This is a genomic window from Actinomycetota bacterium, from assembly GCA_041658625.1.
In the GTDB taxonomy this organism is placed as follows: domain Bacteria; phylum Actinomycetota; class JAHEXW01; order JAHEXW01; family JAHEXW01; genus JBAZZW01.
On the sequence record JBAZZW010000001.1, the window covers coordinates 519,045 to 573,100 of the forward strand.

Here is a 54,056-nt window from a genome sequence, read left to right on the forward strand (position 1 = left end):
GACAGCTCCGGCATCGCCGTCGCGGTTATCGTAGAAAAAGGCGGCACAGGTGGCGGATCGGCGGGACCGATCGCCAAAGCCCTGCTGGAGCAGTTTTTGAAAAACAAATGACAGGCATATATAATCGGGGAAAGGGGAGGCTTCTTGGAAGAAGCGGTGTTTAACGGACGATATAGAATTATAGAGAAGGTCGGCGGGGGCGGCATGGCCGACGTTTACAGGGCTGAAGACCAGGTCCTAGGTCGGACCGTTGCCTTAAAGATCCTGCATAAGCAATTCGCCTCCGACGAAGGCTTTTTGGAACGATTTCGCCGTGAGGCCCGCGCCGCCGCCAAGCTTACGCATCCCAATATTGTCAGCATCTACGACGTCGGTGAGGAAGGCGGCGTCCATTTTATTGTCATGGAATACGTCCATGGCATGACGCTCAAGAAGCTTATCCAGAAAGACGCACCACTATCGACGGAGAAAGTCGTCCATATCGGAATGCAGATCGCCAAGGCGATGGAATTCGCCCACGAGCACGAGATCATCCACCGAGATATAAAACCGCAAAATGTCATTATCACGGACAATGGCGAAATAAAGGTCACGGATTTCGGCATCGCGCGGGCAGGCGCGACGTCTACGATGACGCGAACCGGCGCGGTCATGGGCACAGCCCACTACATATCTCCCGAACAGGCCCAGGGCAGCATCGTCGGACCGACCACCGACGTATATTCACTAGGCGTCGTAATGTACGAGATGGCAACGGGGGAATTGCCGTTCAGGGGCGAAAATCCGGTGTCCGTCGCGCTAAAACACATCAACGACACGCCGATACCGCCGCGCAGCGTTTTTGGAGACTTACCGGCCAGCCTGGAAGCCGTCATCATTAAATGCATGGCCAAGAATCCGAACGAGCGATATCGCTCGGCCGAAGCGGTCCGTGACGACCTGAAGCGCGTAATAGAAGGTTTACCCGTAAAAATAATGGGCGCCGCTACGTCGGCTGCCGGCGACGCGTCTGACATGACGCGAACGATGGCCGCCCAAAGCAGCCGTCCTGCCGGTGGGGACGGTCGGCGTAAACCGAAGAAAGCACTGATTGCGGCAATCATTGCTGTCATCCTGCTCTTATTGCTTGGCGGCGGGGCGCTGGCGTATTCGCTGCTGTCAACGCCCAGCGTCGTCGTTCCCGATATCAAGGGGAAAACACTGTCACAGGCGCAACAAGCGCTTGACGCCGCCGGCCTGAAACTCCAGGTGGAAAAGGAAGTTACCAACGAAAAGGTCGCGCCCGGCCGCGTCATCAGCCAAGATCCGGCAGCCGGCGAAAAAATGAAGAAAGGCGGAACCGTTACGGTTGTCATGAGCAAAGGCCTTGAAACCGTCGTCGCTCCCGACCTGACAGGAAAAACCGAAGCCGAAGCCGCCGAAGCCCTTAAAAAGGCCGGGTTGTTACTTGGCAAGGTGGGTACAGGGTTTAGCGATACTGTCGCGGAGGGCCAAGTAATGGCGCAGTCTCCAAAAGCGGGCGCCCGAGTGGAGAAAGGCGGAGCGGTCGATATCACTATAAGCAGCGGCTCTCAACAAATCAAAGTCCCCGACGTAACCAATAACACCGTGGACGCCGCGATAAGCATCTTAGAGAACGCGGGTTTCAAGGTCGACCGGTTCGACGATTACAACGAGACGATCGAGAAGAACCACGTCATCAAACAGAGCCCCGTCTCCGGCGATAAAGCCGCCAAAGGCTCAACGGTAACGATTACGGTTAGCAAGGGTTCGGCTAAGGTTACCTTGATAAACCTAAAAGGCATGAAACAAGCCGACGCCAACGCCTGGCTAGCCAGTAATGATCTACTTGTCAGCCCGACGACCGCCGCCGGTCCGCCCGGCACGGTGTCAGGCAACGTTTGGGATATGAATCCCGCCTCCGGCGTCATCGTCAACCGCGGCAGCACCGTCGGCATCTGGGTCCAACCGTAACTGACCGAAGATAGCGCTTAATTTAATTTCCTCTCCCTTGAGGGGAGAGGGTTAGGGTGAGGGTGCATTATGAAACGCGCAGTAGTGCTTATCCTTCTTCTAGCTCTCGTGGTTCCAGCTTGCGCTACAACCCCGGCTGAGACCGATAAGAAACCAACCGCCAAAGAGTCTCAGACCGCTGCTTCGTCTGGTTCTACCCAAGTCATGATGTTGGGTCGATCGGTCATGAACGGCTGGTTTACACATTGGACCGGCGACTCCTCCCAACCTTACAACAAGGAAGGTTTTTCCCTTTACTACCGGGAAATCGACGGGCCGGATTCCATTATGGACAGCGTTCAATCGCGCGTTGAGGAAGACGGCGGCGGCGCGGGAATCGTTTTTTTCAAGCTCTGCTTCGTCGATTTTAACGGAGACGATAGAGACTCCGCACGGAGCAACTTAAAGCGCAACCAGGCTTACGCTCAAAAAGCCTATGATGTCATGGTCGCGCGCGCCGGTAAGAAGCTTGTCATCGGCAACGCCCTACCCCAGGTCAAAGGCGCGACAACCTACGATCTTGTCTGGAACCACAGGGAGTACAACAAGTGGCTGAATGATTTCGCCGCCGCCCATTCCGGACAGGTCTGGATCTTCGACCAATACGGCATCCTAGCTGACGGCAGCGGTTACCTTAAGAGCGGTTATGAGACATCGGCCGATGATTCTCATCCTAACGATGCCGGCTACTCAGCTATGGATGGTCCGTTTTTCGACCTGTTGAAATCAGTCCGCTAGTTAGATTTCTCCACCCGCAAGGTTAAATATCAAGAGCGTTATGGCCGTGAATAAAGCTGCATAGTAGTAAATCCACGGCTTTTTGGAAAGACGCAAGTAAGTCAAAGCCAACGCCACGACCACCGTACTTAAAGCATAAGCGAGCCAGGGATTAGGATACGTCAATATCCCTATGCTGACCAGGACAATTACCAGCGGCGCGGTTGCGCAGGTCGCTTTGACTAAATCCGGAAGAGACGACTGGAAGACAAACCATGACAGAACGGCAACCATGAGGGTGAAGACAATCAATATATAGGGCGTTAACCACAGCGACGAGCGGGCCATATCAATCGGCGTGAATATATGAACTATCTGAAAGAACAACGCGTACAGCACGAAAGCGACGTTCCATAAAACAAAGCTGAAGAAAGACACCGCTAAAGCGGATAACAGGTTTTTGACAAAGGGGTTTTTAAGCAGCGCGGTTTTCACGGCTTCCGCATCCTCCACCTGGTGGAGGTGGGGGGACTTGAACCGCCCGCCCGTCGCACCTCCTAAACACCAAGCCTTCGCCGGAGCAACTTTTCAGCCACCCAAATTCAAATCGTCTCGCACGCTTCTCCATTCACTTCGTTCAGTCGAAGAATATTTAAATCGAGCATGCAGACAAATCGTCGTTCGAGCGGAGAGCATGGTTTGCTTGCTGAAGCGACTTGAGTACTTAGGAGCGAGGCGAGCTAACGATGGTAGGCCGCGAGCAGCATGCGAGTCACTTTAAATGGTGGAGGTGGGGGGACTTGAACCCCCGACCCCTGCCTTGCAAAGGCAGTGCTCTCCCGCTGAGCTACACCCCCGGTCAACAACCTATGTCAAAAGATGTTACCATATCACCATGCTTATTGACTCTCACGTTCACATTTATCCGGATGATGTCGCCGACAAAGTTATCAGCGGGATCGAGAACTTCTACGGCGTCAGACGCACCCACGACGCGACTCTCGACGCTTTGTTGGCCTCCCTGGACCGGGGCGGTTTTGATAAAGCCGTCGTCTTGCCTATCGCGACCAAGCCGGAACATATCAAGCTTAACGACTGGTACGCCGATCTCGCTGAAAAATCAAACCAGATCATTCCTTTCGGAGGCATTCACCCTGATAATGATGCCTCTGAACTGGACCGTTTTCCAGCTTTAGGGTTGAGGGGTCTTAAAATCCAACCGAACGCCCAGCGAGTCTTCCCGGCCGACGAACGGCTGATGCCTTTCTATGAGAAAGCAATCGAGAACGGCCTCATCGTTACCTTCCACGCCGGAGACGAAGAGAGCGGTTTTAAAGGCGAGTTCAGCCATCCGAGAGATTTTGTCCCCGTCCTTCAACGTTATCCCGAAATGACGACGGTGCTGTCACACTTGGGCGGTTTTCAGACTTGGGCCGATGTCGATCTGGTCCTCGGTTATCCGAACGTCTGGTACGATACCGCTCATGTCCCCGGTAGCATCTCCGACGAGGAAATCCGCAAGCTGACCGGGAAAATAGGTTTAGACAGGATTATCTTCGGGTCGGATTTTCCATTCGCCGATCACGCGGTCGAACTGAAAGAACTGGAGAGGATTTTCGGCCGGGACGCCGAGACGGTCGTCAGTCGCAACCCCCGGCGGCTCCTGGGATTATGATGTGCGGGTTCAGGCTCTGCTTAAACTGGCAGTAGGCCTGACCCGGATCCTCCGCTTTGAAGATAGCTGACCCTACGCAGACATAATCGGCGCCGGCGTCGCGAGTCAAAACCGCGTTACTTAGTTTGATTCCCCCGTCAACCCCGATATCTAACGAAGGTTTAAGCCTGCGGAGCTCACGTACATTGTCCATCACCTCGGGGATAAACGGAGCGCCGTAGAATCCGGGGTTCACGGCCATAAACATAACGCTGTCCACTGAACCGGCAATCTCGATGATATCGGCGACGCGCGTCTCGGGATTAACGGCCAAACCCGCCCGAAAGTCAGTCTCTCGCAGCAGCTTAACGACGGCGGCCGGATCCTCGACCGCTTCATAATGAAAAAGAATTTCTTCGCACCCAAACATAGCGGCCGCTTCAAGCCAATCTTCCGGATTCTTGACCATCAGGTGCGCCTCGCTCCTGACTGTTGTCTTAACGGTCGACAATTCCGCCGCGTCGATGCTTCTGGAGGGCACGAACAAGCCATCCATTATATCGATTTGTACGTAATCGGAAAAGCCTTCGGCCGACCTGACTAAGGAAGTGAAAGACGGGAGGTCGTTGGCAAGAATGGCCGGGACAACCCGCACTTACTCCTCCTGCTCCCGCTGTTGGATCTTACTCAAGCGCCTCACGTGGCGTTCGGCGTTCGAGAATGGCGTGGAGAGGAATATATCGACCAGTTTGACGGCTTGTTTGTGATCGATTTCGCCGCCGCCCAAGCAAAGCACATTGGCGTCAACGTCGTTCCGGGCGCGTTCGACCGCGTTTTCAGAATAGCCTACCGCCGCCCTGACTCCCTTTATCTTGTTCGCGGCGATACTTGTTCCAATGCTCGTCGTACAGACAAGCACGCCAAAATCGTCCGGGTCACCGTCGCGGACTTTTTCCGCCACCGCGATGGCAAAATCGGGATAGTCGCTTGGTTCGGGAGAGAATGCGCCCAGGTCGGTTGTCGGCACCTTCTTGGCTGCCAGATGTTCCTTGATTTTCTCTTTGAGCTCGTACCCGCCGTGGTCGGCGCCTAGATAAATCATCTCAAACCCATTATATAACTAAGGAGCGCGAGGATTACAAGAATTAAGGGAGACGAAAGACTTTCTCTTATTTAAGAACTTGCCGGTCCGCTTCGGCCAAGTATTTGGCGCCCTCCGACCTGTTGCCCAAACTGGCGTTGGCGAATCCCATAACCATCAAGGCTTCTTGCAATTCCGGACGGATTTTCAAGGCTTTCTGCGCCGATTTGATCGCTTCCGTGAAATCCCCGATATTCAGAAATATCAAACCTTGCAGGCTCCAAGATTCGGCTTCGTTGGGCTGTAATTTGACCGCTGCCAGAACCGCCTCGCCCGCCCCTTCATAATCGCCCAACCCCAGTCTTGCCCGGGCCAGCAATCGAGCTGTAAATCCGTTGTTCTTCTCAATCTTGAGGGCGGCCTCGCAGGCTGCGATCGCTTCCGCATAATTGTCGAGCCTTATGGCCGTATGCGCCAAAGATTGGTGGGCTTCAAGCAGGCCCGGTTTCAACTCTACAATCTGGCAGAAGACATCGTGTGCTTCCCGCCACCTTCCCAGCGTTAAATACGTATCGGCCATCAATTTCAAGATATCGGGGGACTCAGGCTCTTCCTTCAGAGCCATTTCATAACAGACGATCGCCTTCTCATAACTCTCATGTTTCAGGTATGTTTCACTGCTGAAGCTCCAGCCTTTGATCATGTCGGGTTTCTTGGAAAGCGCCCGCCGAAAATAAGAGAGCGCGGTATCGTAGTCGCCTCGATCCAGATAAAGCTCGCCCATCAATCCCAGAGCCCGGATGTTTTCAGGATCAAGCGAGAGCGCCTTGGCCAGGCTTTCCTGACCAAGGTCGTACTCTCTCACATTCCAGTAGCACTCGCCAAGCTCAATCCAAGCCTCGACAGTTGCCGGATTCATCTTTACGATAACCTCCAGTTCGGCTACCGCAGGGCCAATCTTCCCTTCGCTTATTTTCGCTCTCGCGGAAGTTAACAACGCCGCCGACTGTTGGGCAACATCCGGCGACGATTTTTTACTTTTGTTCGGTCTCTTTATCCATCCTGACACACCCATAAAAACCCCTTTGCCTGCCTATTACTTTGTCGGCCGCCTGTCGTCAGACCTTAAATGCCGACGGGCACAAACTGTTGATATCGCAGATGTCGCAGCGGGCCTTTTTTGCCGTACAGATATTGCGTCCGTGTTCAATCAAGAGATAGGTTAACTGAAACCATTCGTTCTTAGGGAACAGACTCATCAAATCCCTTTCTACCTTCTCGGGCGTTTTCCCTTCGCTAAATCTTAGCCGGTGCGTTAAACGAAACACATGGGTGTCAACAGCTATTCCTTCGACTACTCCGAAGGCGTTGCCCAAAATCACATTGGCGGTTTTCCTGGCGACCCCCGGTATTTTGACCATTTCATCAATGGTCCTGGGCAGCTGCCCGCCGTATTCGGCCAGAACCATCTGAGCCGCCGCAATGATGTTCTTGGTTTTATTCCGGTAGAAACCGGTCGGCCGGACATCTTCAGCGAATTCATCAAACGTGGCACCGGCATAGTCGGCAATCGAACGATACTTCTTAAAGAGCTTCTCCGTCACCTCGTTTACCTTTTTGTCTGTGCACTGCGCCGACAGCTCGGTCGCAACAAGAAGTTCCCATTCGTTACCGAAGTTGAGCGCGATTCTGGCGTCCGGATAGTCCCGCTGCAGCCTCTTAAATATCTCCGCCGCCCGCTTCCTTAAATTCACTTTACCAACCAATCATCACTTCTCACTCTTCACTTTTCCCTTTTCACTTCCACAATATGAGCCTAGCATAAATTGCCACATTTGCCGCCGTTAGGATAAACTTGAGGCGTGGAAGAAAATGCGCAAGTGACAACAAGCTCAGAAGCGCTTGACGCGCTGTTTAAATCATTCAACGCGGCTATCAAGCGAAGCCTTGTCTACTCGCCTTCCCATCCCATGTGCGCCGAATGCCGCGCGGAGCTATTTTCCCTCGTAAAAGACTACCTGGCCACGAACGAGATGCTTAAGTTCGGCATCACGCGAGATAGCATAATCATCGAGGGAACGGAATACGACATGGCCGCCGGCAGTTTTTACCTGGCCTTGGCCGCCCACCTGCACGACCGTCAACTTACCAGCGTAACAATATATAAGCCGGTGACAAACGAGGAGATGGATGGTTTCCTCGACTCGATGGCCATGGACATTAACGAATTGAGAAAAGCGGGCGGTATCGAAGACGTTCTGGGGGCTAAACATATACAGAACATCGTGGCCAAGAAACTGGAGGTGGAAGCCGCCGAGGAGCTTGACGAGCTGCAGTTTGACGATTCCGACGAGGAAATCGTGGCCGCCGAGGAAATCTTTATGATGCTGAGCGGCGAATCGATTTCGGACAACGAGCGGGAGAAGATCATTCTTCGCGTCAAACAAGGGCCAGTTGAAACGGCCAAGCTGCTCGTCAAACTATCCGATATGGCGGCCACGACAGAGGGCGATCCCAGCCTGGAAGGACGCTCCACCTATCTGGCCGAAGCGATTGAGAAACTAGCGGGCGTAGCGGTCGAGGAAGGCGAAGAGGCCAAGCAAGATGTCTTTCAAAACATCTGCCAGGGTTTGACGTCTCTCAGCGACGATTTCCGGTCGCCGATTCTGGATATACTCCAAGAGCGCTTCGGATCCCTGGACTTCGGGCCGGAAATGATGGAGGCGCTTAATCTGGCGCTCAAGATGGCCGGAGAGCAGACCGTCGCCTATACGGAGGGGGGCGAGACCGTCGCGTTCGCCGAGGAAGGTGTCGAGCCGGTCCGTTTGGATCCCGAGGAAGTCTACTATGAATTCGCTCACTTCTACGACGATATGCCGGCTCAGGTCCAGCAAAGCGTCGAGGAAGAAATCGCCGCGATAGAAATCGAGGATGTTGAGCTGCAAGCAGTTGAAACCCTGGTGGAGATACTTATCGACAGTGAAGACGAGCCAAGGTTGACAAAGACGTTAAATAGCTTAGCGTCGACCGTTAACGATCTTATGTTGGAAGGCCGGTTGGGATTAGCCGCCAAATCGATAAAGGCGATGCTGGCGAAGGGACAGACCCTCCAAAAAACGTCGCCCGAACTTGTTAATCTGCCGCGTGATACGCTGCTGACGATCGCCGACGCGGACAACCTGACCATTATCCTCAAAGCCGCCTTAGAATCGGTTGACGCGGATGAAAAAAGGTATGGCCGGGCAATGCTTGACATGTTGGGCGCGGGCGCGGTTCCGGGACTCTTGGTCTTGACGTCGCGGGAACCGGTCGGCGAACACAGAATTAGGTTGAGTAAGATCACCGCCCATGCCGGCCGCGACGCGCTGGGGATATTTGAGCGGCGCCTGGAAGCCGACGAGACCATAGTCCGCGCGGTCGTCTTGTCGATGTCGCAGATCGACGACACGAAAGCCACGGAAATCTTGAAAAAAGCTCTCAGAAATGAGAGCGAAACCGTGCGCGCCGACGCGGTTAAAGCCATAGCGTCGTCTCGCGGAATCGGAGTCGCTCCGTTTATCAGTGTTATGTTGGACGATGTATCGGAGCAGGTACGGAGCGCCGCGTTTATGGAAATAGGCAAGTTGAAAGCAGATGCCGCTTTGACAAAATTAGCCGCCATAGCCGAGGGGAAAGACAAGGTCAACAAGCGTATTGAGTTCCGCGTCAAAGCTGTTCAGACAATGGGTGAAATTGGATCGCCACAGTCGGTGCCTGTTCTTAAGAAAATGGCCGGAAAACGATTCGTATTCGGCAGGAAGACGAAAACGCTTAAAGAAGAAGCCCGTCAAGCCTTACAAAAAATCCTGGCACAGCAGGAAGTGTAAATTTTCGTCATAATGTTTAGAGAGGGACATGGCTAAAATCTTAAAAGGTAATCAACTCGAGAAAGCGAAAATAGTTTTTGAGCAACTGGCGGCGGTCAAGAGAAAGATGTTACTGTACCCCGCGCAGCATCCGGAACTCCTGGACGGTCTGAAACGCCTTACGGACAGCCTTGACGCGGTTCTCAAGGAAGTCGGCGACATCACATTTGCCATGCACGACGACGATCTCTTTATCGAATCCGAACTTCTGATCCGAGAGAGCCTCACCTACCAGCAATTTATCCGGGAATGTGAGTCAATGGATATTGGGGCCATCACCTTCAATACGGGTATCGACGAGAAGGAAATTGAAGCGCTTGTCGACGCTTTGTGCACCGACCGCCAGACTCTACAAAACGAAGGCGGTATTGAAGGCCGGCTAAGAAGCCGCGGTGTTACACATATTGTGATCAGCGCCTCATCCGCCGAGACCTCTCAGGTCAAAGAGGAAGGCGAGGAAGAGACAAAAGCGGCCAAGGAAGTCTACAACTCCGCAGTTACAGCCGTAAAAGATATCATGCGGAGCGCCAAGGTCGGCCAGTCCGTCAACGTGGCCAAGGTGGAGAAGCTGGTCGGCAGCCTCACAGACGCTTTGTTTACCGACCATCTCAACATGCTGGGCCTGACCGTAATTAAAAGCTACGACGAAACGACCTTCTACCACTCTGTCAACACCTGTATCCTGTGCTTGAGCCTGGGCAACAACCTGTCGCTCGATCGCGACAAGCTGGGTATTCTGGGCGCCGCGGCGCTATTGCACGACATCGGTAAGGTTAACATCCCAAAAGAGCTTACAACCAAGCCGTTGCCGCTTACGCCGGAGGAGTTCGAGATAATGAAAAGGCATCCGATCGAGGGCGCTGAAATCCTTAGTCAGATGCCGGGCATGCATAAGTTGTCCATGGTCGTCGCCTATGAGCACCACGTAGGTTACGACTTAAGCGGCTATCCCAAACTGACAAATAAAGACCGGCCGCACCTGTTCAGCAGGCTAGTCCAGGTTGCGGATAGTTACGAGGCGGGAACATCGATCCGGCCGTTCAAAGGTAGTAAGCTGCCTGACCAGGTATTAGCCGAAATGATCCGGCAGAGCGGCCGAGCCTTCGACCCGGTCATCATGAAATCTTTTGTCCACACGCTGTCAATCTACCCGGTGGGCTCGGTCGTGCTCCTGGACACCGGAGAGATCGCAGTCGTTTTCGAGTCCAATTCAGAAGACCTGGCCCGCCCAAGGGTAAAACTCGCCGTGGACGAAGACGGCAAATCGCTGGATCCGGCTTCCACAGATGTGATATCGCTGTCCGACCAGACCAAGAAAGACGGGCCCTACAAGCGGAGTGTCATCAGAGTTATCGATCCGTGGGAACTTGGCATCGACGTCGTTCAGTTCTTCTAGTTCACGGCCTGCGGACCGGCCGCCTTCTCATAGACTTTTTCCGTCTCGGCGACCATCGCGTCTAAGGTAAACCTTTCCTTAACGGATCTCCGTCCGGCTTCTCCCAACTGCCGCGCGGCTTTCTTATCTGCCGCGATCGTCCTAATAGCGGCTGCAACCGCCCGGGAATCGCCCGGTGTAAACAATAGACCTGTTTCCCTGTTCTCAATTATTTCGGGCAATCCGCCGGTCCGCGACGCGGCGACCGGGCAACCAGCGGTCATCGCTTCGATAACGGCCAAACCGAACGACTCCATAACCGTCGGCATTACGAATGCGTCAAACATCTTGTAGTATGGCGCCGGATCGTCTACATGCCCGGGAAAAACGACTGAGCCGTCAAGACCAAGGGTCGCGGTTTGTTCTTTCAACCGCCGATCAAGCGGCCCCGAACCGGCAATCACCAGTCTTATGCCAGGAAATTTGTGCACCAGTTCAGGCATCGCGTTAATCAGGATGTCGTGGCCCTTAGAAGGAATCAGACGGCCTAACGTCCCGACCACAAAGTCGTTCGCCGGTATTCCCAGAACGGCGCGCAGATCGGCCGCGTCCGCGGCGGCCAATCTTTTTTGCCAGGCTGAAAAATCCAAGCCGTTGTGTATAACCGATATTTTCTCCGGGTCAGCTTTCTCCTTGTCCACCATAAATCTTTTAAGGCTCTCCGAGACGACGATCAACCGCTCCGCCCGGTTAATGATCCGGCGCATAGCCAGTGAAGCGGCGACTTTTTTCAGCCCTCCCGATGACATATAGCTAGGAAAGTTGTGCATAGAGAAAACGATCGGCGTAGTCATGCCGGCGCGTCTGGCAGCCATCTCGGTTAGCAAGGCCGCCTTGTTGCTGTGTACGTGAATCAGGCCGGGGCCGGTCGCTGTCAGCGCGGTCGCCAGTTTGGCTACCGAGCCGACGTCTCGGGCCAGACTTGGCTTGTCCGCGATGGCGACCTCAATGAGCTCTACGTCAAGCTCGCCGAGGGGCTTCGTTAAGTTGTTGCCCGGCGGACTTAATACAATCGGCTTAAACCGACTACGGTCAATAAGCCGTAATAAATCAAGCAAGTGTTTGAGCATACCGCCTTCAGCCGGGCGGATAATGTAGGCGATTTTGGTCATGCTCACCATTCTAGCACACGGTCCGTTTCACCCGTTCCCAGCCCAAACTTCACAGATTCTTCAAAAGTCCCTGGTAAAGTGATAGTATCGGGTAAGAAAGGAAACGCGATATGGCCGGAAAAAAGATACTCGTCGTCGACGACGAACCGCAGATAGTCGAACTCCTCAACTCGTATCTCGCTAAAGAAGGTTACAGCGTCAGCGACGCGGCCGACGGCGAGGCGGCGTTGGCGGCATTCCGTCGCGAACAACCCGATTTAATCCTTCTGGACTTGATGCTGCCCAAACTTAACGGTTATGAAGTATGCCGGGAGATAAGATCGCAATCCCGGGTACCGATTATCATGTTAACCGCGCGCGACGAGGAACCCGACAAGATCGTCGGACTGGAACTTGGCGCAGACGACTACATAACCAAACCCTTCTCGCCTCGCGAGGTCGTAGCCAGAGTCAGAGCCGTCCTCCGCCGGAGCGAAGCGGGGGAACCCGAGGAAAAGATTATCCGAGCCGGCGACATCGAGATCGACCAAGCGCGCCACGAAGTAAAGAAAAACGGCGAGGCTATCGAATTAACGCCGACCGAATTCAAACTGCTGGCTGTTTTGGCCGACAGCCCGCGCCGCGTCTTTACCCGACTTCAGCTGGTCGAAGAGGTGCAGGGCTATTCCTTTGAGGGCTATGAGCGGACGATAGACGCCCACATAAAGAATCTCAGGCAGAAAATTGAAGACGACCCCAAGAATCCCGCCATAATCGGCACGGTCTACGGTGTCGGCTATCGCTTTGAAGCAGAAAGCGAGTAACGGTTTGTTGAGACTGTTAAGCCCGAAGAGCCTTATGTTCAAACTCACGGTGATCCTGACGGGTATTGCCCTGGCGTCCGTCGTCATCGTCGCGGTTTTGGCCAACTTCACCATCAACAAGCGCTTTAACGAGTATCTTGCCGAAGGCCCCGGCTATACCGTGGTCAGCCCGGACAGCACCAACAGAGATTTGGTTCCCAATCAAACACCGACCTTCCAGTGGATGTTCAGACATATGTTCGGTGCTCCTGAAGAGCAATTCCTTGCCGCCGTTAACCAGTCTTTATGGATCGCGGGGGTTTTGGTTATCCTGATCGCCGGACTGATGAGCCTGATATTCGCGCGGCGGATGACATCTCCGATCCAGCATATGACCAGGGCCGCCAAACAGATATCCGCGGGCAAGCTCGACGAAAGAATTCCTGTGGAAACACGCGATGAAATCGGTGAACTGGCTGCCAGTTTCAATCAGATGGCGGAGAGTCTTGAGAAAAACCGCCAGATGAACAGGCAGCTTCTAGCAGGAATCGCGCATGAGCTAAAGACCCCGCTGACCATAATCCAAGGCAATCTTGAGGCGATCCTCGACGGCGTCCAAGATGCCACACCCGAGAAGATAGCGGCTCTGCATACCGAGACGGCTCTCTTAAACCGTTTGGTAAACGACCTGCGAGATCTGACTTTGGCAGAAGCCGGGCAGCTCAGACTGTCGGTCGAACCGGTCAAGCTGCGTCCGTTGATTGCCAAGATCGTTGAAATGCTGCAGCCGATGCTGCACGACAAGTCCATCAACCTCACCGTTAAGGTCCCGGCGAGCCTGCCGGTGGTAACCGCCGACCCGGACCGCGTGACGCAGGTTTTCTACAACCTTCTGTCAAACGCCATCCGCTACACCCCGGAGCACGGACAGATCGACATCATCGCGTCGACGTCAAAGGATAAGAACTTCGCGGAGATAACCGTTAAGGATAACGGCGAAGGGATACCGTCTGACGACTTGCCGCTGATCTTTAATCATTTTTACCGCGTCGACGAAGCCAGAGCCCGTAAGACCGGCGGCACGGGTGTCGGCTTGGCCATTACAAAACTACTTGTCGAAGCCCACAGCGGTACTATTACAGCCACCAGCAAGCTGGGCGAAGGCAGCTCGTTCACCTTCACCCTCCCGGCGGCCAAATAGTCTTCAAAATAGTTCGTCTTTCGGCGCTTAAAGCCGCCGCGTGGCAAGTCCCGGTCTTATCCACTCGGAAGAACGCTCGATTTCCTTAAGCTGGGAAATCTTCGCTCCCTGTAAATCCTACGACTGTTACAGCGTTCTAGAACGCTGTAACAGACCATGCTCGCTATATGTTCAAGGGGTCAGGCCCTTTCGTCTTATGCGATAGGGCCTGACCCCTGCTTCCGTTGAGATAAGCCCCGCACTTCCTTTGTTTCGCGGAATGCGGCTTCACGCGCCCAGCCACCATTAATATTCTTCGAGTGAGCGTTAATTACGAACTTGCCCTGAGCTTGTCGAAGGGTCGAGAAGTCCCTCTCCCCTGCGGGGAGAGGTTAGGTGAGGGGGCCAGGTCAGAGGACAATGCACCCGCGGACCTAAATACATAAAGGAAACCCAGGGTCGAGGCTCCCGCCCACACCTCAGCATAGACTCGCGGAAAAGGTCGCTCGATTTATTAAACTACAGATCAGAGTGTTTTTAGATATGCGATCAGCTCGGCCAGATTTTTATCTGATATGTCCCAACGGGGCATCCAGACACTAAGCCGTTCTCCCTTTTCGTTTACTCCCTCTGTGACAGCCTTCTTAAATTTGGCTTCGTCGAATCCTTCCTTCGCCAGTTCTTCCCAGCGGATATCCGCCGACGAGGTCTTATTGTCAGGGAACAGGAAACCGCCTTTACCGTCAATCCCGTGACAATTGGCGCAAGAGATCGGGCGCATCATATTAGACATCATAGCGAAACTGCCCATGCCGGATACGGGGGTGATTATTTCATCGTTACCGTCCACCGAGGTGAGATAGATCTTTTCGCCAGACGATTCGTATTTAGACTTGGCGAAGCTCGTCATCATGTTCCGCAAGAGGTCGATGTTCATGCCATAGGCGCCGCCCGTTATGCCGCCGTTGCCCATCATGCCGCCCCCCATCCAGGAAGTATTCGGCTGTAAGAGGCTGCTGTCAGGCGAAGCGACAAAAGAACCGTAGTTTAGAAAGTAGACCCCGACCATCATTAAGAGGCCCAGTATGCCGACGGCGACCAATAGTAAACCGACCATTAGTCCCGTTTTTTTCATTTCATCAAGTCCTTCATCGTCTCGTCGTACTGCTTTTTGTCGATTTCGCCGTTTGCGTAACGTCGTTTTAAGATATCCAATGGTATATCAGCTGATGCTCCGCCGCCGCCTGATTTCCCGGTTTGCATGGCTGCCCAAATCGCGACACCGATGCCGACCGCGATCAGCAACACAAAGAAGACTCCGCCGATCATCATAAGCCACGAACCTCCTCCCGACATCATATATCCAGGACTACTTCCGTAAGAACCGTACATCACGTCAACCACCTCCTTATAGCTAATGCTATGCTTGTCGTATGAAAAATGGAAGCGGCCACGAACATGAGCATCAAAAGATGAATCACGAGGGCCACGGCGGCCAACCCGCCGCGTCCGGAGGAGCGGATAGACACGCCGGGCATAAAATCGCCGATTTCCGCCGGCGATTCTGGATAAGTCTGGCTCTAACCCTTCCCGTCCTCGCTTTGTCGCCCGTCATCCAGGGATTTCTTCGGGTTGGCGACCGCTGGAGGTTTTCGGGCGACGCCTATCTTTTATTCGCGCTTTCATCGGTTGTTTTCTTTTATGGCGGTCTGCCTTTTCTAAAAGGCTTGTTAAGCGAGCTAAAGGCGCGCCGGCCCGGCATGATGACGTTAATCGCCGTGGCCATAACAACAGCTTACGTCTATAGCGCGGCGGTTACTTTCGGCCTTATGGGCGAGGTCTTCTTCTGGGAGCTCGCGACACTGATAGATATCATGCTGCTCGGACATTGGATCGAGATGAAATCGGTTATGGGCGCCTCGAAAGCCCTCGAGGAGCTGGCGCGGCTCATGCCGTCCGACGCGCATATGGTAATGCCCGGCGGGATGGTTCACGATATCCCCTTAAGCGAACTGAAATTCGGGGACACAGTTTTAATAAAGCCGGGGGAGAAGATCCCGGCCGACGGCGATGTTATCGAGGGCGAAACTTCAGTCAACGAATCAATGTTGACCGGTGAATCAAAGCCCGTGACCAAGAAGGTGGGAAATTCCGTCATCGGCGGCGCCGTCAACGGCGAGGGATCGATTAAGGTTATCGTCCGGAAAACCGGCGCCGATTCCTTCTTGTCTCAGGTGATTGAACTTGTCCGTCAGGCGCAGGCCAGCAAATCCAAGACGCAAGACCTGGCCGACCGGGCGGCGGTTTGGCTGACAGTCGTCGCCCTCGGCGGTGGCGCGTTGACACTGGCTGTTTGGACCCTGATAGTCGGAGCCAAATTCGATTTCTCGCTGGAACGGACCGTGACCGTTATGATTATCGCCTGCCCGCACGCCCTCGGCCTGGCCGTCCCTCTGGTTGTGGCCGTATCCACAGCCATCGCCGCCGCCAACGGTTTCCTTATCCGCAGCCGGAGCGCTTTTGAAACGGCCCGAAATATCGACGCCGTTATCTTTGACAAAACCGGGACTCTGACCGAAGGCCGCTTCGGCGTTACGGACATATTCATCCTGGACAAGAACTTTTCGGAAGACGACATCAAGCGATTGGCGGCCGGAGTCGAAGCAAGGTCGGAACACCCGATCGCTCAAGGCGTCGTCAAATCATATGATGGCCAACCGCCGGCAGCGGAGGCGTTTCAAGCTCTGGCCGGCAAGGGAGCGATGGCTACCGTGGAAGGCCGCGCGGTCAAAGTCGTCAGCCCCGGCTATCTCACCGAGGCCGGTCTGGCGGTCGAGAACGACGCTGTTGATAAGACGCGCCAGCAGGGCAAAACGGTCGTTTTTGTCGTCGTCGACGGAAATATAGCCGGCGCTCTGGCCTTGGCCGATATCATCCGCCCGGAATCCAAGGACGCGGTCGCGCGTCTCAAGGAGATGGACGTCAAGTGTCTGATGCTAACGGGCGACAGCCACACGGTCGCCGCCTGGGTGGCTGCGGAACTGGGCTTGGACGATTTCTTCGCGGAAGTCTTGCCAGCTGATAAAGCGGCTAAGGTCCGGGAGGTACAGGCTGGCGGTTTGACGGTCGCCATGACGGGTGACGGCGTGAACGACGCGCCCGCTCTGGCCCAGGCCGATGTTGGCGTAGCCATAGGAGCGGGAACGGATATCGCGGTCGAGACCGCTGATATCATCCTGGTCCGCAGCGACCCGCGGGACATTCCGGCCGTTATAGAATTATCCCGCGCCACTTACAGGAAAATGATTCAAAACCTGGCTTGGGCGACAGGATATAACGCGGTCGCGATACCTCTGGCCGCGGGCGTGTTATTCAAAGCGGGGCTTACGTTGACTCCAGCCATGGGTGCTGTTTTTATGTCGTTATCAACAGTCATCGTGGCAATAAACGCCCGCCTGCTAAAGCTTTAAGTAATCTCGGCTTTAGCTGAGCACGGACAGATCGTTCACTTGCAGCCTCCCGGCGCATAGTAGCTCTTAATCCGACCGGAATTTTGGAAATATCTTCTTGACTTTTTCTACTTAAGCATATTAGATACTATTATAACTCATATAAGTTAAATTTATGGCTTTAACTAGGAGGACTACAATGCGGTCTAAAGAGGAAATACTTAGGGATTTGGCCAAAGGCGTTGTCGAGATGGACGAAGCGGGAGTCATCAAGACGGCGGAAGAGGCTCTCGCGGCCGACATCGACGCCTATGAGGCGATCATCGATGGTTTGACGGTCGGAATGCAGGAGGTAAACCAGAAATACGAAGAGGAAGAGTACTTCGTTCCGGAGGTGTTGGTTTGTTCCGACGCGATGTATGCCGGTCTCGATGTCTTGCGGCCCCATTTAAAGACCGAGGAGATGTCCGAGCCGGTCAAGGTAGTTATAGGCGTCGTGCAGGGCGACACTCATGACATCGGGAAGAACCTGGTCAAGATGATGATGGAAACCAGCGGCATGGAGGTTTTCGACCTCGGGCGCGACGTTCCGTTGAACAATTTCGTTGAGAAGGCTGAAGAAATTGGCGCTCGAATCATCTGCCTGTCGACTCTAATGACGACAACGATGGATGGAATGAAACAAGTCATCGATATGCTGAAAGGCAAAGGCATCCGCGATAACTACTTGGTTATGATCGGAGGAGGCCCTATATCCCAATCCTTCGCCGACCAAATCGGCGCCGACGGATATGCGCCTAACGCTTCTGCGGCTCTTAAGAAAGCTAAAGAATTGATTGCCGGAGTTGTTGCCGCATGAGCTCGATTCCGTGCGACAAAATGACCCCGAAAGAACGCTTCGGCGCGTTTCTAGGCGGCCAACCTATGGACAGGCTGCTGGCCAGCCCCATCCTCACGCCTAACCACGCCTCACGCATTGCGGGATTAAAGATTAACGAAGTGAACAACAACGGCAAAGCCATGGCCGCGGCCTCCGTAGCCGCCTTCAAAAAATACCGGCACGACGCCGTATACATCTTCTCCACGACCTCGACCGTGGCCGAAGCCATGGGCACGACCATGAAGTTTCCCGAGGACGACGCGCCCCAATTTGTCAAGGCGGCCGTTGAAACTCGAGAGGACGTAAAGAAGCTGAAACCTGCCGATCCAAAGAAGGACGGGCGGCTTCCCGTCTATATCGAGGCGACCGAGCGTTGTGTCCAGGAAATCGGCGACGAGGTCTTTATGGTGCCGATCGTCGGCGCGCCCTTCACAACGGCTGCGGCTCTGCGCGGCACGGAGGATTTCGTCCGCGATCTCTATCGAGATCCCGAGTTCGTCCACGAACTTCTGCAGGTCTCCCTGCAGTCGGTCTTAAACGCCATCGACGCGCTGGTCGCGGCCGGCGGAGTTCCAGTCACCGTCGAGCCGATCGCTACCGGCAGTTTAATCAGTGAAAAACATTTCCGGGAATTCGCGCTGCCCTATCTGAAGCCCGTATACGAACGTATCCACTCCCACGGATTGCCGGGCGTCTTGCATATATGCGGCAAGGTAAAGCGTGTTATTTCCGCGATGGCCGAGTCCGGCGCCGACGTCCTTAGCATTGACGACATCGACATGGAAGATGCAAAGAACCTGGTCGGCGACAAAGTCACGCTGATGGGGAACGTTAAGCCCGCAGAGGTCTTTTACCAGGGTACGCCGAAGCTGATGGACGCGGAAACCAAGGATTGCATCCGCAAATCATATGACAGCCCCAAAAGCGTCATCGTCTCTAGTGGATGCGAGCTGCCGATAAACACGCCGCCCGAGAACGTCTTCGCCTTTATGGACGCGGTGCGGAAATACGGCAGTTTCCCGATAAACCTTTAACCGCGCCGGTTATTTGCCGGGAAAAGTCATGGCCTTAACAAAGCGCTGTTCGAATTCTGGGTGAGAAGCCAAGTCGACCGTGTCGACTTGGCTTCTCATTTCTTCAAGCTCGCCGCGAAATTCCTTGCTCGTCAAGGCGAGCTTAGCGCCCGCCAGCGAGGAATTCCCGACAAATGTGAACCTCTCGGACATTGTTTTTGACAGCACCCCGATGCGTGCCAAACTGGACGGATTAAGATGGTACCCGAAAGCGCCCGCGATATAAACCTCGGTCAAGTCGCTGTCACGCAATCCCAGGCTGTCCAGCAAAAGACCGATTCCCGTTACCACTGCGGCCTTAGCCAGTTGGACCTGGCGGATATCACTCTGGGTTAAAGCGATCTCGCGGCTGTCGGGAGAATCTCCAGCAGCAATATAACGCCGCGTTTTTCCTTCACCATTGGCAAGCGCTCCGCTTAATCGCCCGCTCGCTTCGATAGCCCCGGCCGATAAGAGAGCCGCGGTCAGATCGATCAAACCGGTTCCGCAGATTCCGGACGCCGGTTTTCCATCCACAGTATGGATCTGGATGCGCCCGTCGTGGCCGAGTGAGACCCTGTCGATCGCCCCCGGCTCCGCTCTGCAGCCGCAGGAGATATTCATGCCCTCGAAGGCCGGGCCGGCAGCCGTCGAGCAAACCGCTATCCGGCCGTCGGCGATAACCGCCATCTCTCCGTTCGTCCCAAGGTCGGCAAACAGGGCCGGACCTGTCTTTCGATAAAACTCCGTCGCCGCCAGACCGGCCGAAATATCCGACCCGACAAAAGGCGATATCGACGGCAGAAGGTAGACGTCGCCTTCCGGAGCAATGTCTAAGCCGATACCGGCTGAGCCGATAGTACGGCCTTCGTTGAATACGGACCGGTAAGGCGCGCGGCCTAACGGATACGGATCAACACCGGCGAAAATATGCAGCATACACGTATTAGCGGCCACCGTGACTTCACGTATGTCCGCCTTCGAAATCCCATTCCGCCCGCAAAGGTCCCCGATCGTTTTGTTGACTGCTTCGACCGCCGCGCGCTGCATTTGTTCGGTCCCTCCGGCGGTGCGCGAAGCGTAGTGTACGCGCGTTAGAACATCATGTCCGTATGCGACCTGCGGGTTCAAGCAACCTGTAATTGCGACTTCATGGCCGCTATGCAGATTGACCAACGACACAGCCATATTGGTCGTACCCAAATCCAAGGCTGCGCCGAAGCTGCCGGCCTCTGACTTAATGTCGATTTTCTCCGGAACGGGCTCGGCGGTGCGGTGGCCTTCGCTGGGAACCGCCACAGTTATATTTCCTTGAATCAAAGTCCGGCAAGCCAGTCGCACACCCTGATCGATTTCCGCCGGGGATAGCAGTTCTTTTTCGGTGTCGTCCGCCGGCGATACCGGCCCTTGGATGATTGCCTTGCATTTTCCGCACGTTCCGTTCCCGCTGCAGGGGCTGTCGAAAAACACGCCGGCCAACCGCGCGGCCTCCAAAACAGTAATATCCTCGCCGATATCCAGCACGTGCCGCGTGCCAAGGAAGCTTACGCTGCGTTTATTGTTCTCGTCCATGCCGTTCTCCCACGACCGCGGCGGCAGCGTCATATGCGGCCAAGACCGGTTCCAGCGGAACCTCCGGATACAGACCGGTCGTCGACCCGAAAATATACCGGTTGGACGCGTTATCCCGAATAAGCGCCGCCGTCTCCGCGGCAATTTCCTCGGGTGATTTCCAGCCGGACACATCTGTTAAATCCAGCCCGCCCCACAGCGCCAACCCTTCTTCCGCCGCCGCGCGCATACCGGCCATATCCATCCGCTTGACCGGTTGGAAATGATAAGCCGAAAATCCGATGCGAAAAAGATCTTTGAATAGCGTCGTTGTGTTGCCGTCCGAATGGAAAACAACCGGCCGGCCGAGGCGCCGCAGTTCGTCAACCGACTCCGATAGAACAGGTATTATCGTCTGCCGCATCGCCCCGGGTGAAATCAAAGGGCCATCGTCACCGGCCAAATCATCGAGAATCAAGATTCCGTGGGCGCCGGCCTCCAAACAACGGCTCGCCTGTTCAATATGGCGATTCATGGCCAGCTTTGCCTGAGCGCGGGCGCTGTCCGGGTTGCGAATAGCCAAGCGGCAGAATTCCTCCCATCCTAAGTTTTCGATAATTGCCCATAAAGGTCCGGAAATCAGCGCCAGTACAAACAAGTCGCTCTCCTTGCGCCAATAGTCCACCGTCCCGCCCTCTGCCTCAGCGACGACAATATCGGCGCCTAGCCGGTCAAGAAGTCGGTGCAACTCATTCGGATCCGTTCCATCGCCGCCCGAGAATTTGCCGACAAATTCAGACCAGATAAATAATTCTCCACGGGCCGGCCCGTCCGTCGAACGGCCGTCCAATACCCGCTCGACGCGCGTTATCTTATTCAAACGATTTCTCCTTAGCCGCACGGGTCATGGCTAGAATGTTGGATAACGGCGTGCGTGTACTCAAACCGCAAGCCGGGGCAAGGATATCTATCCGGGCAGCCAGAACGTATTTTACGGCCGCGGTTATTTCTCGCGGCGAGCCCTTATGCAGGAGCAGCGTGCTGATGTTTCCCATCAGGGGGATATCCGCCAAGGCGTCACGGACCGTGGAAATATTGACACCGGAATCAAAACTTACCGCGTTTGCTCCAATCGAAGCAATCTCAGGCAAAACCGGCGTGATATCGCCGCAGATATGGACGATCGTCTTGGCCCCGGCGTGCTTGATAGATGCGACAAGTTCCCGCAGCGACGGCGCTACAAATTCCCTAAAAGCCGCTTTGCCAAGTATGTCGCCTGTCGCCGACGGGTCGGCAATAGCGATAACGTCCGCGCCGCGCTCAGTTTGGCCGACGGCAAATGAAACGCAGCAGCTTAAGGCGACATCCAGCAAGCTGTTTAGGCCTTCCGGGTCTTTGCGCACCATTCTGTAGACGGACAACGGATCTAGCACCGAGGCAACCAAGCTCATCGGTCCCACGACATTGCCGATTATGGGTGTATCGTTAATCGCCGGCTTCAATGCGGTGATGGCATCCAGCACGACCGGCATCCTTCCGGTTTTTTCCGGGTCAAAGGCTTCTACCGCCGCCGACTTGATTTCGTCCGCGTACACAGTCATGTGCGGCTCAACCGATGCCGAACCGTAGTCCACGCCGCCGCCAAGAGCCTCCGCTTCAATCGTCATGCAGAAAGGAAGCCCGACGTTTTCAATATCCGTCAGTTCTCGGGTCGCGACGGCTAGTTTTGCCATCAACCCCGGATTTGTATGGGCATCCGGCCAGCCATACCCGGCCGTCTCCATAACCTCAACGACTGCGGCATTCATCATCCCGCCGGGCATTACGACGGGCGGCCTATCGACCGGTCTGCCGGCCAAGACTGCTAATAACCGCTCTTTCTCAGTCGTCATCTTCGTCTCCCCATGGTTTTGCAGACTATTAATTATTATTATATCTGATATAAGACTTTTTTGGGGGAGGGCAAACGGTGGCCGCTATGTAATTTCAGCTGTGGCGTTCGGATCGAAGGGATTTGTGCGGACAGCCATGGCGAAAAGATACGGATACGACCTTTTCAAGTGCTTCATATAGTCCACCCAGGCCGCTAAAACGGCGACATAGGCCCGCTTGGTATCCGTCGCTATATGATTGTAGTCGGCCGTTGACAGTTCTGTTACGTCGGCTCTCGCCTCCAACTCCTCCGTCAGGTGGAAGACAGACCACAAAACGTTACTAAAATCCTCGTGCTCCAGCAGGTTCGGGTTTTCCAGAAGCCGCAGCATAAACTCCCGTTTGCCAACCATGAATTCCTTTAGGTCCGGCAGGTCCGGGTCGGTCACCCTGATCTTGTATTCATAATTCGCGACGCTGTGTCTGGTCGCGTCGAACATCTTGTCCGTCCAATCCGGCGTAACCAGAAAATGGCGGCGGTTCTTTTCGAATTCCGCGTCCAGGCTGAAAACCAGTCTCATAAAATCCGTGCCTACTTCGCTGAAAAACGCCCCGATGACCATGTTGAGCTTGTTGAGCATGGCGCGTTTCTCGCTCGCCTCTAATAACCGATCGATAACCAACGTTACCAGCAGTACTTCGATTGGCAGAAAGGCCAGATCGCCTAAGGCATAGATAATGATGTGGTGAAAATCGCGAAAAACAAGAAAATGAAAACCGTAGATCACCATAGAGGCCGCAATCAAAGATACGGCCAAAACAATCATCCTCTTTTTCTTAAGCATTTGCCGCCTCCTCAAGACCGGACGCCAAGCCGAGTTTGCGGAACATCCAGGGTCCGCCAAAAGTAATCCACAAACCGATCGCGACATAATTCATATAATGCAGCGGGTCGGAAAAAGCCGCCAAGTTCATTCGCCCCGCCAGTCCGCTCCCGGCAAATATGCGCGGGACCACATATAAGACGGCCACAACAATGTCTCCCGCCGCGAAACGCAAGGCTTTTTGCCAAACCGGACCGCCGGCGCTGAACGACACATACCTGTTCAAGAGGGCAAGCCCCAGGCAAAAACCCGACAGCACCGACATAATAAGTATAACGTCGCTGGTTGGATGACTGATTGCCAAAACCGCCGGTACAATCAAGGACAAAATAACCTGCCAATGGAAATCCAGTTCCTTCAGCCACTTTTCAAGAGCAGCACCGCCCGACGCGTATAGCCACAAGGCAAGCACTCCAAGGATGAATCCGGCCAGAACGTCGGTCGGAAAATGAACGCCGAGATAGATCCTGGAGAAGCCGATCAGGGCCATCATGGCCAAGGCGACCACCCATAACCATTTCTTTTTGTACCACATAGCGAACATGCCCCACATGATTGTCGCCTCCATGGTATGAAAGCTCGGCAAGCCGTAACCGGAGGCGTCGTCCAGTTTAACCGAGAAATCAAAATGGTAGGGACGAGGCTGCCGGAAAAGGTCTTTAAGACCGTTGGCAACATAGCTGGTGGACAAGAAAAGCAAGCCGGCGTGGGCTCCCAAGCCTACGTCCACGCACCAAAAAAAGAACGGCAGCGCGATAACGTACACGGTCGCGTCCCCCAGGGAGGTTATCGCCCTGAAGAAAGCGTCGAGGATGGGACCATGGATTTGCTGGACAGCGATTATGATGTCTACGCCGCCTTGAAGGACCGGATTGCTCATGGCACTTTATTCTAGGTTTTATTGAAGGTTTTGGCAAATCGCAAAATGTTTATTGCCTGGGGTAAGCTGATAGTATATGCTGTAAGCAAGTCGCGTCCTTGTAACATATGTGAGAGCGCATATTGGGAGGTAGCAATGGGTCTGAGAAAGTCTGTAACATTAGTAACACTCGCCCTGCTCGTGGCTTTGATGTCGCTTGCGGTAGGCTGCTCCGGCAGCGCGGAGACCACCGAAGTTCTGGAAGCTGACGCCGCCAAAGGCGTCAAAATCGCAGTTGGCGAGCAATTCGATCTTGTGCTTGAGTCCAACGCCACGACCGGTTTTGAATGGCGCCTGGTCGAGCCGACAACAGAAGAAACCGTCAAGAAGATAAAGAATGAATACCAAGAACCGAATACCGGAACTGTCGGCGCGGGCGGTACGGATCATTGGACTTTTGAGGGCGCCAGAGCCGGAGAGGCGACGATCAAACTTGAATACATCCGTCCCTGGGAGCCCAACGCGCCGCCTGACAGGACTATTACTTTAAAGGTTACCGTAACGGAATAATCAGTTCGCTTCTACAGCCGATTTTAATGAGGCTGCCACCCGGTTCCGACCGGAGTGTTTCGCCTCGTAAAGCGCCCTATCTGCCAGCTTTATCAGCTCGACGCTGTTAGAAGCGTCTTCGGGATACGAAGCAATCCCGAGCGATAACGTAATCCGGCCGTTGGGCTGGTTTTCCTCGCCAACAATCGCTTGCGATTCTACTGCTTTCCGAATGCGTTCGGCCACTTCCAGCGCTTCGTGTTTCTCGGTTTCCGGAAGGATCAGGCTGAACTCCTCCCCTCCATACCGGAAAGCCATGTCGACGCTACGACTTGAGCTGATAATGGAGCGAGCCACTAGGCGCAGGACTTCGTTCCCCTCTTGATGGCCGAAACGATCGTTATAATGCTTGAAATAGTCTATGTCGGACATAACGAAAGCGAACTTGTGACCGAACCGTTTTGACCTTTTAATCTCGTCATGAAGGGCCATCTTCAGTTTGCGAATGTTATAAAGACTGGTTAATTCATCAACAAGGCTTAACTGTTCAGTGCGCTCGTGTAGTTTGGCGGTCTCCTCCGCCACCGCCGCCTGTCCAGCCAACGCCGATAGAAAGCCGATATCATCGTCCGTGAAACTCCTTGGTGATGTGCTGTACACCGTTAATACGCCTATTGTCCGTAAGCCGGATGTCATAGGCACAGACAAGAGTGAACTAATGTGCGTTCCCCGCAGACCATGACAACGTTCGTCGTCATCCGTATTGCTAACATGCAACGGCTCTCCAGCCATGGCGACCCAGCCGGCCGGTCCCTCACCAACTCTTAGGTCATTCACGGACTCTACTGCCCTTTTAGACAACCCGTTGCTGGAAGCGACTATCAGAAGATCGGTGGTATCGCCGAACAGGTGGACGGTGGACGCGGTTACTTCAAGAGACTCAACCGCGTCGTGAACGGCTATTTGCAGGACCGATTTTACTTCCAGTTTCGAACCGATTTTCTTGCTAACGTTAAAAAGAGCCTCCATCTGCTTGGCTTTAGAATCGAGCATACCGGTTAATTCGATAAGCCGGTTCTTTTCCTCGCTGATTCGGACTCTGGCTGAAACCAGGTAGTACGTTGTGTAAGCCGCGGTGAAATAAACTGGAACCCGGATTATTAAAAAGTCTCTGAAACTATCGCGCATTTCTCCGTAGAACACCGTGTGAGAGACATACCCTAGACAGACCAGGGTGGCTATGGCGGCAACGTGCCGGCCCTTTTCGGCAGTCGCGCCGGCCAAAATCAACAAGAGGAAAAACAGCGGAAAGAAGTCACTTCTCGGTCCACCGGTAAAAACGACCAGCAGGGAAACCCAAACCGTCGCTGCCGCGCACCAAACCAGTGTCCAAGGAGACGACCGAAATCGTTCGGAGACTTTGCATAAGGCGGCGAAAGCTAAAATGGCGACAACGATTAAAAGACCGACAGCCAGACGGTTAACTGGAACACCCCGAGGAACAAAAGTTGATAAGAAAACAGCTAGGGATACAACAGAGCCGGCGATAAATATCTCGCGGCTTAGTTTGTCTGAGATGACCGGGGTTCGGTTTGTTTGATTTTCTGTCATATAAGCGCCTCTTGGGAAACTGCCAAATATTGTAACACATGCAATTGATATTGTGAAGTATGGCACATAATAAGTTATGGCTTCATCTGCCAATTCGGTCTGTGATACTATATTCGCATGGACTTTACCGAACTCGTTCAAGCCAGACGCAGCGTCCGCACGTTTAGCGACAAAGAGGTTTCTGAGAAGATAATCAAACAAGTCGTTGAATGCGCCCGTTTGGCCCCCAGTTGGAAAAACCAGCAGTGCTGGCATTTTATCGTCATTCGGGACAAGGAGAGAATCGCTGAACTTGTATCCGACGGCATGGTTCTCGGCAATTCCTGGCTTAAGAAAGCGCCTGTCCTAATAGTCGCTTGCGGCGATCCCGCCAGAAGCGGCCAGCGGGGCGGTGTTCCCTATTATGCCGTCGATGTGGCTATCGCCATGCAGCACCTTGTCCTAGGAGCGACCGAACTCGGCTTGGGCACGTGCTGGATAGGGGTGTTCGACGAGCCCAAGCTTATTGGCGCGCTAGATATCCCTAAGAACATGAAGATAGTAGGCTTAACGCCGCTCGGCTATCCCGCCGACAATATGAGCGTTCGGGAACGTTTGACGAAAACCGCCGTTGGCAGCAAGCGCCGGAAACCGCTGGCGGAAATCCTTCATTACGAAAACTGGTAGATGATTGTTACCGAAGGTGACCGACGAGGCGTTCTTCAGGAACATGATTGCCGCAAGACTTACGCACGCTTGACATAACTATAGTTTGCTCTTACAATTGTTGTATAAGAGAAATTATATCAGAGGAGATTTCCAGATGGCTAAGACGGTTGAACTTTCCCTTTTTACGTCAGAGCTACAGAGGCTTGTACAGACACTGATCAGAACCTATGAGAAGTGTGATCACGGATGTGTAAAGCGCCTCGGGGTAACTGCGTCACAAGGTTCATCACTGCTTTTCTTTCAGGAAGAAGGCGACCTGACTATGAAAGAACTAAGCGAGTTGATGGGCTTGGCCGAAAGCACGATGACTCGAGTGGTCGATCAATTGGTCAGCAAGGATCTGGTAAGAAGGGACGTCGACGCCAACGATCGCAGAGTAGTCCGTGTCAGTCTCACGCAAGACGGAAGAACAAAAAGAACCGCTCTGGAGAAGTCACTTAATGAGCTTTTTGCCCAGGGCCTGGGAGGTCTTGGGAAAGAGGACAGGAAGACGATCTTGGCTAGTTTAAGGAAGCTAGTATCAGCGGTTGAAGCAATTTGTAAAAAGCAGTGTTGGCGATAAAAATTTTGCCTTAATACTTCGCAGTTACAATAACTGTAGAACACAATGAAAGGAGGACATAGAAATGATACGAGGGTTGAATAGGAAAAAATCAAAGGTAGGAGTGGTTATCGTCTCCGGCAGCTGTTGTATTCCGGGCATGGCTCCGTTCGATGAAGCGGCGCAACGCATTGTTGAGCAGGCAGTCTCTGAAACAGGTGTGGCGGCTCTCGTACGTGTAGTTCCGGCGAGTAATGCTATGTTTGGCGGTGTGCCCATGAAAGTGACGGCTCAGCTGATGAGTGAAGCCAATAATGGACGCATGCCGATACCGGCCATTCTGATCAACGGAGAAGTCGTCTCTTATGGGGTCCCCAGCTTAGAAGAGATGAAAAAGGCGCTTCTTGGGAGTGCAGAGAAAACACCTATCAAGGAGGAACAGTCAAATGAATAATGATTTTAAGAATCTTATGTTGCCCAACGAATCAACAAAGTACCTTTTCTTTGGCGGCAAAGGCGGTGTCGGCAAGACAACCTTGGCCACCGCGACCGCCGTGTGGTTTGCAGACCATGACTACAGAACAACAATTGTCTCAACCGATCCCACGGTAAGTCTGTCGGCTATGTTTAGTCAGAAGATCGGCGGTGAAGCCCGAGTACCCGTCCGCCATGTGCCCAACCTTTGTGGGCTGAATATCAACCCCAAGGACGCTAAAGGCGTTTTTCAGCAGCGCCTAAACAGCGTGGTGGGGCAAATGCTGGGCACCTTTGGCGGCGATGTCGTCAGCACTCCATGCGCTGAAGAGATGGCGACCTTCGACCAGTTCGTTACCTTTTTGGAGGAGCCGGACAGCGATGTGATAATCTTTGACACTGCTCCCACCGGCAAGACATTACGAGAGCTCGCCATGCCGTTCGACTGGGCAGGTTTCTTACAGAAACAGATCCAGGAGGGTAAGAAGCTGGCTGAAGTAATGAATATGGACGGTAATTCATTCGAAGGCCTGGAGCAAGACAAGCAACGATATGAAAACGCCCTAAGCGTTTTGCGCGATCGCACGTCCACTTCATTCAGCCTGGTTCTGCTGCCGGAAAGGCTGCCGATCGAGGAAACAGAGAGCGCCATTAGCGGCCTGGACCACCTTGGCATACCGGTTCAGGCACTGGTGGTGAACCAGTGTATTCTGCCTGAAGTTATTGAGGGCAACCGGTTCCTGGCGGCGCGGGCAAACTTACAGGCTCGCTACCTCGATGAGATTGAAACACGCTTCGCTGAACTCACCCGGGTAAGTCTGCCTCTGCTGGACCGCGATGTGTCTGACATATCTACATTACGCCAGGTCGGAGAGATACTATATTGACAGGCCGCTTGCGAGTCATTGTATTATGGGGAAAACCTTTCTTGAGCGGAATTTGCAGGAGAGACAGCCTAATATGTCTTGGGACGGACGACTTTCTTGGTTTTCGTGTGACAGGACTGGCAGCGCTCCGCGCCATGGCACTTAGCGCATCCTTCTTTGCGATCCGTGGTTATTAATCCCTGATGGTTGGTCGACCAGGTCTTATCGTGGCTTCTCGGCTTTACCTTGTGGCACTCGTTGCAGTAGTCGGTAACCCAGCCGTGACAGTCCTGACAGTATTCCGGATTCTGGGCCTGCACGTCATTGTGAGTTTGCAGCCAGTCAGCGGCCCGATGATCTTGCGGCAGGGCTTTCTCTGTATGACAAGCGCTGCACTGGTTAGGCGCTGTGACACCATCATGACATTTGTAGCAGCCGACCATGTCAGGTTTGTTGCCCAGTTTTGCCTTCGCGCTATGCACAAGTTGCGCGTGACAGTCGACGCACATCAATTTACGCAGCTTCGTATGGGAGGCGTGAGGAATAACCAGATCGCCGGCCGGTGTGATATCCCGCTTTAGCTTGTGGCAGACATCACAGTCCTTATCCATAGGCTTAGCGTCAAACCCCGTGATGTTCCGATTGCCGCGGCTTAGACCTACCTTGATGATCAACTTATCCATGATTCCGATTCTTGCTTTTAGCGCTTGCCAGGTGTCTCTTTGGATATGACAGTCAGTACAGGTGACCTTCTTATGAGTCGCCTGCAACCATTTATCATATTGGTCGGGGTGACAAGTTCGGCAGAATCCTGGCGAGAAAGCGACCAGGCTGGGTAGGATTACAACGGCAAAGACAACCAGGACTACGAGGCCAATCCGACTGGTAATCCTGACGACGCGCCTCATACGAGGATGGCCGCGGTCGTCTGGCGGCTGTGCTTCGTTGATGGGGTTCTCTGGTTCTATCACGTGAAAATTATATCACGGAAACAGTTCCCAACCGGCAATCCAGCATTGACTGTAGGTCTATCTGGTGACCAATAAATACCAGACCAGCAGGAATGTCTCCATCCACCAACTTACGTAAGATATTATCAGGCTGACGGCAAGCGGAAGCCGGAAAGGTCTAGCGCCATGTGTATCCATCCTTGGTCTGATGACAAACCACATATAGGCGCTGTTAATCGCGATAATTATGGCGATAATGAACTGGAGGAAGCCTACGCCCGTAAACGCGCTATCCCTGTATAACACCAACGCCCCAAGCGTCGCGATCAGGAAGCCAAGCCACATTACGGACGCTGTCGCTTTAATGGTCATCATGGCAGCGTTTGCCCACTCCTCGGACTTTCTGCCGCGCCAGGCTTCCAGGCTGACAACCATGACCGAACCCAACGCGCAGACTATTCCGCCTATCATCGCGAACAGCGCCAGTAAGTCCAGCCACGGTATACTCCAGCCGCCTACTAGCCTCATTTTGATCAAGAATGTCCTGCTAAGAACACTGGGTATACTTGCGGCTGGGAAGCTTTCCCGGTCTCCGATAGCCAATGAATAGTCGCCCGTATAGTCTTTGGGGTCGTAAACGATAAAATAGTAGGTGTTGCCTTTCTTGGCGTTGATTTTTACAGGATTGCCCGAGTATAGTAGCTCCCCGCTGAAAGGTTCGAAAATAGCGTTACGGGTTGTCGGCGGTGAAATCAATTTAGATCCCATACTTTTAGGTAGTGGGACCGGCGATTTCTTCGCGTGTCCGATAATGTTCTTGCCAACCACTATGACCGCAGGCGCAAACCTCTCGTTCGAGTGACGCACGGGGACAAGCGCCTCGACCGGAATTACGGCGTCCTTGCCTACTTTGAAATAGTAGATGTCCGTTTGTCCGGGAACGGTAATCGCGCCGTAAACAGCCTGGCTGTCAATCGTCGCGTCGTCGATTTTAATGGCCATTCCAAACTCTTCGGTCGCCTCTTCGTCGGCTGGACTCTCTATGATCGGCTGATGCGCCAGGGCAGACGCGCCAAGCAATAGAAACATTATGATTGTTGCAGCCATAAGTTTGTCTTTTTTTGTCATCTTTATCCTTTTTTAGTCAGAGTTTAATATATATCTTGCGGTCAGATTTCCATATATGTAGAGATTATGTTTACCAGCAGAAATAGTCAAGATTTGACATCCCCGGATACGCGTGATAATCTTCATACCTAGATACCCTAGGTATGAAGATTGGAGCAGCAATGACTGAGCTTACTAAGGGGAACACGACGACAATAATTCTAGCGTTGTTGCGGATGGAGTCTATGTACGGTTACCAGATAGTCAAACAAATGAATGACCGGCACATGGATATTATGCAGATGAATGAAGGGACTGTCTATCCACTGCTCCATAATCTTGAGCGGCAGGGTCTGGTGACAGGCAAATGGCGGAGAGTAGAACACCAAAGAGCCCGAAAATATTATGAGTTGACCGCCGATGGCGAGAAAGTCCTGGAGAGAAGCATTTCGCGGTGGCGTCGGTTTTCATCAGCCCTCGATAGCTTGATCGGGAGCACACCATGAGGATCAATGAACGAATCGACCAAATTGTCAAAGGGTTGGGTATAGAGCCACAAGCAGAGGAATCCCTTCGGCTAGAACTTTCATCGCACTTTAAAGAGTCCATCGATCAGTATAGGGAAGAAGGTCTTTCTGAAGATTGCGCGGTCGAGCAAGCGCTTAGAGATTTTGGCCAACCGGATAAGATCCGCCGGCAGCTAAAACAAACCTACTCGGAGGTGTATTTGATGTCAACCATAGGCAGAGTCATTTACAGCAAACCCGCGGTTGGGACCGGCATGGTTCTGGCTACACTGGCGGCCTTGGTTTTTGTGATTTGGGGCGGCTCCGGTGTATACCAGTTGACAAAACTACCGCCAAGCCCGACCGCTTGGCACGACGCGGACTCGACGCCGTTGTTTATGGTGGCGTTTGCCATCCCGATGCTGGTCCTTTTCGGCGGAACGATTGTGCGCTGGATAAGGACAAAAGTTATGCCGGACAGACTTCTTATTTGGACCGCCGGCTTAATGGTCTTCCTGTTTATACTGGCCGACCTGGCCGTCAAATAGGCATTAGGTAAAATCCAAATATGGCGAGTATTCCCTAAGGCGCTTTCTCTTCTGTTTGAAGTCAGGCACCGTCTTCTCCAAGAGCGACCAGAATCTTGGTGAATGGTCGGGCTGTTTAAGATGGTATAACTCGTGGACAACGACGTAATCTAGCATGTCAGGCGGCAACATAACCAGCCGCCAGTTAAAATTAACCGAACCCTTTCGCGAGCAGCTTCCCCATCGTGACCGTTGGTTCCTTATCCGTACAGATAACGGAGCTTTGCCTATTACTTGGGACCAACGCTCGACCGCCTGGCCGATTTCTGCCTCAGCTTGCCGGCGATACCATTTGTCGAGAGCTTTCTTTACTAGATCGGATTGAACCTCATCATCGGATTGTTTTATTTCGACTACGAAACGCTGGTCTGATAGAACACACTTGGGCCGCGCGCTCCTCCCGGAGACAACTACAGTAAGCAAGTAATTTTGTCCAAGGTATGGGAAAAGCTCTCCGCCGGCGTAGTATTTAGGCAACTTGAGGCGACAATAATCTGTGGCCAGTTTCGCAAGGCGCTTTTCCGCCCAGTCTTGACGGTCGTTGACCATTTCTTCAAGTTTGTTTTTCATGAGGCTCCGCGGTGCAGAAACAATCAGAATGTCCGGCCATTTAACCGAAAATCCGACGCTGTTTTTACGCTTGGAGTGAACCACCTCAACGTTAAGACCCATTGTCCTAAGATAACACGGATGAATGCCTAGATTATCTAGGCATGTCTTATTTGGGCTAGCGGTCGTCTGAATACCATACTGAACCGTGCTGCTTCTTATGTCATAATTGGGTCATGTTGACTGCGGCGACATATGGATTAATCGGAGGCGCGGCGCTTCTCCTAGGCGCTTTTGTCGGCCTCTATACTAATATTCCGCAACGAGTTGTCGGCGCTATCATGGCCTTCGGATCCGGCGTCCTAATATCCGCCTTGACCTTTGACCTTATGGCCAAAGCCTACGAGTCAGGTGGTTTTGATTCCACTAGCATCGGCTTTGTCGTGGGAGCCGTTCTTTATGTCGGCGGCGATTATCTGATTGACAGGTTCGACGGTCATATTCATAAAAGGAGCCATCGAAAGAAGATGATGGCTAAGGCAGAAAGCGGCAAACCGGCCACTCCGATTGTTTCCGGTTCAGCGATTTTCTTGGGCGCCATGCTGGATGGAATCCCTGAATCAGCAGCTATCGGCGTCGGCCTGGCCGCGGGACAAGGTTTCGGCTTAATCATGTTGGTCGCCGTGTTTATAAGTAACTTGCCGGAGGGCATTTCCGGAGCCATCGGCATGAAGCAGGCCGGCAAAACCCATGCTTATGTAATGGGTGTCTGGTCATCGGTTGTCATTACGGCCGGGATCAGCGCTGTGCTGGGTTATCGGTTTCTCGCCTCATCAACCCCTGACATTTTGGCCGCCGGTTTGGCTGTAGCCGCCGGCGCAATCCTTGCCATGCTGGCGGATACTATGATGCCTGAGGCCTTTGAGGAGGGCGGGCGGCTTATCGCGCTGGTAACCGTGCTGGGTTTCCTGTTAGCTTTCGTGGTTTCCCGTTTGGCCGGATAAACCAACAGCGCCGGATTTTTGCCGGCGCTGTTAGCTACTGCTTCGATGTGTATCCCTTTGACTATTGATTGCCGCTTAAGTTCTTGTCCACGTGAAACTTATCGGCCTTGTCTTTTAACGCCTTCGCGTCCGCTTGTAGCTTCTCCGCTTGTTTGTTGAGCGCGTCAACCTCGGCGTCGGATGCGGTCGCGAGGGCTAGGGCATCCCCGCCGGCGATAATATCGTCAGCCAGCTTAATCCTGTTGGCCGTACCCGTCTGGAAGATCGCGTTTACTTCCTTCTGCTTCTTCGTATGGTCGATCAGCATCTGGAAATATGTCTTCATATCCGCCGAAATGTATAACTTTCTGGCGTTTTCATACTCGGTAATCATTTTGTCGAGAAGCGAGGCTTGTTCCACAATCTGCTTTTGGATCTCCAACAAAACCGTCTTTCTCTGTTGCATGCCGGGTATGTCGGCCGGCATCGCGTCGACGCGATCCCAACTCTTATTGATCTCTGCCTGAAGATTATTGTAGTCGTCGAGGAAAGAATTGGCCAGGTCAATCGACTTGTTGGCCTTGTCCGTTTCGTATGTCTTAACCGATCCGCCACAGGCCAGCATAAAGAATGCCAGCAACGCTACGACTACCGCCCCGACCGCTACCTTCCGCCACGTTCCGCCCATAAGTGCCTCCTTAGCTTGTGATTATTCGCAAGTCAATTGTCGGCATAACAGGCGGTTTAATCAAGCGTTTTGGTTGACTTAAATCCGGCATAAGAATATAAGTTAGGTATGAAGATGCTAAGTCGTTTCTTCACGATGATTGTACTGGTTGCGCTCTTCTCTCTCCTCTCCGTAGCGCCCGCAGCCGCCGAGACAGTTTCCTTAAATCCATCGGCTGACGTCCCTGTTATAAGTATTCACCCTAATACTCAATATGACGATTATCCGATGCTGTATTTGTTCCATACACCAGAGGGTGAAAGACACTCTTTCTTTATACACTTTGATTTGTCTAGCGTTCCTGTGGGTTCAACAATCGACAGCGCTACATTGCGTCTATATGTTTTGGGTCGCGATGCCTCCAATCTTATGATTCCGGTTTACAGATGTACCGAACCTTGGCCAACGCCTTTGACTTATAATAATCAACCAAGTGTGAGTTCAAGTCCTGTTGTAGAAACCGCCTTCACGGCAGCTACGGCCTCATGGCAGACCTTCGACTTGACAGGCCTCGTCCAAGGTTGGGTAAATGCTGAGTATCCAAACAACGGTATCAAGGTAGGTCTTCCTAGATTTATGAAGAATACCGTCCGGTTCATGTGGACATTACCCAGTAGCGATAATGAAGGTTCGGATATTTGGCCAGCGCTGGTGGTCAACTATACAATCCCGGCTGCCCCTGAATCAGAAACAGGGATAACTTCTCCATCAACATCAGAGACACCGGCCGGTTCGACGGAACCGACGCCGACATCAAGCGCCCAAGCTACGGGATCTCAAATTACAAAGGTCAAAGCCGATAGAATCAAGACGAGTTCCGCGTACATAACGTGGACGACCGACGCTGATTCAAACAGTTACGTCGAATATGGCGAGACGACTGCATACGGTAAGACTTCCGGAAAAGACGATAAGCTAAAGACTCACTCTGTCCAGTTAATCGAGCTTAAAACAGATAAGACATATCACTTCCGGGTAAAAAGCACGAACGCAGACGGACACCAGGTGGTCTCCAAGGATTATACTTTCCGGACGGTAAAAGAGATAATCCCGGCTGAAACGAAAAAACCCGAAGAGAAAAGTCATGTTTTGTTCTGGGTCGCCATCGGCGTACTTAGTCTGCTAGTTCTAATCCTTGCGGGTATCCTTGTCTTCCTCTACATCCGCAACCGCAATAAGTCCTAATTATTCCGCAATCAGCATTTGGATTTCGGTGAGGTAGTTGTCCGGGTTGCCCTTAAGGATCATCCCCGGCCCTTTTACATAAATCTCACGCGTAGGCAGCTGGACCTTATACCCATTCTCTTTTACGTAGTTTGAGATCTTTTCGTAGCTCCGCGACAAAGTCTCGTACGGGCCTTTATGTATCAATGAAACCCCCTTGCCGCCGGGAAGTTCGTGCACCTTGACGTCGCCCTTGTCCTCGCCTTTTCTGACCGGGATGCATGTTTCAATATCGGCGTCAGTCTCTTTATAATCTTCGTCAAAATAAAGGTTCATCGGGTTGCCGGCCATATTGCGTCCCGCAACCCTCATGACGGCGCCGAGCTTCTCTCCGACCTCGTCATACCGGCCTTTATACCGGATTCCGGCGACGAGCATCGTCTCCAGATTCTTCTCCTCGACCTCGAAACTTCCGTTTTGAGCTGTCATGACGGCCTCCTTTTTACTATCGATAATCTCCTTGCGTAATTAGGGTGTCTGAAGTGCTCTCAATTGTAATACTAGGGTCTGCCCTAAGGGTAGAGTCAAGAAGAATCTTCAAGGTTTTTTCAGCTTAATCCAAATTTAACAAACCGTAATGGAGGCATAACAGTCAAGTCCGAAGATAAACTCGGATACTAACTCAAGACCAACGTAAGGAGGTGTTGAGAATGGCAGAAGCCAAAGAAAGTCTCTCTGCGCTCTAAGGTCAGCGGTTACAAAATCAGGCCTTCGGCCGCACCATGATTAGTGTCCTGGTCATACTGTAACTGTTCTTGGGTACAAGCATTTATGATAATGCCCTGGGCGTGAATGGCGCCGATTCGCTCCTCGAGTTCTTTACAGGAGCTGTAATCGTCTATCTTCCTAATCTCGGCGATAAACTGCTGGCCGTATTTCACGACAATGTCTTTGTGATGCTCTTCATGCCTCTTAAGCCGCAGCTCGTAGGCATCCCACCTGGCTTGCAGCTCAGCCGGGGCTTCGTTCTTGTCAACCCATCGAGGAAAAATGTACTGAATCCAAGCGATGACTTGAACCGGCTCACAACTATCGCCTTTAGGAATCGGGTAAGCCCAATCAATTGCCCAGTTGGCCTTGGCAAACCAATTACCATCGCTATCTCTCGGTCCCAATTCCGACATTTGTTGGAAAAGCTCTTCCGCCGTCGTCCCGCGGATGTCGTAGTATTCGACGTGTATGTCTTCGCGAACTTCGTCCATAATGAGCGGCTTATTGAAGCCGCTGTCGGCTTGTTTGGTTTGTGTTTGACGATTTAGTGTGGCCGACGCGCTACAGCTAAGGGACGTTAGAGCCAGACAGGCAATTAGGAAGAGAGTGGCCCGGTGAGAAGGAAGACTATGCATAGCATAATCATATACACGTAGCAGATGATTGGGTAGCCCGTCTTCACCAAGGCTGGCCTCGCGGCAATATCCAGGCAACGTAATGAAGCGCGAGATTAGAAAATCGAGATTAGACCGATTAGAAATCTACTCTCGACTCTCCAATTTCTAATCTCCGCTTCTTTGAAAACGCCCGCGTTTTCTAAGGAAGCTGGTGGGCCCAGGTGGACTCGAACCACCGACCTCACCCTTATCAGATATTAAATATCGGTAATGACGGGAATCTTCTTTGGTTTTAATCGGACGGATAAGTGGCTTGACGAGCCGTTAGCACACTTCTGCTCGCCCAACGTTGCACAATGAGCCCCGCCAGTTTACAATCGTTTTGCACTTAATATGCATTTAAATCTTGGAGTCACGTGCGAGCGATTATCGGGAACACCCTTATTTCCAGTCTTAAGCCGGCGGCCAAACCCTATGAAGTCAGGGATTCTCGAGTCACCGGTTTCATCGTCCGCGTACAACCGACCGGACGGATGGTGTACGTCGTACAGTATCACCGGAACCGTCGAATGACAATAGGCAGAGTCGGTGTTTTAGCGCCCGCCCAAGCGCGAGAGCGGGCCCGTGAGGTTCTTTCAGACGTGGCGCGGGGCATCGACCCTCGGCCCAAGAAAAACGACCAGGAGCCGCGTTTGGCCGCTTATATCGAACATACGTACGCGCCCTGGGTGTCTAGTCATTTCAGAAGTATGACGACCCTGGATTGCCTTCGGTCGAACTTCATCCCGGAGTTCGGGAATAAGCGTCTGTCGGAGATCTCGGCGCTCTCGATCGAGCGATGGCGGACGGTCCGCTTGAAAAAGATAAAACCTTCTTCGGCGAATAGAGCCGTCGGTACGCTCAAGGCCGCGCTGAATCGGGCGGTCGAATGGGATATCATCCCGGCCAATCCTTTGGCTTCCGTCAAGGCGCTTAAGGTCGACCGGTCCGTAAATATCCGGTACTTGTCGGAAGACGAAGAGAAGCGACTGAGGGCCGCGCTCGTCGATCGCGAGGGCGAAGCAAGGCGCGGCCGCGAGAGCGCTAACGAATGGCGACGGGTGCGGGGATATAATACGCTGCCTGCGCTGGATGACCATTATGACGGACTCAAGCCGGCGGTCATCGTCAGTCTGAATACGGGGTTACGCCGTGGCGAGCTCCTGAATCTCAAATGGAGCGACATAGATAGCGATCGGGCGATGCTTACGGTCCGTGGATCCGGCGCCAAGAGCGGTCAGACAAGGCACGTTCCGTTGAATACGGAAGCGCTTGGGGCTCTCGAGGACTGGCGGCCATATTCTAAAGGATCCTTCGTCTTTGACGGCGATATGCGGACTGCTTGGCGTGGCGCCTTGAGGGCGGCCGGCATCAAAGATTTCCGCTGGCATGACATGAGACACCACTTCGCCAGCAGGCTAGTCATGGCTGGCGTAGATCTGAATACGGTCCGGGAACTACTCGGGCACGGCGATATCAAGATGACGCTTAGGTACGCTCACCTATCACCAGAGGTCAAGGCAGAGGCTGTGGCCAGGTTGGTTAGGCTAAATAGATCCGAGTAGTTTAAGAAACTCTTTCTTTGTCAGCCCTGCCTGGCGTAACATACAGGACAAATTACCCGGGGTGACATCCTTAATGGGATACTGCACGGTCACAAGACGGGGCGGACTATGATGTGTGAATTGCTTGTGGCTACTGGTTTGCCTTTTTTCCTTGAAGCCCAAAGAGGTTAGAACGCGGATAAAGTCGGCTGATGAAATACTGGGTGTGCCCATTAGGCAGCGAATGCCAGGGGCGCCCTAAATGTCTTTTCTTTATCAACGGTCTGTAGCTTGCGTCTCCGGACCATATCGCGAAGAGTAAGCCATGAGAAAGTACACCAGTATGAGATTGGCGCCGGCCGCCAGCAATCTTCAAGGCTTTTGCCTTCGTCATAACATGCGTCAAGATAGGCGTGTGCGGCCTCGATGTTGTTTTCAATAGCAATGAGCGGGTTCTCGCCCTGCGAGGAGACATCGTATTGTAGGCAAAGCGAAGTCCACTGATTGCCTTCTTTGAATACTAGACCTGAGATGAAGATTTGGTCATCGTATTTCGCCGACATATCACTGCCCTCCCTTTCGTCCTTCAACAGGAATATCGACTTATCTATCCGTATGCTTTAGGAAGCACACTATATATCTAAGTATACTCTTTTGTCAATGATTTTGCGGGCGGGCACGTCTGGTAAAACCTTAACCTTTATTGACGATCTTCTCTAGTTTCTGTATCTCGTCGAGCAGGATACACAAATCAGGATTCAAGCTGCCTTTTGTGCCTAGTTCAATTCCTGCATGGACACAACCGTCAACCTTATTTGCCAGCTCAAATATATATCTCAGCTGGCCACTATCTACCTTTTTTATCATATGATTCTCCTTTATTTAACAAGCGTCTCTAGGTAGTCGACGATCTCCTGCTGTTGGCTGGCGGTCAATGCGAGACGATTATTACTGAAGCGTTATAAGCGTTTCGCTTCCCCAAAATGGCTTGAAGACGAGCTTTAGTCCAGTATCGCTGGCGGGAACTTGAAATGGGAGGACGCCGGCAGTCTTTCCTCCGGGGGCGACTTCGCCAGAATGTAGTTGATTTTGGACGCTCGGGACGAAAGCTATATTTAATCGCGTGCCGCTCGAATCCTGCATTTTGAAATCGTATGGATTAAAAGAGACGGCTTCACTGCCTTTGTTCTCTATTGTCACAGCGATTGTGACCCATTCTTTGCCTTCATCGGGATTAAGGTAGCCATCGGGATCAGTCACGTTTCGTACAGGAGCCTCAACAGTAAGTACCCTATCGCCCAGCTTGATTTGATCCCCGACTTTAAATGTCGTCGGTTTGGCTGGAGTGGTCGACGTCCCTGTTGTGCCGACCTTTGTCGCCGGATCACTAGAGCAGGCAAGCATAAGCCCTGCCAGCAATCCGATGCATCCTAGTACCATGACGATCTTCTTCATTCTGCCCCCTTTTTGTTACTCCCTTAAACCCTTATGCCAACAACTACAATCAAGAAGCGTGAGATTTCTTCTCAGGATTGTTTTTTCGACGGAAGCTCGCAACGGTTTGTTTAACAATCTCTTTGTCCGGACCATTTAGTCCGCGTAGACTAACGGCTTCTTTTGAAGGCGATAAAACATCACAAACATCGATTCCGTAAAACTCACATAGCTTCAGAAGCCGGCCAACGCTGATGTTGCGCATGTCTCTTTCGTAGAGAGCCAATATCGGTATCCGGAATTCCTTATTACTTAGACGCTCAACATCGGTTCGCGAAAAACCGAGTTCTTCTCTTATTCTTTGCAGCGCTTGTCCTACGGTCTCGTATGTCACAGCAATAGTATACATAGAGTTATACCCACAGTAAAGCGAGCGAGCGGCCGCGCCTTTAACTTAAAGTTAACAGAAAGTATTTAACCGCCAACAGGTTAGATTTGTTGTAGATGCATTGTGACCTGCATTACTATCTTACATAAATTCTTTAAATATTTCTTGACATATAACTCTCCGTATACTATCTTGTGACTATGAGTTTACATGAAACGAACAATCTAGAGAAAGCCAGGCTTAAAAGAGAGTATTCGGTCAGTGACTTATGTGAACTAGTCGCTATAACTCCGAGTCATTGGTCACAGCTCATATCCGGACAGCGGATGCCAGGCTTTCCGCTCGCTTGTTCACTATCGCTTCTTTTGCGCGAGCCGATCGACTCTCTATTTAATGTTACGAATATCGCGCTCCGGTATTTCTCTGCTCAAGAAGCGGACCTATTCACTCAAAAAAAGAAGGGGTAACTAATGCCGCGTGAACGAATTGTTGCTAAACCCGAGTTTGCTGATGCGAGGTGCCGAGCGGGTTTCAACAAAGTAGAACTGGCTCGGGAAATCGGGCTCGGGAGAGGCCAGGTTCAACTTCTTGAGAATGGCCTGCGCGGGACAACAAGCAAAACGGCCAAAAAGATTATCCATGTTTTAGGTGTTCCCTTCGATGATATTTTCAAAATCGAGCGCAATGAGGAGGTTAAAACCGATGCCCGCTAATCCTGAAATCGGCCCCGTAGGCCCTCCCGCCGTCCTATGCGAAAGAGACGCCGCTATATACATCTGTATGTCAAAATCCTGGCTTGCTCAAGCGCGGTGCGACGGCAATCTTCCCGGAAGGACACCGGCCCCGCCGCATCTGAAACTCGGGGCCCGGCGCATCGGATATCTTGTCAAGGATTTAGACCAATGGCTGGAAGAGAGGCGGGTTGTAGATGGCTCCTTATGATTACGAAAAGGAAAACACACGCGGTCCCTGGCCGACGGCTAAGGCGGAACGCGCCTTGAATCTAAGCGCTGGGATGATCCTAACGGACAAGGAAATAGAGCGGGCTCAAGATCGTTTCCGTATGGGCCGAGAGTTAGCCATCTTAGAGCGGATAGATTACATCTACTGGTGGCTTGAATTCATGGAGTGGTACGACGGGGAATTCCCAGACCGTAAACAAGGCGAGGTTTGATGGCATCGGACACCGGCCCTTCATGTCTCGGGTGTCCTTATCTAAGTGAGAAACAGAACTGCTGTCTAGCAAGTCAATGTATTAGATCAGGAGACGACACTGAAAATCACGAATGAGTTAGGCTATCCAGCCCCGCTTATGTCAATCATCCTGAATGACGAGTACGACAAAGGGAAAGCCGACTATTCATGCACGGAGCTCATTATGAGCCCGCGGCGCCGGCAATTACAGATCCGGCACGACGATGAGATTGTTGTCGATGCCCGGAGAATGCTATATCTGGTCCGCGGAAAATTAACACATATGATCCTCGAGGGCGGCGATCAGATTAACGCCCTCCATGAATACCGATCCTACCTCATCCTTCCAAACGGGCTTATAGTGACCGGCAAGATCGACCGGACGGAAGAAACGAACATCATCGACTGGAAAGACACGAGCGTCTGGTCCTTCATGCTCGGCGAGAAGTACGAATGGGACGCGCAATGCAGCATGTACGCCTATCTAATGGAGCAAGAAGGCTTCGACATCCTCACTGCGGAGATCAATGCGCTCTTACGCGACTGGATGTGGCGTCGCGCGAAGTACGACCCGGATTATCCGCAATCGGGATTCGTCAATAAACAGATCGCACTATGGTCCAAAGAAAAGACTCTCGATTATATGCTTGAGCGCTGCCGGCTACATGAAGAGGCGGCCGATATCCCCGATGACGCCCTGCCGCTCTGTACGGACCTCGAGATGTGGGCTAAGCCCATGAGTTACGCTGTCATCAAGAGCGGTCGGTCTCGGGCGGATAAGGTCGCTCCGTCAAAGGATGAAGCCCTTAAATGGCTCGAGCGGAAGTTCTGCGTCGACCGGAAGTATCTGAAAGTCGTCGCCGGCAAGACATATCGGATCGAAGAGCGCCCGAGTGAACGGATCCGGTGTGAGGAATTCTGCTTTGCGGCGCCGTTTTGTAACCAGTACCAAGAATACCTATTAAGGGAAGCCTCGTGAGTCGGGCGATAAATCAGGATCTACTGTATGCCGTCCGGGCTCATCTGAGAACCTATGCATTCGGCCGGGAGAATACCAAAAGCAAGAAGGCGCTAACTATCGCCGTTTTAGGCACCGACGAAGACGGTAGGGTTCGAGACAGCGATGTCCGGAAGGCCCGGGAGACAGTCGCCGCGCTCATTATCGATTACGGATGTCCTATCTGTTCATCCTCGAGCGGTACCAATGGTGGCTACTGGTGGTTTAACCCCGAAGACGATCCAGCGGCCTTTGATGAGGCCTACCACACGGATATTTCCTATGCCCGGGCGATAGAGACCAAGGCCCGGCATCTTAAAGACAACGTCGAGCGTGCCAGGGTCGACTACCTCCGGAAGAAAGCCGAAGAGGAGAAGCCCATAGAAGAACCCCTGCAGGAACAGATCTCTTTATATAGAAAGGCCGCCAATGGCTAATTCCTCCCCCGCCTTCCAATTCTACCCAGCTGATTTTGTCGGAGATCCTAACGTTATGGCTATGTCGACGACAGAAGCCGGCGCCTACATCTTTTTAATCTGTGCCGCATGGGAAGAGAAGCCTACGGGAACGCTCCCGGACGACGATTCACGCCTGGCACGTATAGCGAGACTCAGATTATCGGACTGGAAACGAATTAAAGCTAACGTAATGGCTGCTTTTGTCTATGACGATGAGTTGAAGCGTTGGAAACAAAAGAGATTGATACGAGAAGCCGCGCATCAAGAGGCACGCCGTGACCAGGCTAAAAATGCGTCAGCTAAGCGTTGGGAAAGCGGAAGCAATGCGGACGGAAAGCGGAAGCAATGCGGACGGAAAGCGGAAGCAATGCGGACGGAAAGCGGAAGCAATGCGGGGGCAATGCTTCCGGAATGCACTACAGCTACACCTTCTTTAAGTACTGCTGCTACTACTACTGGTGAATTACACCCCGATTTCAAGGCCGCCTGTGATCTCTGGCAGGCCGAAATAGGTTTAACCTCGCCTCTTATCACTGATTGGATCAATCAAGAACTTAAGGCCGGGGTACCTCTTGAATGGATCAATCATGCAGTCTCGGAAGCTGCGCTGCATGAAGGCCGGAATCTCGCATACGTCAAATCGATTATCGAGAGACGGAAGAAAGGCGGTAAACATAAGGATGCCAAGGGTAAGAAAGGAGGTCACCATGGGGCTAAGACAAAACCAAGTGGAAATGGTAAGTACAAGCACCTTGAAGAGTGAGTGCGTCGACTGCCACAAGGAATTCAACGCCAAGGTAATCGTCCTTTTTGGGAAACCGAAGATACCGGAAGAGCCGCGTTGTCCGGGTTGTCAAAAGGCTTACGAAGAGAAATTGGAAGAGCAACTTCAGCAAGAGCAAAGACGCGCTGATGAGCTACGGATCAAGAACACAGTCGTCAACAAGTGCGGATTGAAATACGTTGCCGCATCATTCGATTCTTTCAAGCCCCTAACGGCAAAACATCGGCGGATGCTCGAGATATCCAAGGAATTTGTCGCGGCGCCGGCCGGATCCCTTTTCTTCTATGGGCTCGCCGGCCGCGGGAAGACATATCTGGCCGTGGCTATCTATCGGGAGCTAATCAACGACGCTGATTTCTGGCCGGTCCCGGATCTGCTTTTACATCTACGCAGCGAGCTCAGGATAAAAGGCGAAGAGGAAGCCATACGACCGCTCAAAGAAGCCCGGGTCCTCATCCTTGATGATATCGGAATCGAGAAAGTGACCGATTGGGTCCGTCAGGCGTTATACGTCGTCATCGCATACAGGGAGCGCAACCTGATGCCTACGGTTTTTACTTCGAACCTGGATCTTGATGACCTCGAAGAGCGTATCGGCGATGAAAGGATCGTCTCAAGGATTGCCGGCATGAGTCGGATCATTCAAATCGATGGGCCGGACCGACGGAATTTAAAGGAGCAAAAGCAGTGATTGAAAAGGCGATTACCGAGCGCTATATAGGAAACTCTGTTGCCCCGATTGGTTCAATCATGGGCTATCACACCCGCAACGGAACGATTCACGCCGATGTTGGCAAACGACCGGGGAAAGTAACGATACGCACGTTCGGTTTGGCGCGGGATTCCGCGATTGATTTAGATCTGACATGGAAGGACGCCGCAGATTTTGCTAATGAACTCCTGGAATTATGCAAGATGGCGGCCCTCAAAGAAAAGGGAGCAGTGGAATGAAAATAACGAAGGCCTGGCTAAAGGAATACAACGCTTGTCCAGAGGGCGTGAGGTGGTTCTTCACTCAGACAGAAACCGACAGCATCAAAGTGATCAAAAAGCTGGTGGTTGAGAATCATTTTGATTGGGCGAACTGGACGATCGTTAGATTGATGAACAAGAAACAAAAAGTTCAGTATGCAGTGTTCGCCGCGGAGCAGGTTATTGAGATTTACGAAAAGAAATATCCGAACGACAGCCGGCCGAGAGATGCGATAGAGGCGGCCAAAATATATATAAACTCTCCAACAGCAAAAAACAAAAATGCTGCTTATGCTGCTTATGCTGCTTATGCTGCTTATGCTGCTTATGCTGCTGATGCTGCTGCTGCTTATGCTGCTTATGCTGCTGCTGCTTATGCTGCTTATGCTGCTTATGCTGCTGCTTATGCTGCTTATGCTGCTGATTATGCTGCTGCTTATGCTTATGCTTATGCTCGGTCAAAACTCCGAAAGCAAATCATCGAGTACGGAATAAGTTTATTGGGAGGCTCAGAATGACCAAGAAAAAAGAAGATATAGCAGGCTTCGACCTAATACCGGTAGACAAGATAGACCCGAATCCGGACCAGCCGCGGACCGGCAATATAGGCATCCCAACGCTTACAAGGAGCGTTAAGGAGCTTGGGGTTATGGTACCGATCGTCACGGTCAAGAATGGCGATCGTTATCAACTCGTCGCCGGCCATAGGAGATTGCAGGCCGCGAAAAACAACTCACACGAGACCATACCGTCGCTTGTGTTCGATACTCTTGACCGTGCCGGGCAAGTATCCAGGCTTATGGCAGAGAATACGGTCCGCGAAGACTTTACAGCCCTTGAAGAGTGCCGTGGATTTCAGACGATGCTTGATTTAGGCATCGACGTAAAGGCCGTGGCTACGTTCACCGGACGTGACCAAGCGCTCATTGAACTTGCCAGGATCGTCGCGCCGGCGGCCGACAAGCTTTACGAGGACCTTAAGGGGCAGCAAGTCACGATCGAAGAGGCCGCCGCGCTCGTCGAATTCCAGGACGACAAAAAGACCTACAAAAAGCTCGTAGGCATGGCCGGCAGTGACAGCTTCAAGCACTTTTTGAGCCAGCTTAGGTTTTCTCGGGACATGAAGATCAATGTCCAAGAAACCATAGATGAGCTGACGGCCGCCGGTGTCAAAATCTCTAAGGAAAGCTACATAACCGGGGCCAAGAGGCTTTCTTTTATGGAAGTTGACGACAAGCCCATGACTCCGGAAGAACACGCGTCATGTCCCGGGCACATCGCCTATGTCAGTCCTTACGACGCGAGTGTCGAGTATTGGTGTACGACACCCGAAGTTCATGGTTGTGTTGAGAAAGAATACAAGCCTACGCCTGAGCAGATTGCGGAGAATAAAGCGCGCGAAGAGCATAAGGCAGCTTTTAAAGCAGCTGAAGTTGTGCGCGTTGAGCATCTGAAAGAGCTAATCGGGAAAACGGAGAAACTCGAGGGAACCATTCTTGATTTTATCGCCAGTGTGGTATGGCAGGACGGTATCGAGCCGGCTGAAAGTTATGGTCAAATTGATGAATCGCTTGCCTCGCTAGGTATTTCTGCACCGAATTCCCTGCAAAAGCTGTTTGTTTTAGCCATTCTCGGAGCGGATGCATACGTCGACGGCAACGCTTCTTATCTTCCGGATGGGTTCCCGTCCTGGAAGGGACAAGACGAGCTGGGAGGTCTTGTTTCCTATTACATGTTCTTAATCGACACGGGCTACACGGTGGCTGATTGTGAGCAGAGACTTATCGCGGCAGCTCAAGAGCGGATAGCAGAAGAGGCAGCGATCGCAGAATCTGACGAGGATCCGAGGGATTAGCCATGATAAGACACCTTCGTTTTACCGAAGAAGAAAGGCAAGCGATGCTGGATGAAAGCCTGGACAAAATCACGCTCAACGAGATATGGCAGGGCAAGCAGGGCGATACGATAATCGCGCATACGGGGTTTGCCAGTAAGGGATTCGCGCGGCTCAAAGTAACCAAGGTTTTCTACGAAGGTTGTCCGACATATACCGTTGTTCATTTCAAAACGGAGGCGGTCTCATGAGAAGAAATCCTTTAAGAGGTCCAAATTGGCTTATTTGGTTGGCAATCATCGTGTTCATCATCGTTTTTTTAGGTATGACCTATGCGAAGGCGGCAATCGATAAAGCAGCAGAGGCCGACAACATCAGCCGGCTGAAACGTCTCGAGCAGAAGTTCGACAAGGTGCTCAAGAAGAGCGAGGGCGAACAGCAAAAACTCGAGGAAGACAACAAGAAAAAGCAGATGACGATAGACCAGCTTCAGCAGGAGAACGCAAGGTACCGGGAAGAGGTCGGCCGGATCGAGGCCATCAGAGACTACCTGGCTTCATACAGTTCGCCGCTCGCCGATTACGCCGGGCCCATATACCGCGCCTGCAAAAAGCACGGCGTCAAGCCGGCGGTAATCCTGGCAATTGCCGGCAAGGAGAGCACGTTCGGCCGGGCTAATGGGATCGCGGCCGCCTGGGCCCTGTTCGGTTGGTCCGGGAGATTGGACGAATCGTCTCCGGAGGCGCTTATAGACTCATACGTCCGCGCGATCGCTAACGAATACCCGCGCTTGGCCCAGGGCGATATCTACTCGGCAACGTCTTACTGCGTGCCGCCGGATGACTGGATGCGGGCTGTGTCGAGTTTCTACAACGAGGCGGAGGCGAGGGGCGTATGAGCAGCCTAACCTGTCCTAAATGCTCGGCTCGCCTGAAAGAACTCGACATACAAATCGAAGTCGAGGGCATGATCGGCGGGACGTTCAACGTCGAGACGGGCGAGATTACCGACTACGATTCCTGGGATATCGAAATAACCAAGAATAACATCGTTGACTATGAATGTCCGAAATGTCATGCGGAGATATCATTCGACGAACTCAGCGAGAACGGGGTTGACGTCTGCCTGCATCGGCGGACTCAAATAGTCCCCTATCTGGACGGCTCGGCGATGCTCAAATGCGTGGACTGCCATCTTCACGTTGAGTTTATCGAGGCGGCAGTCGCATGAGCACTAAGATTGAATGGTGTGACGAAACAATAAATCCCCTCGGCTGGGGTTGCTATGGGCCGGGCGGCTATAAGGAAACTCCTCGGCCCTGCTCGTATTGCTACGCTCGCGAGTTCGCCGCCAGGAACCTAAGGGGCTGTGAGCTATGCCATCAGTTCATCCCTCATTGGCATCAGGAGCAGCTTGAGAAACCAGCCCATTGGCGGAAACCCCGGACGATATTCGTACAGAGCATGGGGGACCTGTTCCACGCCGAAACGCCGAAGGCTCATATAGACGCGACCCTGGCCGCTTGTCATGCGACTCCTCGTCACACCTACATGTTCCTGACGAAGAATCCAGGGCGATATAAGTTGTTTGATTTTTCCGATAACTGTCGGCTAGGTACGACGATAACAAACAACGACGATGCCTACCGAGCGCAGGAGCTATGGGAAGCGACAAGCGGCGTCAATGCTTTCGTTTCATTAGAACCGCTACTTGGACTGGTTGATAGGGTGGAATGGCTTGAGGCTTTTGACCTCCTTATTGTCGGCGCCATGACAGGCGACCCCAAAAAGATCATCAAGCCCGAAAAGGCCTGGCTGGAAAGCGTCATCGCCACCGGACACCCGAACATCCTGTGGAAGAAAAACGTCCGGCCGTTCCTTGAAGAGTATGGGCTGGTGGTCTGATGCTACCGGCCAATCGTCTTGAAATAAGGTTTGTAAAAACATGTTATTACGATGCGTTTGTACTGGTTCTATGTCGGAGTGATCGCGCAAGAGCGAGAAGAGTTGAGCGTTTTGACACTTTCGAGGAAGCCGTTGAGTGGGCGCGGCAAGTCCAAAAGAGTACGCCCCTGGGGCTTGCTGGAAACAAGGACAAATTCCCGCTTTATTATAACGGGCTGGTGGTTTAGATGGTACGGCCAAACCCGATTGAGGAAGTCTATTTTAGCGAAGACGGCGGCTCGTGCTTTGTCCCTACGTGTCAAGCAAGAACCCTTAAGAAGGCTATCGAGCTCGCCCGAAACTATGATTTTGAGTTTTGGCCGAATGAAGATATTTGGGGAAAGCGCAAGGTCAAGATATACAATGGCGAAGTTGGGGACGAAAGCGTATATGCCGGAGAACTGATGTGCTGGACGTTGGGCGAATGACAGCCACTAGCCATCACCGCGGACACCCGACATATTACGACGAACAGACGGAAACATGGCGGTATCAAGACACCGACGAGCCGACTTCGATAGAACGCCCCTGCAAAAGGTGTGGGAGGTTGCCGACCCCCGAAGGGCATGACGCTTGTATCGGTCATGTAAACGGCCTGTCGAGCGCCTGTTGCGGGCACGGGGTGAAGGAGCCGGTATTCGTGCTTGAGGGCTCTTATCTGGATGCTGTTAAGCGACTCAACAAGGCATGGACGGTCTTCTGTTCAGAATGGGCTAAGGCATTTAAGCCGGTTATTGAAAAGCTGGTCGAATTCCTCGGGGATTCCAAAGAGGAGGCTAAGCCGAGATGACCATCGCATTCCCTAACGTTATCGAGATATATCTGATTGAGCAGCGTCCTGGTTTTCTTATTCTTTGGACGGAAAATTGCGAGGCTAAGATTCTTGATAGTTCCGATTTAATGTTTGGGGTAGAGGCAATATATGAAGATGGTTGTTTCGTCGGACTAACTCATCGGGGTATTTTCTACAAAACAAATCCGATTCCTATGAATAGCACAGGACAGATTTTATTCACGTTTGGAGTGACAAATGACTCCTACTCTTAGGATGATCCGGATTGTCATCATAATCGTGTTCGCTGGCGTGACATTCGTAGCCGTGAATGCGCTCCTCTCTAATGCCCTCCTCGTCAAGGATTTACGTGCAACGATCCGGGCCCGCGAGAATACGATAGCCAAGCTCAAAAAGGCCCAAAAGGAAGAACTGGACATGCGGGATACGCAGTTCGAAATACTGAAAAACAAGATCACCCTAGATGAGAAGAACCGCGAGATCGACAAGATCGTATTGGACTTCATCGTGGCCGAACAGGCACGGATAAGCAAAAGGCAGGAAGAGATCATGGGAGGCGCGAAGTGATACCAGTTAAGGAATATAAGGAGTACAAGGCAGATAAAACGCTTGTTGGGGCGGGCTGCGGTGAACTGCCTTGCGGATGTGCTGAAAGCGCACATGGCGGGAATGTCTACATTTCCGTTTGGCAATTATCGTGGCGTGAGCGGTTAAGCGTTCTGTTCAGGGGCGTTGTCGCATTATGGGTGTGGGGTCAGACGCATCCGCCGGTCGCTGTTGAAACCTACAATGGCGGGAAGTTCAGCAAAGACGAGGAGGTACCTAAATGATCATCGATGTAGAAAAGGCCATGATAGAGGGCAAAGTAGAACACGGGAACGCCTTAGACCACATCACCGGCTTGGCGCCTAACACCATTCGGCTCGTCACCGATTTTGAAGCATCCCGACTTAGGGGCCTGCAATCGATCATTGCGGACGATCAGCCGGTGACGATCAACCTGATCGATACCGAAACCAAACAGCCCATGAGCCGGCGTGTGACACATATCAGCTTGCACGGGCCGATTCTCGGACATTGGATCGCCAACATCAACTGGCGGCATATGAGCTTGGAGGGCGGGGAGTGAAGCGTCTATCGGAGTTTTGGGCTCAGCGAAAAACTAAGCGTCTGATGAATAGGATTAAGCGGGACTGGAAAGAGTTCGATCGCTTTCTGGTCAAAACAGGATGGCCGCGGCAAAAGAGGCGGCAACTCCGGCGGGATCTGATAGGCGGGACCGGCAACGTTCTGGTTGAAATGGAAGGAACGATATTGGGACATGGTGAAGAGGAATGAGCTGGCTAAAATTCTTTAATTCTTCGGTTACCCGGGCAATACGGACCAATCATCCTGGAAGCAAACCATATAAGTATCGGGATGACGTTAAAGCGGCAAGAAAACGGGAACGGCAGAATAAGAAACATGGGAGGAAACGATAATGCTAAAGCAGATGAAACCAGGCAGGAACTACTTCATCATTAAAATCGACGAACCTTATGCCTGGAAGGTTTTTGATGTACTTAAAGCCGGCCAGATTAAAAAAGGCGAGTGGCCGGAGGGGGATATTACGTTCGAGGAATGGATTGACAAGACGTTTAGCAAGGCGCCGTCCCATACCGACGTTATTGTCAAGATAATCGCCGACACGAGCGCCCTTGATGCCTCCTTGGCAAAAATCCAAAAAGCAATTGCCGGGGTAGAATCCGTTTATTGCGAAGACTGCCGGTATTGGTTTGGCCCCGGCGGCTACTTCACCCCGCCTTGCACAAAAGCAAACGGGCATATCAGCACATACAGGAGCAAGAAGCCTACCTACCTAATTCCTGAAATCGCAAATAAGCACAACGATTGCGGCAGCTATGAAAAAAAGAAGCTGATTGAGGTAAATCCAGCCGAGGTTAAGCCAGCACGGAATAAAGGTTGGCGCGGGCTTTTGTTTGGTAGATTCCCGATTGGAGGACGATCAGCATCAGGACAACGAAAGGAGGGCTGAAAGTATGACCGACCGACTCCCCGAAATGATACGTCAACGCCTTGAGAAAGTGATCATGACAGTACCGGGCCCCGCCCTCAAGGAACTCTGTGAATGGCTGGAAGAGGTCAAAGAGGGCGGAGCGGACAGAGGATTTGACTCGCTGACTTTCAGGGCATATCGGGGAGAGGTCAGTAAGAGTACGGAACGGACGAGGAAGTAAGAGCTACAAGAACCGATTGACAGTAATACCGAATCGAATACAGGGCTAGATGGAAAAACCGGAGGCCAGTTTCGCTCTTGAAGACCCAAGAGTCGAGGCTGGCCTTTCGGGCTTAAGGAGGGAGATATGGGTAAGAACCGTTTCAAGGAAAGCGTAAAAGCCGAGGATCTACCCGATCGCGACTGCGCTAAGTGCGACGAGCCGGTGAGCAAATACGACACGGTCGGCGATTATTGCCCGGATTGCACGAGGGAGATACGCGAGGGCTTTTTGGCGAGGGCTAGGGCACTCACGATTTTCAATGCGGACGAGAGGCGTAAGCTGTTCGAGTTCATCCTACGCGCCGAGGCGTGGACGGTAGAACGTGTGAAAAAAGTCGAAGAGGCTGTCAAGGCACAGGAGGACGCGCCGGTAGTCAAACTCACTCTGCCGGAATCTAAGAACAAACCAACGGACGATAAGCCATATCCTCTGAGACGTTGGCCGCGAGCCGATAAACCCCAGGTCGCTAAAGTGCCATCTGCTGAAACTTCGCACCCCAAAGACGTCCCGACGTCTAAAGAGGCAATCCCCGAAATCTGTGATTACTGCTTGGACGATTACATACCGGAACGCGCGAATCAGGCAACGTGCGGCAAGCCCGAATGCGCTATGGCACATAGACGCTTAATAAAGAAAAGGGGAAACGACGCCTATCGTGCGAAATATCGGCATCTGAAACCTCCCAGCAAGCGCCGGCAAAACTTCGATGTTGTGCGCGTGAAGTTCCGCACTGCCGACGGCCGCGTATTCGAGGCCAAGGGTGAGCTCAAACTGGTCTTGTCTTACCGGGAAGGCGACTTAAACGAGGTCAACCCCTAATGCCGTCGATCGCGGAGATCCTTCGCAAACACACCCGGAAACGATTGGTCAAGGCGGGCTTGATCACGCATAAGCGACTGGAAAGACTGGCCGCCGGCAAAGATTTTGTCAGCGGATTAGAAGCGGAAGTGAACAAGAAGCTGGTTGAGGACGAGCTCAAACATATGACCGACAAGGACTTCGACAGGCTGATGCGGCAGGCGCCGGGAGCGGACAGATATAAGGGCAGGAGGTAGGCGGTGGATATCAAAAAAATAGCTGATGAATACGAGAAGATGAACCCGAACGATTACGGGTCAAGCCTCCTTAGGCGAACAGTGGACTTGCTTGTTCTCATAACCGAGCTCACGTCCAGCGAGCAAGAGTTGCGAGACTCTACCTATGGAGGGAGTGGCACCGGTAGGTCATGGCCAGGACCGAACGACGGGCAGGGTCAGAAGCAGTCCAGCAGGAAGCAATATAGGGAAGAAGAAGGCATTTACATAAAGAAAGAACGGTACTTTGGCATATCTAAGCAGGTTGATTACAAGAGGCGTAACGCTGTTGAGGATGTGAACGGGGCTATTTCGAAGGTTGAAGATGCGATTGGCCTCTTAGCTAGAACCTTGAGAAAGCCAAAACAACAGGAACAGCAGAAATGATGAATGAAAATAAACAATACAAGGTCAGAGCGGTCTTGACAGATATGGTATTCTTAAGATGTAGATTTGTCTCCACAATACGGCTCGGACTTCTTGTCCGGGCTTTTTTAATTCCATGACCCACTATTGCGAGATCTGTGGCAAGACGCCGGCAGAGAAACATCATTTCTTGACACGCAAACGCTGGGGTGCAGCTGCCTTGTGTCCGGAGAACGAGATATACCTTTGTTCGCGTGTTCCGTATTGGCATCATTCCGAGAGTCATAATCTCGGCCAGAAATCTTTTGCTGCAAAGTACGGACTTACTCAACGATTTGAATTAGCTCAGGAGACGGTATGGGAAAGGGCGCGTCATGGCTGACAATATCGATATAAGCGGAGATTCGGAAGCTGAGCCGATAGATGATGACTATGCAAGGCATAACCGTCAATACGTAAAAACCAATATGCCGACGGTTGATTATTCGCAGCCTCAGCCTTGCTATATCTATGGTCCGGACGGGCGTGTCATAAAGCGCGTCGAGCCTGTTGAGCCACCGTTTGGATTCAATCGATGAGCAAAGAGGGCGAGAGAACTTACAGCTTTGTAGCGTTCCCGCCTCCGAGTGGAAACATGATAGTGGGTGATGGGCAAGGTTCCTGTAAATTTACGGTCAGTGTCCCTGAGGCAGAGATGATCAAAGCGAACGAGGCTTACCTGGCGCTAATCGGTAAGGCATTCTTGGTGACTCTAACACCTGTTGATGTATCCAAGGGCGGCTTATCACAAGGCACCGGGCAGAACAATCATCTCGCGGCTTT

General features: G+C 52.5%; 73 protein-coding genes and 1 tRNA gene (2 of these 74 cut by a window edge). 48 read left to right on the top strand and 26 right to left on the bottom strand.

Annotation, left to right across the window (positions count from 1 at the left end):
• The 3 genes from WC891_02555 to WC891_02565 form a co-directional block, all read left to right on the top strand.
• Positions 1-111 carry the final stretch of a penicillin-binding transpeptidase domain-containing protein gene (locus WC891_02555; GenBank protein ID MFA5866827.1) on the top strand. It extends 1,290 nt beyond the left edge of the window, so the window shows 111 of its 1,401 coding nt (coding positions 1,291-1,401); its start codon lies off the left edge, out of view; the stop codon is at positions 109-111.
• 33 nt (positions 112-144) lie between these two features.
• Complete coding sequence (gene pknB / locus WC891_02560; GenBank protein MFA5866828.1) at positions 145-1,974, top strand: Stk1 family PASTA domain-containing Ser/Thr kinase; 1,830 nt, start codon at positions 145-147, stop codon at positions 1,972-1,974.
• A gap of 69 nt (positions 1,975-2,043) precedes the next feature.
• Complete coding sequence (locus WC891_02565) at positions 2,044-2,751, top strand: hypothetical protein (protein MFA5866829.1); 708 nt, start codon at positions 2,044-2,046, stop codon at positions 2,749-2,751.
• On the opposite strand, the gene WC891_02570 is transcribed toward WC891_02565, so the two are convergent.
• The gene (locus WC891_02570; GenBank protein MFA5866830.1) at positions 2,752-3,225 is read right to left on the bottom strand and encodes a hypothetical protein; all 474 of its coding nucleotides are present in this window, start codon (positions 3,223-3,225) and stop codon (positions 2,752-2,754) included. It lies immediately after the preceding gene.
• Positions 3,226-3,512: 287 nt separating this feature from the next.
• A tRNA-Ala gene (locus WC891_02575) sits at positions 3,513-3,587 on the bottom strand.
• 38 nt (positions 3,588-3,625) lie between these two features.
• Between WC891_02575 and WC891_02580 the strand changes: the two genes are divergently transcribed.
• Positions 3,626-4,405, top strand: coding sequence for an amidohydrolase family protein (locus tag WC891_02580; GenBank protein ID MFA5866831.1), 780 nt, complete (start codon positions 3,626-3,628; stop codon positions 4,403-4,405).
• On the opposite strand, the gene WC891_02585 is transcribed toward WC891_02580, so the two are convergent.
• The 4 genes from WC891_02585 to nth form a co-directional block, all read right to left on the bottom strand.
• Positions 4,371-5,039: a ribulose-phosphate 3-epimerase gene (locus tag WC891_02585; GenBank protein MFA5866832.1), complete on the bottom strand. Its 669-nt coding sequence runs from the start codon at positions 5,037-5,039 to the stop codon at positions 4,371-4,373. The genes WC891_02580 and WC891_02585 overlap by 35 nt on opposite strands.
• The gene (locus WC891_02590) at positions 5,040-5,486 is read right to left on the bottom strand and encodes an RpiB/LacA/LacB family sugar-phosphate isomerase (GenBank protein ID MFA5866833.1); all 447 of its coding nucleotides are present in this window, start codon (positions 5,484-5,486) and stop codon (positions 5,040-5,042) included.
• A 67-nt stretch (positions 5,487-5,553) separates the two neighbouring features.
• Positions 5,554-6,540, bottom strand: coding sequence for a tetratricopeptide repeat protein (locus WC891_02595; protein MFA5866834.1), 987 nt, complete (start codon positions 6,538-6,540; stop codon positions 5,554-5,556).
• Positions 6,541-6,583: 43 nt separating this feature from the next.
• Positions 6,584-7,219, bottom strand: coding sequence for an endonuclease III (gene nth / locus WC891_02600; protein ID MFA5866835.1), 636 nt, complete (start codon positions 7,217-7,219; stop codon positions 6,584-6,586).
• A 108-nt stretch (positions 7,220-7,327) separates the two neighbouring features.
• Between nth and WC891_02605 the strand changes: the two genes are divergently transcribed.
• Positions 7,328-9,331, top strand: a complete 2,004-nt coding sequence (locus WC891_02605; GenBank protein ID MFA5866836.1) for a HEAT repeat domain-containing protein — start codon at positions 7,328-7,330, stop codon at positions 9,329-9,331.
• A gap of 28 nt (positions 9,332-9,359) precedes the next feature.
• Positions 9,360-10,766, top strand: coding sequence for an HD domain-containing phosphohydrolase (locus WC891_02610; GenBank protein ID MFA5866837.1), 1,407 nt, complete (start codon positions 9,360-9,362; stop codon positions 10,764-10,766).
• Here the strand turns inward: WC891_02610 and WC891_02615 are convergent.
• Positions 10,763-11,917 carry a glycosyltransferase family 4 protein gene (locus tag WC891_02615; protein ID MFA5866838.1) on the bottom strand — a complete coding sequence of 385 codons (1,155 nt, stop codon included), beginning with the start codon at positions 11,915-11,917 and terminating at the stop codon, positions 10,763-10,765. The genes WC891_02610 and WC891_02615 overlap by 4 nt on opposite strands.
• Positions 11,918-12,027: 110 nt before the next feature.
• Between WC891_02615 and WC891_02620 the strand changes: the two genes are divergently transcribed.
• Positions 12,028-12,720 (top strand): response regulator transcription factor, encoded by a 693-nt coding sequence (locus WC891_02620; GenBank protein MFA5866839.1) that lies wholly within the window; start codon positions 12,028-12,030, stop codon positions 12,718-12,720.
• Positions 12,686-13,900 (top strand): ATP-binding protein, encoded by a 1,215-nt coding sequence (locus WC891_02625; protein MFA5866840.1) that lies wholly within the window; start codon positions 12,686-12,688, stop codon positions 13,898-13,900. Before WC891_02620 ends, WC891_02625 begins: the two co-directional genes overlap by 35 nt.
• 505 nt (positions 13,901-14,405) lie before the next feature.
• Here the strand turns inward: WC891_02625 and WC891_02630 are convergent.
• On the bottom strand, positions 14,406-15,014 hold the full coding sequence (locus WC891_02630) for a cytochrome c (GenBank protein ID MFA5866841.1): 609 nt from the start codon (positions 15,012-15,014) through the stop codon (positions 14,406-14,408).
• Complete coding sequence (locus WC891_02635; protein MFA5866842.1) at positions 15,011-15,211, bottom strand: SHOCT domain-containing protein; 201 nt, start codon at positions 15,209-15,211, stop codon at positions 15,011-15,013. The genes WC891_02630 and WC891_02635 overlap by 4 nt, the downstream gene beginning before the upstream one ends.
• Positions 15,212-15,312: 101 nt before the next feature.
• Between WC891_02635 and WC891_02640 the strand changes: the two genes are divergently transcribed.
• From WC891_02640 to WC891_02650, 3 genes are all read left to right on the top strand, one after another.
• Positions 15,313-17,349 (top strand): copper-translocating P-type ATPase, encoded by a 2,037-nt coding sequence (locus WC891_02640; protein MFA5866843.1) that lies wholly within the window; start codon positions 15,313-15,315, stop codon positions 17,347-17,349.
• Positions 17,350-17,527: 178 nt separating this feature from the next.
• Positions 17,528-18,187, top strand: coding sequence for a corrinoid protein (locus tag WC891_02645; protein MFA5866844.1), 660 nt, complete (start codon positions 17,528-17,530; stop codon positions 18,185-18,187).
• Positions 18,184-19,242: a uroporphyrinogen decarboxylase family protein gene (locus WC891_02650; protein MFA5866845.1), complete on the top strand. Its 1,059-nt coding sequence runs from the start codon at positions 18,184-18,186 to the stop codon at positions 19,240-19,242. Before WC891_02645 ends, WC891_02650 begins: the two co-directional genes overlap by 4 nt.
• Before the next feature lie 9 nt (positions 19,243-19,251).
• On the opposite strand, the gene WC891_02655 is transcribed toward WC891_02650, so the two are convergent.
• The 5 genes from WC891_02655 to WC891_02675 all read right to left on the bottom strand — a co-directional run bounded on the left by WC891_02655 (position 19,252) and on the right by WC891_02675 (position 24,447).
• A complete protein-coding gene (locus tag WC891_02655; protein ID MFA5866846.1) occupies positions 19,252-20,832 on the bottom strand; it encodes an ASKHA domain-containing protein in 1,581 nt (526 codons plus the stop codon).
• A complete protein-coding gene (locus WC891_02660) occupies positions 20,816-21,691 on the bottom strand; it encodes a uroporphyrinogen decarboxylase family protein (GenBank protein ID MFA5866847.1) in 876 nt (291 codons plus the stop codon). The genes WC891_02655 and WC891_02660 overlap by 17 nt, the downstream gene beginning before the upstream one ends.
• The gene (locus tag WC891_02665) at positions 21,684-22,703 is read right to left on the bottom strand and encodes an MtaA/CmuA family methyltransferase (protein MFA5866848.1); all 1,020 of its coding nucleotides are present in this window, start codon (positions 22,701-22,703) and stop codon (positions 21,684-21,686) included. The genes WC891_02660 and WC891_02665 overlap by 8 nt, the downstream gene beginning before the upstream one ends.
• 84 nt (positions 22,704-22,787) lie before the next feature.
• The gene (locus WC891_02670; protein ID MFA5866849.1) at positions 22,788-23,528 is read right to left on the bottom strand and encodes a hypothetical protein; all 741 of its coding nucleotides are present in this window, start codon (positions 23,526-23,528) and stop codon (positions 22,788-22,790) included.
• The gene (locus WC891_02675; GenBank protein MFA5866850.1) at positions 23,521-24,447 is read right to left on the bottom strand and encodes a phosphatase PAP2 family protein; all 927 of its coding nucleotides are present in this window, start codon (positions 24,445-24,447) and stop codon (positions 23,521-23,523) included. Before WC891_02675 ends, WC891_02670 begins: the two co-directional genes overlap by 8 nt.
• A 135-nt stretch (positions 24,448-24,582) precedes the next feature.
• Here WC891_02675 and WC891_02680 point away from each other — a divergent pair, with 135 nt between their 5' ends.
• A complete protein-coding gene (locus tag WC891_02680) occupies positions 24,583-24,996 on the top strand; it encodes a protease inhibitor I42 family protein (GenBank protein ID MFA5866851.1) in 414 nt (137 codons plus the stop codon).
• On the opposite strand, the gene WC891_02685 is transcribed toward WC891_02680, so the two are convergent.
• Positions 24,997-26,586, bottom strand: a complete 1,590-nt coding sequence (locus WC891_02685; protein ID MFA5866852.1) for a sensor domain-containing diguanylate cyclase — start codon at positions 26,584-26,586, stop codon at positions 24,997-24,999. It lies immediately after the preceding gene.
• A gap of 117 nt (positions 26,587-26,703) precedes the next feature.
• Here WC891_02685 and WC891_02690 point away from each other — a divergent pair, with 117 nt between their 5' ends.
• From WC891_02690 to WC891_02705, 4 genes are all read left to right on the top strand, one after another.
• The gene (locus WC891_02690) at positions 26,704-27,252 is read left to right on the top strand and encodes a nitroreductase family protein (protein ID MFA5866853.1); all 549 of its coding nucleotides are present in this window, start codon (positions 26,704-26,706) and stop codon (positions 27,250-27,252) included.
• A gap of 136 nt (positions 27,253-27,388) precedes the next feature.
• The gene (locus tag WC891_02695) at positions 27,389-27,856 is read left to right on the top strand and encodes a MarR family winged helix-turn-helix transcriptional regulator (protein MFA5866854.1); all 468 of its coding nucleotides are present in this window, start codon (positions 27,389-27,391) and stop codon (positions 27,854-27,856) included.
• 64 nt (positions 27,857-27,920) lie between these two features.
• The gene (locus tag WC891_02700) at positions 27,921-28,289 is read left to right on the top strand and encodes a hypothetical protein (protein ID MFA5866855.1); all 369 of its coding nucleotides are present in this window, start codon (positions 27,921-27,923) and stop codon (positions 28,287-28,289) included.
• Positions 28,282-29,196 carry a TRC40/GET3/ArsA family transport-energizing ATPase gene (locus tag WC891_02705; GenBank protein MFA5866856.1) on the top strand — a complete coding sequence of 305 codons (915 nt, stop codon included), beginning with the start codon at positions 28,282-28,284 and terminating at the stop codon, positions 29,194-29,196. The genes WC891_02700 and WC891_02705 overlap by 8 nt, the downstream gene beginning before the upstream one ends.
• 68 nt (positions 29,197-29,264) lie before the next feature.
• Here WC891_02705 and WC891_02710 read toward each other — a convergent pair whose 3' ends face one another.
• Both WC891_02710 and WC891_02715 read right to left on the bottom strand, forming a co-directional pair.
• A complete protein-coding gene (locus WC891_02710) occupies positions 29,265-30,146 on the bottom strand; it encodes a cytochrome c3 family protein (GenBank protein ID MFA5866857.1) in 882 nt (293 codons plus the stop codon).
• Between the two features lie 57 nt (positions 30,147-30,203).
• Complete coding sequence (locus tag WC891_02715) at positions 30,204-31,253, bottom strand: hypothetical protein (protein ID MFA5866858.1); 1,050 nt, start codon at positions 31,251-31,253, stop codon at positions 30,204-30,206.
• Positions 31,254-31,414: 161 nt separating this feature from the next.
• Here WC891_02715 and WC891_02720 point away from each other — a divergent pair, with 161 nt between their 5' ends.
• On the top strand, positions 31,415-31,738 hold the full coding sequence (locus tag WC891_02720) for a helix-turn-helix transcriptional regulator (protein ID MFA5866859.1): 324 nt from the start codon (positions 31,415-31,417) through the stop codon (positions 31,736-31,738).
• Positions 31,735-32,286, top strand: coding sequence for a permease prefix domain 1-containing protein (locus tag WC891_02725; GenBank protein ID MFA5866860.1), 552 nt, complete (start codon positions 31,735-31,737; stop codon positions 32,284-32,286). Before WC891_02720 ends, WC891_02725 begins: the two co-directional genes overlap by 4 nt.
• A gap of 3 nt (positions 32,287-32,289) precedes the next feature.
• Here the strand turns inward: WC891_02725 and WC891_02730 are convergent, their stop codons facing one another.
• On the bottom strand, positions 32,290-32,997 hold the full coding sequence (locus WC891_02730) for a SprT family zinc-dependent metalloprotease (GenBank protein ID MFA5866861.1): 708 nt from the start codon (positions 32,995-32,997) through the stop codon (positions 32,290-32,292).
• A 113-nt stretch (positions 32,998-33,110) separates the two neighbouring features.
• Between WC891_02730 and WC891_02735 the strand changes: the two genes are divergently transcribed.
• Complete coding sequence (locus WC891_02735; GenBank protein ID MFA5866862.1) at positions 33,111-33,878, top strand: ZIP family zinc transporter; 768 nt, start codon at positions 33,111-33,113, stop codon at positions 33,876-33,878.
• A gap of 61 nt (positions 33,879-33,939) precedes the next feature.
• On the opposite strand, the gene WC891_02740 is transcribed toward WC891_02735, so the two are convergent.
• Positions 33,940-34,545, bottom strand: a complete 606-nt coding sequence (locus WC891_02740) for a hypothetical protein (protein MFA5866863.1) — start codon at positions 34,543-34,545, stop codon at positions 33,940-33,942.
• A 135-nt stretch (positions 34,546-34,680) separates the two neighbouring features.
• On the opposite strand from WC891_02740, the gene WC891_02745 reads away from it, so the two are divergent.
• Entirely contained in the window at positions 34,681-35,769 is a 1,089-nt protein-coding gene (locus tag WC891_02745; GenBank protein MFA5866864.1) for a DNRLRE domain-containing protein, read from the top strand.
• Here the strand turns inward: WC891_02745 and WC891_02750 are convergent, their stop codons facing one another.
• Positions 35,770-36,237 carry a GyrI-like domain-containing protein gene (locus WC891_02750; protein MFA5866865.1) on the bottom strand — a complete coding sequence of 156 codons (468 nt, stop codon included), beginning with the start codon at positions 36,235-36,237 and terminating at the stop codon, positions 35,770-35,772.
• Between the two features lie 266 nt (positions 36,238-36,503).
• A complete protein-coding gene (locus WC891_02755; GenBank protein MFA5866866.1) occupies positions 36,504-37,010 on the bottom strand; it encodes a DUF922 domain-containing protein in 507 nt (168 codons plus the stop codon).
• Positions 37,011-37,552: 542 nt separating this feature from the next.
• Here WC891_02755 and WC891_02760 point away from each other — a divergent pair.
• Positions 37,553-38,740, top strand: a complete 1,188-nt coding sequence (locus WC891_02760; protein MFA5866867.1) for a site-specific integrase — start codon at positions 37,553-37,555, stop codon at positions 38,738-38,740.
• On the opposite strand, the gene WC891_02765 is transcribed toward WC891_02760, so the two are convergent.
• The 5 genes from WC891_02765 to WC891_02785 form a co-directional block, all read right to left on the bottom strand.
• Entirely contained in the window at positions 38,723-38,953 is a 231-nt protein-coding gene (locus WC891_02765; GenBank protein MFA5866868.1) for a type II toxin-antitoxin system HicA family toxin, read from the bottom strand. The two genes, WC891_02760 and WC891_02765, sit on opposite strands and share 18 nt — an antisense overlap.
• Positions 38,953-39,282 carry a hypothetical protein gene (locus tag WC891_02770; GenBank protein MFA5866869.1) on the bottom strand — a complete coding sequence of 110 codons (330 nt, stop codon included), beginning with the start codon at positions 39,280-39,282 and terminating at the stop codon, positions 38,953-38,955. Before WC891_02770 ends, WC891_02765 begins: the two co-directional genes overlap by 1 nt.
• A 130-nt stretch (positions 39,283-39,412) precedes the next feature.
• Positions 39,413-39,586: a hypothetical protein gene (locus WC891_02775; GenBank protein MFA5866870.1), complete on the bottom strand. Its 174-nt coding sequence runs from the start codon at positions 39,584-39,586 to the stop codon at positions 39,413-39,415.
• An 81-nt stretch (positions 39,587-39,667) separates the two neighbouring features.
• A complete protein-coding gene (locus tag WC891_02780; protein MFA5866871.1) occupies positions 39,668-40,174 on the bottom strand; it encodes a DUF4352 domain-containing protein in 507 nt (168 codons plus the stop codon).
• Between the two features lie 49 nt (positions 40,175-40,223).
• Positions 40,224-40,547, bottom strand: coding sequence for a helix-turn-helix transcriptional regulator (locus tag WC891_02785; GenBank protein MFA5866872.1), 324 nt, complete (start codon positions 40,545-40,547; stop codon positions 40,224-40,226).
• Positions 40,548-41,011: 464 nt separating this feature from the next.
• Here WC891_02785 and WC891_02790 point away from each other — a divergent pair, with 464 nt between their 5' ends.
• The 27 genes from WC891_02790 to WC891_02920 form a co-directional block, all read left to right on the top strand.
• Positions 41,012-41,254, top strand: coding sequence for a helix-turn-helix transcriptional regulator (locus WC891_02790; protein MFA5866873.1), 243 nt, complete (start codon positions 41,012-41,014; stop codon positions 41,252-41,254).
• A 215-nt stretch (positions 41,255-41,469) separates the two neighbouring features.
• Positions 41,470-41,715, top strand: a complete 246-nt coding sequence (locus WC891_02795; protein ID MFA5866874.1) for a hypothetical protein — start codon at positions 41,470-41,472, stop codon at positions 41,713-41,715.
• Positions 41,716-41,853: 138 nt separating this feature from the next.
• Positions 41,854-42,714 (top strand): hypothetical protein, encoded by an 861-nt coding sequence (locus WC891_02800; protein MFA5866875.1) that lies wholly within the window; start codon positions 41,854-41,856, stop codon positions 42,712-42,714.
• Entirely contained in the window at positions 42,711-43,169 is a 459-nt protein-coding gene (locus WC891_02805; protein MFA5866876.1) for a hypothetical protein, read from the top strand. The genes WC891_02800 and WC891_02805 overlap by 4 nt, the downstream gene beginning before the upstream one ends.
• Positions 43,162-43,953, top strand: coding sequence for a DUF1376 domain-containing protein (locus WC891_02810; GenBank protein MFA5866877.1), 792 nt, complete (start codon positions 43,162-43,164; stop codon positions 43,951-43,953). Before WC891_02805 ends, WC891_02810 begins: the two co-directional genes overlap by 8 nt.
• Positions 43,925-44,665: an ATP-binding protein gene (locus WC891_02815; GenBank protein MFA5866878.1), complete on the top strand. Its 741-nt coding sequence runs from the start codon at positions 43,925-43,927 to the stop codon at positions 44,663-44,665. The genes WC891_02810 and WC891_02815 overlap by 29 nt, the downstream gene beginning before the upstream one ends.
• Complete coding sequence (locus WC891_02820) at positions 44,662-44,925, top strand: hypothetical protein (protein MFA5866879.1); 264 nt, start codon at positions 44,662-44,664, stop codon at positions 44,923-44,925. The genes WC891_02815 and WC891_02820 overlap by 4 nt, the downstream gene beginning before the upstream one ends.
• A complete protein-coding gene (locus tag WC891_02825) occupies positions 44,922-45,464 on the top strand; it encodes a putative immunity protein (protein MFA5866880.1) in 543 nt (180 codons plus the stop codon). The genes WC891_02820 and WC891_02825 overlap by 4 nt, the downstream gene beginning before the upstream one ends.
• Complete coding sequence (locus WC891_02830) at positions 45,461-46,801, top strand: ParB/RepB/Spo0J family partition protein (protein ID MFA5866881.1); 1,341 nt, start codon at positions 45,461-45,463, stop codon at positions 46,799-46,801. The genes WC891_02825 and WC891_02830 overlap by 4 nt, the downstream gene beginning before the upstream one ends.
• Before the next feature lie 2 nt (positions 46,802-46,803).
• Positions 46,804-47,031 (top strand): hypothetical protein, encoded by a 228-nt coding sequence (locus tag WC891_02835; protein MFA5866882.1) that lies wholly within the window; start codon positions 46,804-46,806, stop codon positions 47,029-47,031.
• On the top strand, positions 47,028-47,678 hold the full coding sequence (locus tag WC891_02840; protein MFA5866883.1) for a hypothetical protein: 651 nt from the start codon (positions 47,028-47,030) through the stop codon (positions 47,676-47,678). The genes WC891_02835 and WC891_02840 overlap by 4 nt, the downstream gene beginning before the upstream one ends.
• The gene (locus WC891_02845; protein ID MFA5866884.1) at positions 47,675-48,010 is read left to right on the top strand and encodes a hypothetical protein; all 336 of its coding nucleotides are present in this window, start codon (positions 47,675-47,677) and stop codon (positions 48,008-48,010) included. Before WC891_02840 ends, WC891_02845 begins: the two co-directional genes overlap by 4 nt.
• Complete coding sequence (locus tag WC891_02850) at positions 48,007-48,684, top strand: DUF5131 family protein (protein ID MFA5866885.1); 678 nt, start codon at positions 48,007-48,009, stop codon at positions 48,682-48,684. Before WC891_02845 ends, WC891_02850 begins: the two co-directional genes overlap by 4 nt.
• A gap of 227 nt (positions 48,685-48,911) precedes the next feature.
• Complete coding sequence (locus WC891_02855) at positions 48,912-49,151, top strand: hypothetical protein (GenBank protein ID MFA5866886.1); 240 nt, start codon at positions 48,912-48,914, stop codon at positions 49,149-49,151.
• Complete coding sequence (locus WC891_02860; GenBank protein ID MFA5866887.1) at positions 49,148-49,513, top strand: hypothetical protein; 366 nt, start codon at positions 49,148-49,150, stop codon at positions 49,511-49,513. Before WC891_02855 ends, WC891_02860 begins: the two co-directional genes overlap by 4 nt.
• The gene (locus WC891_02865; protein MFA5866888.1) at positions 49,510-49,770 is read left to right on the top strand and encodes a hypothetical protein; all 261 of its coding nucleotides are present in this window, start codon (positions 49,510-49,512) and stop codon (positions 49,768-49,770) included. The genes WC891_02860 and WC891_02865 overlap by 4 nt, the downstream gene beginning before the upstream one ends.
• Positions 49,754-50,083, top strand: coding sequence for a hypothetical protein (locus tag WC891_02870; protein MFA5866889.1), 330 nt, complete (start codon positions 49,754-49,756; stop codon positions 50,081-50,083). The genes WC891_02865 and WC891_02870 overlap by 17 nt, the downstream gene beginning before the upstream one ends.
• Positions 50,080-50,346, top strand: a complete 267-nt coding sequence (locus tag WC891_02875; protein ID MFA5866890.1) for a hypothetical protein — start codon at positions 50,080-50,082, stop codon at positions 50,344-50,346. The genes WC891_02870 and WC891_02875 overlap by 4 nt, the downstream gene beginning before the upstream one ends.
• Positions 50,343-50,645 carry a hypothetical protein gene (locus WC891_02880; GenBank protein ID MFA5866891.1) on the top strand — a complete coding sequence of 101 codons (303 nt, stop codon included), beginning with the start codon at positions 50,343-50,345 and terminating at the stop codon, positions 50,643-50,645. Before WC891_02875 ends, WC891_02880 begins: the two co-directional genes overlap by 4 nt.
• A gap of 44 nt (positions 50,646-50,689) precedes the next feature.
• A complete protein-coding gene (locus WC891_02885; GenBank protein MFA5866892.1) occupies positions 50,690-50,854 on the top strand; it encodes a hypothetical protein in 165 nt (54 codons plus the stop codon).
• A gap of 142 nt (positions 50,855-50,996) precedes the next feature.
• Positions 50,997-51,551 carry a hypothetical protein gene (locus tag WC891_02890; protein MFA5866893.1) on the top strand — a complete coding sequence of 185 codons (555 nt, stop codon included), beginning with the start codon at positions 50,997-50,999 and terminating at the stop codon, positions 51,549-51,551.
• A gap of 4 nt (positions 51,552-51,555) precedes the next feature.
• Entirely contained in the window at positions 51,556-51,753 is a 198-nt protein-coding gene (locus WC891_02895) for a hypothetical protein (protein ID MFA5866894.1), read from the top strand.
• 126 nt (positions 51,754-51,879) lie between these two features.
• On the top strand, positions 51,880-52,614 hold the full coding sequence (locus WC891_02900; GenBank protein MFA5866895.1) for a hypothetical protein: 735 nt from the start codon (positions 51,880-51,882) through the stop codon (positions 52,612-52,614).
• Entirely contained in the window at positions 52,614-52,850 is a 237-nt protein-coding gene (locus tag WC891_02905) for a hypothetical protein (GenBank protein MFA5866896.1), read from the top strand. The genes WC891_02900 and WC891_02905 overlap by 1 nt, the downstream gene beginning before the upstream one ends.
• Before the next feature lie 3 nt (positions 52,851-52,853).
• Entirely contained in the window at positions 52,854-53,255 is a 402-nt protein-coding gene (locus WC891_02910) for a hypothetical protein (protein MFA5866897.1), read from the top strand.
• A 353-nt stretch (positions 53,256-53,608) separates the two neighbouring features.
• The gene (locus WC891_02915) at positions 53,609-53,812 is read left to right on the top strand and encodes a hypothetical protein (GenBank protein MFA5866898.1); all 204 of its coding nucleotides are present in this window, start codon (positions 53,609-53,611) and stop codon (positions 53,810-53,812) included.
• A 116-nt stretch (positions 53,813-53,928) separates the two neighbouring features.
• Positions 53,929-54,056, top strand: partial view of a hypothetical protein gene (locus WC891_02920; protein ID MFA5866899.1) — the 5' portion only. Its footprint extends 34 nt past the window's final position; only the first 128 of its 162 coding nucleotides appear in the window; it begins with the start codon at positions 53,929-53,931; its stop codon lies off the right edge, out of view.

Coding starts and splice junctions, on each gene's coding strand:
- WC891_02565 (MFA5866829.1), top strand. CDS start 2,044: ATGAAACGCGCAGTAGTGCTTATCCTTCTTCTAGCTCTCGTGGTTCCA.
- WC891_02580 (MFA5866831.1), top strand. CDS start 3,626: ATGCTTATTGACTCTCACGTTCACATTTATCCGGATGATGTCGCCGAC.
- WC891_02590 (MFA5866833.1), bottom strand. CDS start 5,486: ATGATTTATCTAGGCGCCGACCACGGCGGGTACGAGCTCAAAGAGAAA.
- WC891_02595 (MFA5866834.1), bottom strand. CDS start 6,540: ATGGGTGTGTCAGGATGGATAAAGAGACCGAACAAAAGTAAAAAATCG.
- WC891_02610 (MFA5866837.1), top strand. CDS start 9,360: ATGGCTAAAATCTTAAAAGGTAATCAACTCGAGAAAGCGAAAATAGTT.
- WC891_02615 (MFA5866838.1), bottom strand. CDS start 11,917: ATGACCAAAATCGCCTACATTATCCGCCCGGCTGAAGGCGGTATGCTC.
- WC891_02620 (MFA5866839.1), top strand. CDS start 12,028: ATGGCCGGAAAAAAGATACTCGTCGTCGACGACGAACCGCAGATAGTC.
- WC891_02630 (MFA5866841.1), bottom strand. CDS start 15,014: ATGAAAAAAACGGGACTAATGGTCGGTTTACTATTGGTCGCCGTCGGC.
- WC891_02635 (MFA5866842.1), bottom strand. CDS start 15,211: ATGATGATCGGCGGAGTCTTCTTTGTGTTGCTGATCGCGGTCGGCATC.
- WC891_02640 (MFA5866843.1), top strand. CDS start 15,313: ATGAAAAATGGAAGCGGCCACGAACATGAGCATCAAAAGATGAATCAC.
- WC891_02645 (MFA5866844.1), top strand. CDS start 17,528: ATGCGGTCTAAAGAGGAAATACTTAGGGATTTGGCCAAAGGCGTTGTC.
- WC891_02650 (MFA5866845.1), top strand. CDS start 18,184: ATGAGCTCGATTCCGTGCGACAAAATGACCCCGAAAGAACGCTTCGGC.
- WC891_02655 (MFA5866846.1), bottom strand. CDS start 20,832: ATGGACGAGAACAATAAACGCAGCGTAAGCTTCCTTGGCACGCGGCAC.
- WC891_02665 (MFA5866848.1), bottom strand. CDS start 22,703: ATGACGACTGAGAAAGAGCGGTTATTAGCAGTCTTGGCCGGCAGACCG.
- WC891_02670 (MFA5866849.1), bottom strand. CDS start 23,528: ATGCTTAAGAAAAAGAGGATGATTGTTTTGGCCGTATCTTTGATTGCG.
- WC891_02675 (MFA5866850.1), bottom strand. CDS start 24,447: ATGAGCAATCCGGTCCTTCAAGGCGGCGTAGACATCATAATCGCTGTC.
- WC891_02680 (MFA5866851.1), top strand. CDS start 24,583: ATGGGTCTGAGAAAGTCTGTAACATTAGTAACACTCGCCCTGCTCGTG.
- WC891_02685 (MFA5866852.1), bottom strand. CDS start 26,586: ATGACAGAAAATCAAACAAACCGAACCCCGGTCATCTCAGACAAACTA.
- WC891_02690 (MFA5866853.1), top strand. CDS start 26,704: ATGGACTTTACCGAACTCGTTCAAGCCAGACGCAGCGTCCGCACGTTT.
- WC891_02695 (MFA5866854.1), top strand. CDS start 27,389: ATGGCTAAGACGGTTGAACTTTCCCTTTTTACGTCAGAGCTACAGAGG.
- WC891_02700 (MFA5866855.1), top strand. CDS start 27,921: ATGATACGAGGGTTGAATAGGAAAAAATCAAAGGTAGGAGTGGTTATC.
- WC891_02705 (MFA5866856.1), top strand. CDS start 28,282: ATGAATAATGATTTTAAGAATCTTATGTTGCCCAACGAATCAACAAAG.
- WC891_02715 (MFA5866858.1), bottom strand. CDS start 31,253: ATGACAAAAAAAGACAAACTTATGGCTGCAACAATCATAATGTTTCTA.
- WC891_02720 (MFA5866859.1), top strand. CDS start 31,415: ATGACTGAGCTTACTAAGGGGAACACGACGACAATAATTCTAGCGTTG.
- WC891_02725 (MFA5866860.1), top strand. CDS start 31,735: ATGAGGATCAATGAACGAATCGACCAAATTGTCAAAGGGTTGGGTATA.
- WC891_02730 (MFA5866861.1), bottom strand. CDS start 32,997: ATGGGTCTTAACGTTGAGGTGGTTCACTCCAAGCGTAAAAACAGCGTC.
- WC891_02735 (MFA5866862.1), top strand. CDS start 33,111: ATGTTGACTGCGGCGACATATGGATTAATCGGAGGCGCGGCGCTTCTC.
- WC891_02740 (MFA5866863.1), bottom strand. CDS start 34,545: ATGGGCGGAACGTGGCGGAAGGTAGCGGTCGGGGCGGTAGTCGTAGCG.
- WC891_02745 (MFA5866864.1), top strand. CDS start 34,681: ATGATTGTACTGGTTGCGCTCTTCTCTCTCCTCTCCGTAGCGCCCGCA.
- WC891_02750 (MFA5866865.1), bottom strand. CDS start 36,237: ATGACAGCTCAAAACGGAAGTTTCGAGGTCGAGGAGAAGAATCTGGAG.
- WC891_02755 (MFA5866866.1), bottom strand. CDS start 37,010: ATGGACGAAGTTCGCGAAGACATACACGTCGAATACTACGACATCCGC.
- WC891_02765 (MFA5866868.1), bottom strand. CDS start 38,953: ATGGGCACACCCAGTATTTCATCAGCCGACTTTATCCGCGTTCTAACC.
- WC891_02770 (MFA5866869.1), bottom strand. CDS start 39,282: ATGTCGGCGAAATACGATGACCAAATCTTCATCTCAGGTCTAGTATTC.
- WC891_02775 (MFA5866870.1), bottom strand. CDS start 39,586: ATGATAAAAAAGGTAGATAGTGGCCAGCTGAGATATATATTTGAGCTG.
- WC891_02780 (MFA5866871.1), bottom strand. CDS start 40,174: ATGAAGAAGATCGTCATGGTACTAGGATGCATCGGATTGCTGGCAGGG.
- WC891_02790 (MFA5866873.1), top strand. CDS start 41,012: ATGCCGCGTGAACGAATTGTTGCTAAACCCGAGTTTGCTGATGCGAGG.
- WC891_02795 (MFA5866874.1), top strand. CDS start 41,470: ATGGCTCCTTATGATTACGAAAAGGAAAACACACGCGGTCCCTGGCCG.
- WC891_02800 (MFA5866875.1), top strand. CDS start 41,854: ATGTCAATCATCCTGAATGACGAGTACGACAAAGGGAAAGCCGACTAT.
- WC891_02810 (MFA5866877.1), top strand. CDS start 43,162: ATGGCTAATTCCTCCCCCGCCTTCCAATTCTACCCAGCTGATTTTGTC.
- WC891_02815 (MFA5866878.1), top strand. CDS start 43,925: ATGGTAAGTACAAGCACCTTGAAGAGTGAGTGCGTCGACTGCCACAAG.
- WC891_02825 (MFA5866880.1), top strand. CDS start 44,922: ATGAAAATAACGAAGGCCTGGCTAAAGGAATACAACGCTTGTCCAGAG.
- WC891_02830 (MFA5866881.1), top strand. CDS start 45,461: ATGACCAAGAAAAAAGAAGATATAGCAGGCTTCGACCTAATACCGGTA.
- WC891_02835 (MFA5866882.1), top strand. CDS start 46,804: ATGATAAGACACCTTCGTTTTACCGAAGAAGAAAGGCAAGCGATGCTG.
- WC891_02840 (MFA5866883.1), top strand. CDS start 47,028: ATGAGAAGAAATCCTTTAAGAGGTCCAAATTGGCTTATTTGGTTGGCA.
- WC891_02845 (MFA5866884.1), top strand. CDS start 47,675: ATGAGCAGCCTAACCTGTCCTAAATGCTCGGCTCGCCTGAAAGAACTC.
- WC891_02850 (MFA5866885.1), top strand. CDS start 48,007: ATGAGCACTAAGATTGAATGGTGTGACGAAACAATAAATCCCCTCGGC.
- WC891_02855 (MFA5866886.1), top strand. CDS start 48,912: ATGGTACGGCCAAACCCGATTGAGGAAGTCTATTTTAGCGAAGACGGC.
- WC891_02860 (MFA5866887.1), top strand. CDS start 49,148: ATGACAGCCACTAGCCATCACCGCGGACACCCGACATATTACGACGAA.
- WC891_02865 (MFA5866888.1), top strand. CDS start 49,510: ATGACCATCGCATTCCCTAACGTTATCGAGATATATCTGATTGAGCAG.
- WC891_02870 (MFA5866889.1), top strand. CDS start 49,754: ATGACTCCTACTCTTAGGATGATCCGGATTGTCATCATAATCGTGTTC.
- WC891_02880 (MFA5866891.1), top strand. CDS start 50,343: ATGATCATCGATGTAGAAAAGGCCATGATAGAGGGCAAAGTAGAACAC.
- WC891_02885 (MFA5866892.1), top strand. CDS start 50,690: ATGAATAGGATTAAGCGGGACTGGAAAGAGTTCGATCGCTTTCTGGTC.
- WC891_02890 (MFA5866893.1), top strand. CDS start 50,997: ATGCTAAAGCAGATGAAACCAGGCAGGAACTACTTCATCATTAAAATC.
- WC891_02895 (MFA5866894.1), top strand. CDS start 51,556: ATGACCGACCGACTCCCCGAAATGATACGTCAACGCCTTGAGAAAGTG.
- WC891_02900 (MFA5866895.1), top strand. CDS start 51,880: ATGGGTAAGAACCGTTTCAAGGAAAGCGTAAAAGCCGAGGATCTACCC.
- WC891_02905 (MFA5866896.1), top strand. CDS start 52,614: ATGCCGTCGATCGCGGAGATCCTTCGCAAACACACCCGGAAACGATTG.
- WC891_02915 (MFA5866898.1), top strand. CDS start 53,609: ATGGCTGACAATATCGATATAAGCGGAGATTCGGAAGCTGAGCCGATA.